This is a genomic window from Shewanella schlegeliana (assembly GCF_016765635.1).
GTDB classification, from domain to species: domain Bacteria; phylum Pseudomonadota; class Gammaproteobacteria; order Enterobacterales; family Shewanellaceae; genus Shewanella; species Shewanella schlegeliana.
This window is the reverse complement of the sequence record NZ_JAESVD010000004.1, coordinates 1-57,671: the sequence shown is the minus strand read 5'-3', so window position 1 is coordinate 57,671 and position 57,671 is coordinate 1. Positions and strand designations below refer to the sequence as shown.

At 44.6% G+C, this 57,671-nt stretch carries 44 protein-coding genes and 1 rRNA gene; 28 read left to right on the top strand and 17 right to left on the bottom strand.

The annotated features are described in order from the left end of the window. Window positions 1-339 precede the first annotated feature (339 nt). Window positions 340-1,821 carry a formate transporter FocA gene (gene focA, locus JMA39_RS08060; RefSeq protein WP_202721369.1) on the top strand — a complete coding sequence of 494 codons (1,482 nt, stop codon included), beginning with the start codon at window positions 340-342 and terminating at the stop codon, window positions 1,819-1,821. 51 nt (window positions 1,822-1,872) lie between these two features. Here the strand turns inward: focA and JMA39_RS08055 are convergent, their stop codons facing one another. Continuing rightward, entirely contained in the window at window positions 1,873-2,778 is a 906-nt protein-coding gene (locus JMA39_RS08055) for a LysR family transcriptional regulator (RefSeq protein WP_202721368.1), read from the bottom strand. 414 nt (window positions 2,779-3,192) lie between these two features. On the opposite strand from JMA39_RS08055, the gene JMA39_RS08050 reads away from it, so the two are divergent. The 3 genes from JMA39_RS08050 to yfcC all read left to right on the top strand — a co-directional run bounded on the left by JMA39_RS08050 (window position 3,193) and on the right by yfcC (window position 6,464). Further along, entirely contained in the window at window positions 3,193-3,405 is a 213-nt protein-coding gene (locus JMA39_RS08050; RefSeq protein ID WP_202721367.1) for a DUF997 family protein, read from the top strand. After that, window positions 3,398-4,840, top strand: coding sequence for a sodium/pantothenate symporter (gene panF / locus JMA39_RS08045; RefSeq protein ID WP_202721366.1), 1,443 nt, complete (start codon window positions 3,398-3,400; stop codon window positions 4,838-4,840). Before JMA39_RS08050 ends, panF begins: the two co-directional genes overlap by 8 nt. Window positions 4,841-4,919: 79 nt before the next feature. After that, window positions 4,920-6,464, top strand: a complete 1,545-nt coding sequence (gene yfcC / locus JMA39_RS08040; RefSeq protein ID WP_202721365.1) for a putative basic amino acid antiporter YfcC — start codon at window positions 4,920-4,922, stop codon at window positions 6,462-6,464. 72 nt (window positions 6,465-6,536) lie between these two features. On the opposite strand, the gene JMA39_RS08035 is transcribed toward yfcC, so the two are convergent. The 3 genes from JMA39_RS08035 to JMA39_RS08025 form a co-directional block, all read right to left on the bottom strand. Then, entirely contained in the window at window positions 6,537-9,260 is a 2,724-nt protein-coding gene (locus JMA39_RS08035) for a TonB-dependent receptor (protein WP_202721364.1), read from the bottom strand. A 502-nt stretch (window positions 9,261-9,762) separates the two neighbouring features. Next, the gene (locus JMA39_RS08030; protein ID WP_202721363.1) at window positions 9,763-10,758 is read right to left on the bottom strand and encodes a TDT family transporter; all 996 of its coding nucleotides are present in this window, start codon (window positions 10,756-10,758) and stop codon (window positions 9,763-9,765) included. A 94-nt stretch (window positions 10,759-10,852) separates the two neighbouring features. Continuing rightward, entirely contained in the window at window positions 10,853-11,926 is a 1,074-nt protein-coding gene (locus JMA39_RS08025; RefSeq protein WP_202721362.1) for a methyltransferase, read from the bottom strand. Window positions 11,927-12,097: 171 nt separating this feature from the next. Here JMA39_RS08025 and JMA39_RS08020 point away from each other — a divergent pair, with 171 nt between their 5' ends. After that, window positions 12,098-12,763, top strand: a complete 666-nt coding sequence (locus JMA39_RS08020; protein ID WP_202721361.1) for a TetR/AcrR family transcriptional regulator — start codon at window positions 12,098-12,100, stop codon at window positions 12,761-12,763. Window positions 12,764-12,830: 67 nt separating this feature from the next. Here JMA39_RS08020 and cysK read toward each other — a convergent pair whose 3' ends face one another. After that, window positions 12,831-13,799, bottom strand: a complete 969-nt coding sequence (gene cysK / locus JMA39_RS08015; RefSeq protein WP_202721360.1) for a cysteine synthase A — start codon at window positions 13,797-13,799, stop codon at window positions 12,831-12,833. Between the two features lie 239 nt (window positions 13,800-14,038). Between cysK and JMA39_RS08010 the strand changes: the two genes are divergently transcribed. Both JMA39_RS08010 and JMA39_RS08005 read left to right on the top strand, forming a co-directional pair. Continuing rightward, complete coding sequence (locus tag JMA39_RS08010) at window positions 14,039-15,283, top strand: RDD family protein (protein ID WP_202721359.1); 1,245 nt, start codon at window positions 14,039-14,041, stop codon at window positions 15,281-15,283. A gap of 194 nt (window positions 15,284-15,477) precedes the next feature. Beyond that, entirely contained in the window at window positions 15,478-16,725 is a 1,248-nt protein-coding gene (locus tag JMA39_RS08005) for a GGDEF domain-containing response regulator (protein ID WP_202721358.1), read from the top strand. A gap of 399 nt (window positions 16,726-17,124) precedes the next feature. Here JMA39_RS08005 and cysZ read toward each other — a convergent pair whose 3' ends face one another. Next, on the bottom strand, window positions 17,125-17,898 hold the full coding sequence (cysZ, locus tag JMA39_RS08000; RefSeq protein WP_202721357.1) for a sulfate transporter CysZ: 774 nt from the start codon (window positions 17,896-17,898) through the stop codon (window positions 17,125-17,127). 191 nt (window positions 17,899-18,089) lie between these two features. On the opposite strand from cysZ, the gene JMA39_RS07995 reads away from it, so the two are divergent. From JMA39_RS07995 to JMA39_RS07925, 15 genes are all read left to right on the top strand, one after another. Then, entirely contained in the window at window positions 18,090-21,512 is a 3,423-nt protein-coding gene (locus tag JMA39_RS07995) for a chromosome segregation protein SMC (protein WP_202721356.1), read from the top strand. Window positions 21,513-21,535: 23 nt separating this feature from the next. After that, window positions 21,536-22,516 (top strand): cell division protein ZipA, encoded by a 981-nt coding sequence (gene zipA / locus JMA39_RS07990; protein WP_202721355.1) that lies wholly within the window; start codon window positions 21,536-21,538, stop codon window positions 22,514-22,516. A gap of 88 nt (window positions 22,517-22,604) precedes the next feature. Next, window positions 22,605-24,611 (top strand): NAD-dependent DNA ligase LigA, encoded by a 2,007-nt coding sequence (gene ligA / locus JMA39_RS07985; protein WP_202721641.1) that lies wholly within the window; start codon window positions 22,605-22,607, stop codon window positions 24,609-24,611. A gap of 133 nt (window positions 24,612-24,744) precedes the next feature. Beyond that, a complete protein-coding gene (locus tag JMA39_RS07980; protein ID WP_202721354.1) occupies window positions 24,745-25,242 on the top strand; it encodes a DUF2919 domain-containing protein in 498 nt (165 codons plus the stop codon). A 586-nt stretch (window positions 25,243-25,828) separates the two neighbouring features. Next, entirely contained in the window at window positions 25,829-27,025 is a 1,197-nt protein-coding gene (locus JMA39_RS07975; RefSeq protein ID WP_202721353.1) for an HD-GYP domain-containing protein, read from the top strand. Window positions 27,026-27,128: 103 nt separating this feature from the next. Beyond that, window positions 27,129-27,983: a Rossmann-fold NAD(P)-binding domain-containing protein gene (locus JMA39_RS07970; RefSeq protein ID WP_202721352.1), complete on the top strand. Its 855-nt coding sequence runs from the start codon at window positions 27,129-27,131 to the stop codon at window positions 27,981-27,983. A gap of 76 nt (window positions 27,984-28,059) precedes the next feature. Continuing rightward, window positions 28,060-28,692: a thiol:disulfide interchange protein DsbA/DsbL gene (locus JMA39_RS07965; RefSeq protein ID WP_202721351.1), complete on the top strand. Its 633-nt coding sequence runs from the start codon at window positions 28,060-28,062 to the stop codon at window positions 28,690-28,692. Window positions 28,693-28,910: 218 nt separating this feature from the next. Continuing rightward, the gene (locus JMA39_RS07960; protein ID WP_202721350.1) at window positions 28,911-29,804 is read left to right on the top strand and encodes a PP2C family protein-serine/threonine phosphatase; all 894 of its coding nucleotides are present in this window, start codon (window positions 28,911-28,913) and stop codon (window positions 29,802-29,804) included. 187 nt (window positions 29,805-29,991) lie between these two features. Continuing rightward, a complete protein-coding gene (locus JMA39_RS07955; protein ID WP_202721348.1) occupies window positions 29,992-30,435 on the top strand; it encodes a hypothetical protein in 444 nt (147 codons plus the stop codon). A gap of 521 nt (window positions 30,436-30,956) precedes the next feature. Continuing rightward, window positions 30,957-31,223, top strand: a complete 267-nt coding sequence (locus JMA39_RS07950) for a DUF4212 domain-containing protein (RefSeq protein WP_012277650.1) — start codon at window positions 30,957-30,959, stop codon at window positions 31,221-31,223. A gap of 29 nt (window positions 31,224-31,252) precedes the next feature. After that, entirely contained in the window at window positions 31,253-32,971 is a 1,719-nt protein-coding gene (locus tag JMA39_RS07945; protein WP_202721346.1) for a sodium:solute symporter family protein, read from the top strand. A 161-nt stretch (window positions 32,972-33,132) separates the two neighbouring features. Then, window positions 33,133-33,492, top strand: coding sequence for a hypothetical protein (locus tag JMA39_RS07940; protein ID WP_202721344.1), 360 nt, complete (start codon window positions 33,133-33,135; stop codon window positions 33,490-33,492). Between the two features lie 76 nt (window positions 33,493-33,568). Next, window positions 33,569-35,362 (top strand): amidohydrolase, encoded by a 1,794-nt coding sequence (locus JMA39_RS07935; RefSeq protein WP_202721342.1) that lies wholly within the window; start codon window positions 33,569-33,571, stop codon window positions 35,360-35,362. Between the two features lie 162 nt (window positions 35,363-35,524). Further along, entirely contained in the window at window positions 35,525-37,372 is a 1,848-nt protein-coding gene (locus JMA39_RS07930) for a DUF294 nucleotidyltransferase-like domain-containing protein (RefSeq protein ID WP_202721340.1), read from the top strand. 56 nt (window positions 37,373-37,428) lie between these two features. After that, window positions 37,429-38,106 carry a 3'-5' exonuclease gene (locus tag JMA39_RS07925; RefSeq protein ID WP_202721338.1) on the top strand — a complete coding sequence of 226 codons (678 nt, stop codon included), beginning with the start codon at window positions 37,429-37,431 and terminating at the stop codon, window positions 38,104-38,106. 21 nt (window positions 38,107-38,127) lie between these two features. On the opposite strand, the gene JMA39_RS07920 is transcribed toward JMA39_RS07925, so the two are convergent. Together JMA39_RS07920 and JMA39_RS07915 are read right to left on the bottom strand one after the other, a co-directional pair. Beyond that, window positions 38,128-39,867, bottom strand: coding sequence for an ATP-binding response regulator (locus tag JMA39_RS07920; protein WP_202721336.1), 1,740 nt, complete (start codon window positions 39,865-39,867; stop codon window positions 38,128-38,130). 14 nt (window positions 39,868-39,881) lie between these two features. Next, complete coding sequence (locus JMA39_RS07915; RefSeq protein ID WP_202721334.1) at window positions 39,882-40,418, bottom strand: heme NO-binding domain-containing protein; 537 nt, start codon at window positions 40,416-40,418, stop codon at window positions 39,882-39,884. A 291-nt stretch (window positions 40,419-40,709) separates the two neighbouring features. Between JMA39_RS07915 and JMA39_RS07910 the strand changes: the two genes are divergently transcribed. Beyond that, complete coding sequence (locus JMA39_RS07910) at window positions 40,710-41,294, top strand: lecithin retinol acyltransferase family protein (protein ID WP_202721332.1); 585 nt, start codon at window positions 40,710-40,712, stop codon at window positions 41,292-41,294. Window positions 41,295-41,434: 140 nt separating this feature from the next. Here the strand turns inward: JMA39_RS07910 and JMA39_RS07905 are convergent, their stop codons facing one another. The 5 genes from JMA39_RS07905 to dapA all read right to left on the bottom strand — a co-directional run bounded on the left by JMA39_RS07905 (window position 41,435) and on the right by dapA (window position 47,015). Then, on the bottom strand, window positions 41,435-42,499 hold the full coding sequence (locus tag JMA39_RS07905; protein WP_202721331.1) for a ketoacyl-ACP synthase III: 1,065 nt from the start codon (window positions 42,497-42,499) through the stop codon (window positions 41,435-41,437). Window positions 42,500-42,599: 100 nt separating this feature from the next. Beyond that, on the bottom strand, window positions 42,600-43,271 hold the full coding sequence (locus JMA39_RS07900) for a GntR family transcriptional regulator (RefSeq protein WP_202721330.1): 672 nt from the start codon (window positions 43,269-43,271) through the stop codon (window positions 42,600-42,602). A gap of 108 nt (window positions 43,272-43,379) precedes the next feature. Next, window positions 43,380-44,945, bottom strand: a complete 1,566-nt coding sequence (locus JMA39_RS07895) for an aldehyde dehydrogenase (NADP(+)) (protein ID WP_202721329.1) — start codon at window positions 44,943-44,945, stop codon at window positions 43,380-43,382. A 42-nt stretch (window positions 44,946-44,987) separates the two neighbouring features. After that, on the bottom strand, window positions 44,988-45,989 hold the full coding sequence (locus JMA39_RS07890) for a 4-hydroxyproline epimerase (protein ID WP_202721328.1): 1,002 nt from the start codon (window positions 45,987-45,989) through the stop codon (window positions 44,988-44,990). Window positions 45,990-46,100: 111 nt separating this feature from the next. Beyond that, window positions 46,101-47,015, bottom strand: coding sequence for a 4-hydroxy-tetrahydrodipicolinate synthase (dapA, locus tag JMA39_RS07885; protein ID WP_202721327.1), 915 nt, complete (start codon window positions 47,013-47,015; stop codon window positions 46,101-46,103). A 177-nt stretch (window positions 47,016-47,192) separates the two neighbouring features. On the opposite strand from dapA, the gene JMA39_RS07880 reads away from it, so the two are divergent. Both JMA39_RS07880 and JMA39_RS07875 read left to right on the top strand, forming a co-directional pair. After that, window positions 47,193-48,233 (top strand): proline racemase family protein, encoded by a 1,041-nt coding sequence (locus tag JMA39_RS07880; protein WP_202721326.1) that lies wholly within the window; start codon window positions 47,193-47,195, stop codon window positions 48,231-48,233. Window positions 48,234-48,263: 30 nt separating this feature from the next. Beyond that, entirely contained in the window at window positions 48,264-49,529 is a 1,266-nt protein-coding gene (locus tag JMA39_RS07875; RefSeq protein WP_202721325.1) for an NAD(P)/FAD-dependent oxidoreductase, read from the top strand. 237 nt (window positions 49,530-49,766) lie between these two features. Here JMA39_RS07875 and JMA39_RS07870 read toward each other — a convergent pair whose 3' ends face one another. Then, on the bottom strand, window positions 49,767-51,002 hold the full coding sequence (locus JMA39_RS07870) for an FAD-dependent oxidoreductase (protein WP_202721323.1): 1,236 nt from the start codon (window positions 51,000-51,002) through the stop codon (window positions 49,767-49,769). 38 nt (window positions 51,003-51,040) lie between these two features. Beyond that, entirely contained in the window at window positions 51,041-52,570 is a 1,530-nt protein-coding gene (locus JMA39_RS07865) for a phytoene desaturase family protein (RefSeq protein ID WP_202721320.1), read from the bottom strand. A 269-nt stretch (window positions 52,571-52,839) separates the two neighbouring features. On the opposite strand from JMA39_RS07865, the gene JMA39_RS07860 reads away from it, so the two are divergent. Beyond that, on the top strand, window positions 52,840-53,064 hold the full coding sequence (locus tag JMA39_RS07860; protein WP_202721319.1) for a hypothetical protein: 225 nt from the start codon (window positions 52,840-52,842) through the stop codon (window positions 53,062-53,064). A gap of 176 nt (window positions 53,065-53,240) precedes the next feature. Here JMA39_RS07860 and JMA39_RS07855 read toward each other — a convergent pair whose 3' ends face one another. Both JMA39_RS07855 and JMA39_RS07850 read right to left on the bottom strand, forming a co-directional pair. Next, the gene (locus tag JMA39_RS07855) at window positions 53,241-54,437 is read right to left on the bottom strand and encodes an APC family permease (protein ID WP_237732736.1); all 1,197 of its coding nucleotides are present in this window, start codon (window positions 54,435-54,437) and stop codon (window positions 53,241-53,243) included. A 225-nt stretch (window positions 54,438-54,662) separates the two neighbouring features. Next, on the bottom strand, window positions 54,663-55,967 hold the full coding sequence (locus JMA39_RS07850; protein ID WP_202721316.1) for an aminopeptidase P N-terminal domain-containing protein: 1,305 nt from the start codon (window positions 55,965-55,967) through the stop codon (window positions 54,663-54,665). A 164-nt stretch (window positions 55,968-56,131) separates the two neighbouring features. On the opposite strand from JMA39_RS07850, the gene gmhB reads away from it, so the two are divergent. After that, window positions 56,132-56,686: a D-glycero-beta-D-manno-heptose 1,7-bisphosphate 7-phosphatase gene (gmhB, locus tag JMA39_RS07845; RefSeq protein ID WP_202721315.1), complete on the top strand. Its 555-nt coding sequence runs from the start codon at window positions 56,132-56,134 to the stop codon at window positions 56,684-56,686. An 869-nt stretch (window positions 56,687-57,555) separates the two neighbouring features. Further along, window positions 57,556-57,671 (top strand): 16S ribosomal RNA (locus JMA39_RS07840); the annotation flags it as partial.

Below are 57,671 nucleotides of genomic sequence, written 5' to 3'. Positions count from 1 at the left end.
ATATCGGAAGGAAACCTGCCATTGTAAAGCCAAAAATCCCAGCATTCCTTCATATTCAGCTAGCACATTTTCACCTTTGAATAATCCATTAAAACAGGCTTAAATCCTTTTAATTTCTTAATAAACATATGGTTAAGGTATTTCTTTGGGCTTTGTCCAAACTCTCAAATTCTCACCCACATATCAGTAAATTTGATACTGCTTATGATTATTATCAAATTTTATTGCCTTAAATATCTACTTATAGTTGTTAGTACCAAATAACAAGTTAGTAGAAAAAAGTGGGTAATAGAGTAATGAAAATGACAAATTTATACGCTTCCATTCGGAGTGGAATAAATGTCTTCTAATCATGCGGTAGAAGCGCCGATATTAGTTAACCCAATACGACAAAGTGTTGAGATTCCCAAGCCAGAATTATTGAGTCTATACCAACAGGCTGAGCATTATGGCAAGGCTAAGGTGGTTAAGTCTGCATGGCAGTCGTTCGGTTTAGCAGCCTTTGCTGGTGCTTTTATTGCACTGGCGTTTGTTTTTTATATCACAGTGACAACTGGAAGTGATGGAGCATGGGGATTAGTTCGTCTTGCCGGGGGGTTAGCATTTAGTTTAGGCCTGATGTTAGTGGTGATCTGTGGTGGTGAACTCTTTACCAGTACGGTTCTGAGTAGCGTTGCCTGGGCTCAGAAGCTTGTTACTACTGCTGAACTCATTAAATGTTGGGGTCGAGTCTACCTAGGAAACCTAATCGGGGCCGTGATCATGTTGACTTTGATTATGTCAGCTCGAATGCATGAACTTGATGGAGGGCTTTGGGGATTAAATGCGTTACAAATTGCCCAACATAAGCTGCACCACAGCTGGGGGCAGGCCTTCGTTCTTGGCATATTGTGCAATATGTTGGTTTGTTTAGGGGTGTGGATGACTTTTGCCAGTCGTGACGCTCTCACTAAGGCGATCCTACTCATGCTGCCTGTTGCCATGTTCGTTAGCAGCGGTTTTGAGCACAGTATTGCAAACCTGTTTATGGTGCCTTTAGGGATCACCATACACCAGTTTGCCGATCCGGCTTGGTTTGAAGCCCTGAACATCAGTCGCGATAGCTTTGCCGACCTGACTCTTAGCAATTTTATTTTCAGTAATCTCATTCCCGTAACCTTAGGAAATATCGTCGGTGGTGGCGTTTTTGTTGGCTTAGGTTACTGGCTTATCGAAAAGTCGGACCAAAGCGTTAAAGCTTCCTTAGTTCATAGCACACCACAATTTGAAACATCTGCCCAAATACATCAAATCCCTACTTCTGGAGTACTCATTAAAATGCCTAAAATAATTAAGAAACTATCTGTAAAAGACCTTATGGACACCACTCCGTTGACGATCTCTTCAGAATTATCTGTATATGCCGCCTTGAGCTTACTTGCTGATAATGATTGCCGAAGTGCACCCGTTCTCGACGAAAGTAAACGTTTGCTTGGTTTTATCTCACAACAAGATCTACTGCGCAGCCTTTGGTCTGAGGAGTTTGCCAGAGGAGTGTCATACAAGGTTAGTGATCTAATGCAAACCGAGGTCATGACGCTGTCACCACAAGACTCGGTCGCAGAGTTGATTGAGTTAATGGTCGTTGATCGTAATAAGTTATTCCCAGTAAATGAGTATGGGATCTTAATGGGTAATACCTTTAAGAGTTATGAAGAGCGATTACGCAACGCATCGGCGGATAAACCAAGTGTGTTCCCAGTTTTGGAAAACGGGCTACTGTGTGGAGTGATCACGCGAGAAGCGATAGCCAAAAGGGTGTGTGATATTTATAGAGTGTAGATTTCACTTAATGATGCTAAACGGGACGATATCGTCCCGTTTTTTATCTTACTAGCTTTTTACCTGTCGCATCCGGCTTAATCTTTTGGCCTCTGTGATAATACAGTCCCGTAAGGGATTATCACCAGAGTCTGCACGCCAAATGAACGAAAGATGGCGCTGCATATTAATTTGAGGGGTAGCAAGAATAACCAACTCACCATTAGCAACATCCTTCTCCACATCCAGATAGGGTAGGCTACTAATGTACTGCCCATTTTTGACTAAAGCTTTTAAGACAGGCACCTGCTCGTATTCCTTCCACACATTAAGCTTTTCGATAATGCCATGAATTGCCCCCTCGAATATTCTTCTTGTTCCGGCACCCTGTTCTCGTAAAACCCATTTGGCTTGTTCAAGTTGAGATAAGCTGGCGCTTTCATATTTTGCATAGGGGTGATTGGGAGATGAAATGATAACGAGATGGTCATCAATCCATCTCTCTTTATGTAATCTTGAATCATCGTTTCGCCCCTCAATTATCCCAAGATCAAACTCATAGTTGAGTAAGCCTTCAATCACATTCTCGGTATTTTCTACTGAGAGATCGATTCTTAGCTCGGGAAAATCAGTATCAATTTTACTGATGAGTTCAGGGATCAAATGTTCTGCAGCGGTCTGGCTCGAGCACAATCGGAATTGACCACTGATAAGGTGTTGTTCATGAAGGCCAAATTCAATATGTTGCGCTTCTTGCAGCAAGCGTCTTGCTTTGGGGCGTAACCAGTTCCCCCAATGGCTTAATGTTAATCGGTTTCCTTGACGGATAAAAAGCGGACGCCCTAGCAGATTTTCCAATTGTGCTAGTGACATACTGACTGCTGATTGAGTCATCGATAATTTTCTAGCTGCAGCACTGACACTTTCTAGACTCGCTACGGCGTCAAAAACGGTGATTTGCTTAAGTGAATACTTCATCTGTTACCTGCGGCTTCCCTATATGAAAATAACGATAACTGAAACTATCAATAAAATTGATGGTTCGAGTGTCGATTTTAAAGTGTGTATAGAGGCGTAACAAGTAGGGCTATGCTTTGTCGTAGTAGAAGTTAGAGGGATCTCACCCTTTTTAGGTATATGGAGGTGGATTTAAGTTTGTTTTAAGCTTTTTCCTTGGCTTATCTGATGGTTACAAACTTTACCTTTTATAGCTGGCATCAACCAAGTTGACGAATTTGCTTGATAATCGAGACCCTATGCAAATATATCTGCACTATTTCAATTTCTAATTCATGTTTATGCACCTTGCTTCTTAAGCTGCGTCTAGCATCCAGCGTCATTATTGATTAAAATTGCGCGCTTAAAAATTTCTTATCTGCGGCCTTCACACTTATGAGTTTGCTTACCAAAACCTCATTAATACTCACGCTGAGTTACTTTTCTCTGTGGTGCTTCGGTCCATTGTGGCTCAGTGAACTTGGGAACTGGTATGGTTTACCTCTGTGGTTTTGGTTTTCATGTATCGGTGCCCCTCTGTTACTGATAGTGAGTCTTAGCTTGATACTGACTCGGTTTTTTGGAACGGCGGCAGAACATAATGACTAGTTTATTTCCGGTGTTAATTTATCTTGCGTTAAGCTTGGTGATCACTCGAGTATGGAGTGCGCGTCAATCTAAACAGTCTCAGCAGTTTTGTGATGATAAAGCCAAGCGTTTTTTCATCGGCGGGGCTTTTCTTAGTGGGCCACTGCTTGCATTAACCTTAGTTGCTACCTATACCAGTGCAGGCTCATTTATTGGTGGGCCAGGCGCGGCATATAAATTTGGGTTAGCTTGGGTTTGGCTAGCCGTTATTCAGGTCCCAGTGGTTATTCTGACCTTAGGGGTTTTAGGGCCTAAATTTCTTGCACAAAAAAAGCAGTACAGCACCATTATCGAATGGCTGGACGAGCGATATAGCAACAACTGGTTGAGTACGATTGCGATGCTGAGCTTGGTTGTTGGTTTTGTCGCTATGATCTCAGTACAGTTTATTGGTGGAGCACGCTTGTTATCTGGCGTCACGGGGATTAGCTATGAGTTAGGTTTAGGGGTATTTGTCCTAACGGTCTTAGCCTATACCTTAACAGGGGGATTTAGGGCGGTAGTCCTCACTGATGCGCTTCAAGGCATGGTGATGCTGCTTGGACTCATTATCTTGTTGCTTGTCCTATTAAGTCAGCCAGAGCTAAGTTCACAACTCGCGATGGAAACCGTTAAAACGCCGCAACTACTTAGCCCACATGGGGTGGATAACTTTTTAGGCTGGCCTATGATGTTGTCGTTTTGGGTATTGATCTGTTTTGGCACCATGGGTTTACCTCATACTATTGTGAGGCTGCTTGCTGTTAAAGATCCACAGTCGCTAAAGCGCGGTATGCTTTGGGGCACGATAATCTGTTTCTTGATGACACTTATCCCCCATTTTTGTGGTTTTCTTGGTCGTGCGCTGTTTCCAAATCTGACCGTGCCCGATCAGATCATGCCGACCCTCATTGCACAATTAATGACCCCATTCTGGGCGGGGATCTTACTGGCAGCGCCTATTGCTGCGGTAATGTCATCGGTAGATTCGATGCTGCTGCAATCAGCTGTCAGCATTGTCCGTGATGGTGTTGTAAAAACAAGGCCCGCAATGAGTGCGACAGCCCAAGTGCGTATGACGCAGGTGGTGATGGTACTTATTACGGCTTTAGCCTGCTTTTGGGCTGTTAAGCCGCCAGATATGATTGTTTGGATTAACCTCGCGGCTTTTGGTGCGCTACAAGCGGTATTCTTATGGCCTATCATTGCAGGTTTATTTTGGCCAAGTGTAAATGGGCATACGGCTCTAATCGCCATGTGTAGCGGTATGCTTAGCTATTTAGCTCTACAGCTACATTCTCCGCTGACGTTGAATATTCATCCAGTTGTACCTGCATTGCTCTTTTCGTTGCTGATGATGGTGATAAGTCACTTAATTAGCAAAGCCTTTGTTAAACGCTCTGTTGTGAGTCGTTAATAGAGATGGTGAACTTGGCTGGCTAATCGTTAGCCATTGGTTTATATTTGCCGCCATATAATAATAAAATGGTGGCAAAATGGACCCTGTTAGCTGTTCTAATACATTAGATAATCAGGCGGTTACTAAAAAAGTAACGTGGAAAATGCCCGATACTTTAGTCATAATCTTCTTCGTCGCAATCGCTGCGGCAATCCTTACCTACTTTGTTCCTATTGGCTCGTTTCAAACTCAAGACGTAAGCTACGTCGTTGATGGGGTTGAAAAGAGTCGAAGTGTTATCGACCCCGACTCCTTTGCCTATGAAGTCGATGATAACGGCGAGCCGATTTTAAACCCTGTAGCGTTATTTGAAGGTCATGGCGGAACGGGCTTCTTTAACTTTGCCTTTGAAGGCTTGGTTTCCGGTTCTAAATGGGGCAGCGCCATTGGCGTAATCATGTTTATGTTAGTGATAGGTGGTGCCTTTGGGATTGTGATGGCGACAGGTACCATAGATAACGGCATTTTAAAGCTTATCGATCGTACTCGTGGCAATGAGGCGCTGTTTATTCCCGTGATTTTCATACTCTTCTCCCTTGGTGGCGCGGTCTTTGGCATGGGGGAGGAGGCGATTGCGTTTGCCATTATCATCTGCCCGCTGATGATCCGTTTAGGTTATGATGGCATTACTACTGTGATGGTGACCTATGTGGCGACCCAAATTGGTTTCGCGTCATCTTGGATGAATCCTTTTAGCGTGGCTATCGCTCAAGGCATTGCAGGTGTACCTGTGTTATCGGGCTCTGGCATGCGTTTTGTGATGTGGTCGGCCTTTACCCTGATGGGGCTTATTTTCACTATGCGTTATGCTGCTAAAGTGAAAGCAGTTCCAACGCACTCTTTTAGTTACCAAAGTGATAGTTATTTTAGAGACAACCTAAAAGAATCCAAACTCGAAAGCCGTTTCAACCTCGGTGATATCTTGGTATTACTTACTATCTTCGCAACCGTTGCATGGATCATCTGGGGCGTGATCGTTAAAGCGTGGTTTATCCCAGAGATCGCCAGCCAGTTCTTCACTATGGGAATTGTCGTTGGCATTATCGGCGTGGTCTTTAAACTCAATAAGATGAACGTTAATACCGTCGCTGTGAGTTTTAAGCAGGGCGCTGCGACCATGCTTGAACCCGCAGTTCTTGTAGGCTGTGCATCGGGCATTTTGTTATTGTTAGGTGGTGGTGATGCCGCAACGCCAAGTGTACTCAATACCATACTGAGTAAGGCTGGGGAGTTTATCGGTCAGCTTCCTAGCGTGATGTCCGCCTGGTTTATGTACCTGTTTCAGTCGGTATTTAACTTCTTTGTCACCTCCGGTTCAGGACAAGCCGCGCTCACTATGCCGTTAATGGCACCATTAGCAGATCTTGTCGGCGTTACTCGTCAAGTCGCAGTGTTAGCCTTTCAGTTGGGCGATGGCTTTACCAATATATTGGTGCCAACTTCGGCGTCCTTGATGGCGACATTAGGCGTGTGCCGCGTCGATTGGGGCCAATGGCTTAAGTTTATCTGGCGTTTTATGCTGGCACTGTTTGTGACTTCCAGTGTAATTGTGATTGGCGCTCACTATATGGGCTTTAGTTGATAACTGAATTGACGCATTTTACTCATAAAAAAACGGCATCCTAGGATGCCGTTTTTAATGCCTTAACAAAGTTTAGAACTTAACTTCACCTTCAACAAACCACTCGCGTCCACGTGCGTTATAGATGCTACGTGGGTAGTGTGGCCATGATGTTGCTGTTGGGTCGAAATTAGGACCTGCATCGAATAGGTTAATGACGCCGACTTTAACCTTAACCGCATCAGAGATGGTGTAACCAGCAGTTAGGTTCCACTTAGTCTGTGATGCCACTTCATGGTCTTCTTCGATAAACTCTTCACCAGCTTCAATAGCGGCTTCTTTGAATGACTTGTATTGAATACCGTGCATACGAGCAGTATGGTAAGCACCGAGTGTCGCTTCAAAGTCTTCAATAAAGTAGCCAAGGATCAAATTCGCGCGGTACTGAGGCAAGCCACCGTTTTCGATGTCATCTTCGACTGGATCTGTCTCTGTTAACTGGTACTCAGAGTTAAGAATGTATGTACCGCTAAAGTTCAGCTTTAGCTCACCAAAGCTGTTGAGATCCCAAGTATAGCCAGCAGTCAAATCTAAACCACGGACTTCCTGATAGGCAAGGTTTTGCGCAACGGCGTTGATGTGGGTAATGGTGCCGTTTTCATCACGGGTGATCATGTCTTCATAGAGTTCATAGTCACGAGCCGCTTGTTGAGCACTGATATCACTCACCATGTCGTCAAGTTTCCACTCCCAAAGATCGAATGAAGCATCGAACGCATCGCCGCCCCATACCGCACCTAGATTAGCTGTATAGCCTGTTTCAGCTTCTAACTCTTTGTTTGAACCTGTGGTGGTATCGATATGCAGTTCATTACAGATCTCATCCAAGGTTTTATTATCTGGATATTTAGTACCTGGTGTTCCGCCCATCGCTTGACATTGCTTGAAGTCAATGACCGTGTTGAAGCCGTTAGTCGGGTCACCATACACGCGGTGCATATCTGGCGCACGGAATACAGAGCTCCAAGAACCACGAACGAGTAACTCTCTCATAGGACGATATTCAACCGCGATCTGTGGCGAGAGATTGCCACCGAAGTTATCGTAGTGATCGTAACGCAGTGCTGCATCAATAGTTAGTTCATCGAGTACAGGAATGCTTAACTCTGCATATGTAGCCCAGTTCTTACGCTCGCCCGCACCTGAAGAACCACCTTTACCAAGGATGTTACCGTTTTTAGACTCAGAGTCTGAATCTGTTTCATAGCTTTGAATGGTATATTCGCCACCAAATGCGAACATGGCATCACCTGCATCCATCTCAAATAGTGAGCCAGTGATGTTAGCCTGTACGTTCTTTTGTGTAGACTGCGCACGTTCAAATGAGCTGTATGCTGTTTTTTCAGCATCTTCAGCAGAAATATTTTCTAGTAGTGAGTTACCATTTGCGCCAGCTGTGATGTAGTCAAACATGCCACCGACTGTCGCGTTGCCGCCACCAAATACGTCGACGCTGGTACGGCCGTAGTTAACCGATGCATCCCAGTTGTATTCGTCAGCAATTAAGCCTTCAAGGCCTGCGGTGAAGAAGTAGTTGCGGGTCTTGGTTTCAGTTGTACGGTTGCCTAGCTCGTGTAAACGACGGGCGTAGTAGTATGAGCCGTCTTCTGCGTTGGCAAAGTCACCATTTAGTGCTGTCGACTTATCAGCAAAGACCTTGCTCATATAGTTGTCAGCACCTTCTTGACCGTAACTTACGGTTAGCTGATCGCCATCAACGGAAATGTCGTAATCATCGAATGCCGATGGCTCGATGTTAGTGACTGACTTCGCTTCTGAATAGTCTAAACGGCCCACAAAGCTAGTATCATCATTCAGCTCGTAGTTGAAGTTGGTTGAGCTGATGAAGCGTGAGCTTTTAGGTTGTAGATCGCGCCATGCAGAGCGATCAAAGCCACAAGTACTGCCAGTCCATAGGAAACCACCTGCTTCACATTCCTCAGTCGTGAGTACACGTTGGCCTGTTGGTGTTACTCCGTCTACAGCGACACCGGCAATTCTCGCTCCGTAAGAGCTGTACCCTGAAAAGTCACTGTGAGGTACATTGTCGGTGTGAAGACCAAAGTTCTCTCTGTCAGTTGCTTTTAGAGATTCAGTATCTTGGAACTCAATAAAGGTCGATACGTTACCTCTGTCAGATGATGCACCTAGAGATAGAGCTACGCGGTCATTGGCACCGCCACCGTTTGTGGTATCGCCATGGCGATATTTAATCGCTACACCTTCGAAATCTTTTTTCAAGATGATGTTAATTACACCACCAACAGCATCGGCGCCGTAAATCGCCGAACCACCAGATTGTAGGATTTCAATACGCTGTACAGCTTCCATTGGCAGGTTCGCCGTATCAACGAAGTTATCTGTACCGCCAGCAGGTTTAGGATATTGGTTTAAACGCTTACCATTGATCAGAGTTAGGGTACGGTTTGCGCCAGCGCCACGAAGGCTGATAGAAGACGCTGCAGGTGTAAAGCCATGAACCGACTGGGTTGTCATCGCGCCCGTTGTAGAGGTTAAACTTTCCAATGCATCTTGAACGTTAGTGAAACCCTGTTTCGCCATTTCGTCTGCACTCAATACGGTAACAGGTGTGGCTGTTTCCATATCACTGCGTTGAATACGCGAACCTGTTACTTGGATACGTTCAACATTCTCTTCATCTGCTGCAAGAACAACTGGCGAGCTAAGCGCTGCTGATGCGGCACCTGTAGCTAACGCAAAGCGCACGGCTTTGGCCAATCTTGAGTTAAGCTGCATATTATTACTCCCTTGGAACTTATTATTTGTTTTATGTTTTTGTTAAGTAACGTCTTCTTAAGGTGTTGCAAATATATATAAAAAGAGGTCCTTCAGCGGGATGTAAGCACAAACACGCAACTGGGGCAACAAGCTGTTTACAGGTGTTTTATCTACCTGTTTTGCTGTGATTTATCAGTTAATTATCATTGTCGTAACCGGTGGGTAACATTCGTGGGTTAATTGTTGTTGCGCTTGGTTGGTTGTTATTGCTTGTGGTTTTTTGTGTTCTTTTTTGCGGGTCTAGTTGTTGCTTGTGGTTTGCGTGTTTGTTTTGTTTGCGTTTGTTTTTCTCGTTTATACAGTTGCTTACACTATAGAGTGTAAAGCTATGTAAAAATCCTTAGATGTGATAAATGTCACATCTAAGGTTGTTGGCTCTCTATTAAATTCAGATGATGTTACGAAGAGGTTGAGCTTTGCTTGCTAAGATTTATGGCCAAATAGAGCAACATAATTTTTATTAACTTTTAAATTGCGCGCTCTTACTGAGAAAGCTTGATTTGTAGTGGTACAAGTATCGACTTACAACATAAGTCACCACGAGTGTTGCTACGATTAACTCAACTTTGGCGGTGATAAGTAAGTCAAAGGAAAACACGCTTGAACCGTATGTTGCTACCAGCCAATGTACCGTTTTAAATAGCGCTGTCGCGCCAATGACCATAGGAAATGTAAAAGCCGCATAGCCTGGTGAGAATGGCAGTCTGAGTAAGTGAAAGAAAGCGAGATAAATTACACTTGTCATCAACAGTGCGAGTGTGAGCAATACGCCAACGATAATGAGTGATGGCTGATTGGAAATCGTTAAGTAGCCTGCTAAAGAAAGACTGGCTGGGGCTGCTAAAATCGCAATCGTCGGTTTTGCTGCATCGGCAATCGGTGCGCAGAAAATTAATCGATAGAGCATTATTGGCAGCATCACTAAGTAACTTGTCATTCCGAAAGTGAGAATCGCATTTGCTAACCATTGATATTCCATTTCAGAGCCATGTGGGAAAGATACCGCGGCGACTATGATTCCAATGGGGGGAACAAACCAGCTGGGTACCATATGTTCGAGCTTAAAGTCGATGGCGCGGTAGTAGACAAACATTGTTAAAAATACAATATGAATTACGATAGCTAGCAGCCAAAGTCCAACCCCTACGGCGTGATTAAACTGCCCTAAAGCGGCGGAGACCACCATTAACCCCATTGCAAAGGTTGGGATCACACTGCCAATAACTGGGTGGGTGAGTTCTTCAATGAGTACCTGTGGATGAAGTACAAATTTTGCGACTAACATAAGCAAGAGAACACTTGCAATGGATGCCCCGACCAATTGGCCTCTACCATCCATATTCGGAACCATGCTCTCCCATGCCCAGCCTAAGCTGGCGATAGCTAATGCAAGCCCAGCCATAGGGCTTGGGAGGCGTGATACTCTGTGCCTTAGTTTGTTATTTGTGATGGTCATTATATTCTCCTCAATCCATTTTTTATGGCATGAGTTTAGAATGACCATCGGTTAAATAAAATTGACCTTTACTTAACTGTAGATTAAGTTTTTCTTAAGGTTTGAGTTTGCAACGCAGTAAGGTATGGCCAAGACCTATATTGTCGATATCTTCGTCGACAAAAAGCCCTGCTTGGCTAATCAATTTTAGCAGGGTCTTACTGTGGTACATGCGACTATTACCATTGGCAATGGCAGTGAAATACAGTGATGTTGCATTAACACAATAGGCTCCAGCTTCGAAAGGTTGACGATCCCAGAAGGTTTCTAAGATGCACAGTTCGCTGTTACTCGTCATGACAGTGGCTGCACGCTTTAAGATGCTAAGGATCTCAGCTTCTGAGAAACAGTCTAAAAATTGGCTCATCCAATACAGATCGCCATGCTCACAAAACGGTTTGCTCTCATCGAGCAGATCGGTAATAAAAGGACTGACTCTGGCAGATACACCTGCTGCCTTAGCGTTTTCCATAGCGACTTGTAGTTGCCCAGGAAGATCCATGATAGTGACTTTGACTTGGTTGTCGAAGCCAGTGCAAGCTAATGCCCATTTACCGGTATTTCCACCCACATCGACGATATGCTTAGGCTGAGCTTGAAAGATAAGCGGTAATAAAGATTCAAACGCGTGATCAGAGTAGTAGTGATCGAACTCAAACCAGCTCTTCTTAATCTCTTCAGGAAGCTGACTTAAGCCAGGATAAATTGTTTGCCAATCACCTAGTGAGGCTAATCCTTTGGGTTTACCCTCGATAAGTGAGGCCTCCAACTCAAATAAACCCTGATAGCAGACATCGTGGGTGAAGTTGAGGTTTGTCTTTGCCATATCATCATGCAGTAGGAAGTGACCAATTTTATCGAGTACATAGTTTTCATTATTTAGATATAACAGTCCCATGCTTAGTCCCATATCGACTAATACACCTACGGCATATTCAGACAGCGTAGTTTGCTGGGCTAATTCGCTAAGGGAGCTCCCGTTTGTGCCGCTGTCGGAGATGAGTTGTAGTAAGTTAAATTTTAAAAGACAGCGTGCAACCTGGAAGCTAATGGGAGCAAAAGCGATTTTTTGTGCTTCAAATTTGGCATCGAAAGCACTGATAGAAAGAGGTGAGCGATAAAAAGACATAAGTTAAACCAAGATAAACTTCGTGAGTATAGTGGAGCCAAATTTTACATGTTACAGTTTGTTAATTGTTTGAGCTTGATCCTAATTCATAGGGTTAAGTGTGACTTTAACGAATGTAAAAGTAGTTTTGTTCGTTTAATCTGCCTAATTGTCAGTCTAAAGGGAGCTGGTATGCTTGTACCTTTGACCTATGTGGGTCGTCAGTCAAACCGTAGCGATGGTCAAGCGCGGCGTATTGAAATATTAGAAGCGACTTTACGCCTAATCGTTAAAGAAGGGATCCGTGGGGTACGTCATCGTGCTGTCGCCAGCGAAGCTAATGTACCTTTATCATCAACGACTTATTACTTCGATGATATTAAAGATCTTATCAGTGACTCGTTAACTTATTTTGCTGAGAAGACGCTGTGGATGAATAAGACATTGGAGCAGAAGAGCTACGCTTTAGTCGAGAGTCTGAGGTTGGAGCAGAAAACTGCCGATGAGACACAGATGAAAACCTTTATTGTTGAGAATTTAAGCCAGTTTATTTGTGAGCATATTAAAGAGCAACTAGCTCACAGAGACGATAGAGTACTAGAGATGGCGTTTCATGAAGAAGCCTTACGTAACCCGCAGTTAGCGGCGGCGATTAGTGCACTAGATGAAAGCTTCTTAGGCAGTATCAAGCAGTTTTTCGCAGCAATGGGCTCAACGACGGCCAATGCAGATGCCCATCAGGTGTTAGCCATCATTAAATTGCTTGAGTCACAGTATCTTCTTCGGGACGTATTTGATGATAAGGAGATATTCGCGATTGTCCGTTCGACAGTTAGTCATATAGTCAAAGCGATTTAAGTTCAAACAGAGTAAGCAATAAAAAACCCAAGCGAATGCTTGGGTTTTCTTTAGCACTAAAATTGGCTTATTGAACGTTTTCGGCGTCGCTAAATTGACCTTGGAATAGTACTGATGAGAGGTAACGTTCTGCTGCAGAAGGTAAAATAACCACAATGTTTTTACCTTCAAATTCAGGCAGTGCGGCAATACGGTTAGCAGCAACTACGGCCGCGCCCGATGAAATACCGACTAAAATACCTTCCTCTTTCATTAAACGTTGAGCCATCTCAATCGACTCTTCGTTGGTTACTGCTTCGACACGGTCGATAAGAGTAAGGTCTAAGTTGCCAGGAATAAAACCAGCACCAATACCTTGGATCTTATGTGGTCCAGGCTGCACGGTCTGACCTGCGAGTGTTTGTGCGATAACGGGTGAGTCGGTTGGCTCAACTGCGACAGAGGTAATCGCTTTACCCTGAGTGTTCTTAATATAACGGCTAATACCAGTAATCGTACCACCGGTGCCTACACCTGCAACAACGACGTCAACCTCGCCATCGGTATCGTTCCAAATTTCAGGGCCTGTGGTCTTTTCATGGATCTCAGGGTTAGCTGGGTTATTGAACTGTTGCAGTAATACATACTTTTCAGGGTTTGATAGTCTGATCTCTTCAGCCTTATCAATTGCGCCCTTCATGCCTTTAGCACCTTCGGTTAGTACAAGGTTGGCACCAAGTGCTTTGAGTAATTTTCTACGCTCTAAACTCATGGTGTTTGGCATAGTCAGGGTTAACTTATACCCACGAGCGGCCGCAACATAAGCCAGAGCAATACCAGTATTACCCGATGTTGGTTCGATAAGTTCTTGCTCATGAGTCAGAAGGCCTTTTTTCTCAGCATCCCAAATCATATTGGCGCCGATTCGGCACTTCACGCTAAAGCTTGGGTTACGAGCTTCAACTTTAGCAAGCACTCGACCATTGCTCACACGGTTTAGACGGACAAGAGGGGTGTTACCAATTGTTTGTGAATTATCTTCAAAAATTTTGCTCATGGCTTGCTTGCTCCTTTATATGCACAGCTAAATCATAATAGGCTTTTGCGGCAATAGAAGTGATAGTTTGTTCTTCGTTATTCTTTTTAGTTATTAAAGCGTTTACTGTTATTCATAAAGATCGGTTTGGTTACAGAAATGGCATGTTAACATGATGTTGCATTGAAAAGTGTTTTGTCAGTTTTACCCAGGTGGTATGGGGATTTATCTGTCATTTTCAAGATTTATGAGGACGCTTGATGAACCAGCAACAGATAACTAAGCATGATGATCCTAAAACTTGGGTCACGCCTTTTGCTTTCGATGTCGCGCCAAATATTTTATATCTACCGTTAGCCAGCCCAGTCAAAAGAGGCTTGGCGATGTTGATTGATGGTTTATTGGTTGCAGTTCTAGCCGAGAGTGCAGGTTGGATCTTTATCTTGCTGGTGTTGGGTACCCTATTGGTACAGAAGCAGAGTAAAGCTGTGGGGAGATTGTTTAAGTGGGGTTTGTACCTACTGATGCTCGTTGTCCTGATCTCGGCGCTGGTAGGCTATTTTAGCGATGTGACAGTCAAGACTCCTCAAGGCAGTGGTTTGGATACGAATGGCATCATAGTCAAGCCTATAGATAGCGATAATGCTTTAGCTAACTTGACTGAGATGGTGGGCTATGTTCCTGCAGTGATCGTTGCCAGCCAATGTGAAGACTTTACTTGTGCACAGGAGAGTATTGCCGAGGTGAAAGCGGCGTTATCTCGCTCGAGCCTGAATACTGAAAAGCAGAACAATATTATTAATGAATTAGTTACTGAGTTGCCATTAACTTCAGCTGAGAAGCAGCAACTATATATCGCAGCGGTAGAGCCATCCGTTGAAGATTTGGCTGAAACAAGCACAGAACCAGCATCGGATACAAATACGCATACAAACAAGCAGCCGCTTAAGTTAAGTGGCGGAGTCGGCTTAGAGCAAAGTACTAGCCCAACAGTTTCTGAATGGAAAGCGCGTGTACAAGAGCTTGAACAAAGGGCGGCTAAATTGGATCAAGAAATTGAAGAAACGAGGGCTGCACAAGAGAACAAGCTCATTGATAACAGTGAAGAGACAACCAGCCCACTGGCATGGATAAAAGGCTTGCTTAATGATCTCGGCTTAGGCTTTGGTTGGGCTGCCTTCTATTTTACCGTGTTTACCGCTTGGTTCGATGGGCAAACCTTAGGTAAAAAGTTATTTGGGATCCGCGTTATTCAACTCGACGGCACTAAAATCTCTCTTTGGGATGCGTTTGGTCGATATGGTGGTTATGCGGCAGGCTTTACCACTGGTTTATTAGGCTTCTTTCAGATTTACTGGGATGCTAACAGGCAGGCAATACAAGATAAGATCTCTGCAACTGTGGTGATAGATGTGCGCAAGACCAAGCATGAAGCGGCGCAGGAACATGCTCCGGTTGATGAGAATCCTGTTAATTTGGTCATTGAAACAAGCTCAAATAATTGACATTTACGCTACCGCTTTTTCTCAACAGGCGTTAAGCTGCCGCTATAAGAAGCGCATAGGAAAATTATGCGACAGGGTTATATTTCCCTTTTTATCATATGTATTTAGCTAATTAAGCAGAATATTGTTTATTCAGGGCTTAGCGAAAGACTTACTGGCTAAATGTAAAATAAACAAGGGCGAAGGAGAGCGGGTTGCGAATTTTAGTGGTTGAAGATAGCCAAGTAGTTTCTCGGGTGATGCGTCACTTGCTTACTCAAGAGCTATGTTGTGAGGTGGATGTCGCGCCAGATATGGCAAGTGCAAAGCAGTTGTTAGCACAAAACGAATATTTTGTCGCAATCACAGACTTAAACTTACCCGATGCTCAAGAAGGGGAGATCGTTAAGTTTGTGCTGGCAAAACAGATCCCCTGCATCGTATTAACGGGGAGTTGGGATGCTGAGCAGCGTGAGCGCTTACTGCAGCTTGGCATTGTGGATTACGTTTTTAAAGAAAACCGTTTTAGCTATGAATATACAGCCAAGCTGGTTAAGAGGTTATGCCGTAATCAAAGCGTAAAGGTGCTGGTTGCCGATGATTCACTGGTGAGCCGCAAATTTATCCGTAGCCTACTGGAACAACACCTTTTTCAAGTCATCGAGGCTGACGATGGTATCTCAGCATTATCAACTCTTAACGATAACCCCGATATCAAATTACTGATCACCGATTACAATATGCCTGGGCTCGATGGGTTTGAGCTGATTATTAAAGTTCGTGAGCGCTTTAGTCGTGAAGAGTTGGCCATTATCGGGCTCTCGAGTGACAGCGATGAAAGCCTCTCTGCACGCTTTATCAAAAATGGGGCTAACGACTTTCTACAGAAGCCATTTGTTCATGAAGAGTTCCACTGTCGAGTGCTAAACACCTTAGATGCACTGGATATGGTGACACGACTTTGGGAGCAGGCAAATCTAGATTATCTAACTAATGTCTTTAACCGACGTTACTTCTTTAATTTATATGAAGAAAAGCTGCCAGTCATTACTCAGAAACAGGGCTCATTGTCACTGGCGCTGCTGGATATCGACTTTTTCAAGAAAGTAAACGACACCTATGGTCATGATGTGGGGGATGAGGTATTGATTGAGTTTGCTAACCGATTACAGCAATCATTCTCTGCACACTTTACGGTTGCCCGTATTGGTGGTGAAGAGTTTGTGGTTGGGTTTAAAGGCCTTAATGTCGAAAAGGCCTACGTACTGTTAGACAGATTCAGGATGCAGCTGGAATTAACCCCTTTCGAAACATCAAAGGGATCATTAAATATTAGCGTAAGCAGTGGCGTTGCAGAGTTTACTCACAGTGAAACTATCGATGAGCTATTAAATCGTGCGGATCAAGGACTGTATGAGGCAAAGGACGGCGGACGTAACTTAGTCTGTATCGTAGAGAGTTAACTTGATTTCGTGCCAAAACGAGAAATTAAAAGCAGCCCAGTGGCTGCTTTTGTCTTTATGCATGAATTGACTCGTTGCATTAGATTAGTCAATAAAGCAGCTAAGCGTCGCTGACCTCCATAAAGTCGTTTTCTTCAGTCTTCACTAATAAGTCTATGGTGTCATAGGCTTTTATACCATCAGAGTAACCAAGATAGAATACGCTCTGGATTTGAGTTTTTAGCCGTAGAGGAACTCACAGCCTCGTTGTTGAAAGTACTTGTTTTGCGTGTAGTACTTATTCAAAACAGGGGCGCATTCGATGTCCTAGGCGACTCGTGATAACGGCATCGGTCGCGCTATAACAAAAAAGCCATGTCGAGACATGGCTTTTTAATTGAAATCAGATGATAGCTAGACTTACTCAGGTGCTATCGCATCGTTCTTATAGGCGGTGCGGTACTTATCGACCCACATGGCGGTTGCGCCACAAATCGCTACAGGCATCACCACGAAGTTTAGAATTGGGATCATTGAGAACAAGGTGACCGCGGCGCCAAAACTAAAGCTACTGCCCTTGGTTTGATTCAGAGCAAACTTCATATCTTGAAACGGGACTTTGTGGTTATCAAATGGATAATCGCAGTACTGAATCGCCATCATCCAAGCACTAAAGAGGAACCATAATACCGGTGCTATGGTTTGCCCGATAAAGGGGATCCAAAACAGCAGTAAAAACACGATGGCTCTTGGCAGATAGTATTTAAGCTTCATCCACTCTCGGCCCATGATCCGCGGTAGATCTTTAATGAGGTCGATGCCACCGCCAGTATTGAGCGGCTTGCCAGTGAGTTGTTGCTCAACTTTTTCGGCCAGCAAACCATTAAAGGGGGCGGCGAGCCAGTTCATGACCGAGCTAAAGATAAAAGACAGCACAACCAGCAGCGTAAGGACTGCCAGAGGCCAGAGGATAAAGTTAAGCCAGCTTAAATAATCTGGTAGTTGCGTCGATAGCCAGGCAAACACATTTTCTAGTTGGCCAATGGCAAAATAGATAAGACCCGAAAATAACAGTAAGTTGATTGAAAGCGGGATAAAGACGAACCTTCTTAGCCCAGGCTGTTTGATGAGGCTGAATCCATCAAGAAAATAATTAACGCCGCTTTTTTTTTGTACTTGTTTGGTTTTATTCATAGAGAGATGTAGGTTATTAAAATTGCGCATTAGTACGATTGTGAGTCAGTCGGTATTTAATCACAAGTTAAAAGCGCTTAATACACGATAAAAGCGTTACAAAATACAGCGAGCTTTGGTAAAGTTAGTCACTAAATAATCCCCAAAACTCAGTCGCTATTTACCTAGCGAGGAAATGACTACACGGCACAATGAGACTTAAACAGATTAAACTTGCCGGATTCAAGTCATTCGTCGATCCAACTAAAATCCCTTTACTTAATCCCCTAAGCGCCATTATCGGGCCAAATGGTTGCGGAAAATCGAATGTGATCGATGCCGTGCGCTGGGTGTTGGGGGAAAGCTCGGCCAAACACTTGCGTGGTGACTCTATGGCCGATGTCATCTTTAATGGCTCAACGGCAAGACGGCCAGTATCCGTTGCCAGTGTTGAGTTGTTATTTGATAACCAAGATGGCCGCCTAGCTGGTCAGTATTCCAGTTATCAAGAGATCGCCGTTAAGCGGCAAGTTAGCCGTGACGGTGACTCAAGCTATTTTCTCAATAATCAAAAGTGCCGTCGTAAAGATATTACTGACCTGTTTATGGGCACTGGTCTTGGGCCTCGCAGTTACGCGATTATTGAGCAGGGTACGATTTCAAGACTTATTGAGTCAAAACCTCAAGAGTTGCGGGTATTCATCGAAGAAGCCGCAGGGATCTCACGTTATAAAGAGCGCCGCCGCGAAACAGAAAACCGAATTCGACACACGCGGGAAAACTTGGCCAGACTCGGTGACATTCGTTCCGAATTGACCAAGCAGCTCGACAAGCTTGCCGAGCAAGCCGAAACGGCGCGCAAATATCGTGAGCTTAAGCAAGCCGAGCGTAAATATGATGCCGAGTTGTCGGTGTCACGTTTTGCCGAACTACAGCAGCAAATAGCCAAAATTGATGAACAGCTAAGTAAACTCGAGCTGCAACAAACTGAGTTGTTGGCTAAGAAGCAGACGGTCGAATTAAGCCTGACAGAGCTTGGTTTGAAGTTAAGTGAGCTAGAGACTCAAGAAGCTCATCAAGTTGAAGATTTTTATCTGACCAAGACTCATATTGCTAAGCTTGAGCAGTCGCTTAAGCATCGTCAGCAACAAGACGAAAGCCTGACTCTGCGTTTGCAGGAAAATGCTGAACAGATAAGTCTCTATCGTGCTCGATTAACCGATGTTAAAGCCAAGCAAGCGCTGCTAACGGAGCAGCAAGCGCTTGCGGTGCCCGACGCGACGCTAATCCGTCAACAGTTGACGGCCCATGACGCTGAGCTGTCACTCGCCAATGAGCAACTCGAACAGCTAAGTGAGCAATTGCATGGATTGAATGATGCTTATAGCCAAGCGCACCACGCGTTTGAGATGAACCGTAATCAGCTTAGCCATAATGAATCTGATATTGGTAATAAGCAGAGGCTGGTGGAGCGTTTAGAGGAGCAAGTTGTTTCGACCTCCGCAGAGCTTGAAAAGATTAATGCTCACGATTTTGCTTCACAGGTCAGCGAGCTTTCCTTGGTGATTGAGCAAGAGCAAGAGGTGCTTGATGAACTCAATTATCAGCAGCAAACCAAGCAACTCACTGAGCAGGAGTTATTGGCGAAGCAAGATAGCCTTAAGGTCAAACTCGCCGATGAGCAAGGGCGCTTATCGGTTGTGACTCAGTTATTGCCAGCCGATAAAGCGGGCGATACTGAAGAGCTATGGCAAGTGATAGAGGTCACTCCAGGCTGGGAAACCTCAGTAGATATGCTGCTATCAGGACTGTTAAATACTCGGGTATTGACTGAAGCTGATGTCGATAGCTGTTCTGAGCAACTCGGCTTTGAGTCTGGCGTTACAGAACTTAGCGTGATTAAGGCGCCAGTGAACCTCGCACCTTGGCTGCAGCATGTGACTTGGCTCGAAACCAAAGAGCAGGCTATTGGCCAAAGAGGCTCCTTGAAACAGAATCAGTTAATCGCTACTGCCGATGGATACCTCGTCGGCGTCGACTTTGTTATCGAAAAGACTCAGGCTGCGGGCTCGATTGTTGAGCTTAAAAATGAGCAGCTAGAACTGCAGCAAAGCGTCATGACGAGCCGCTCTGATCTAGAGACGCTGAGTGAGTCACTGACTCAGCTGAAGCAGGCCATGGCGCCGCTTGTCAGCCAGATCCAGCAAAAGCAGCAATTTATTCAAACTCAACAGATTGAGTTGGCAAGTTTAAAGTCCCAGCTGCAATCCCAGCAACAATCGGTGGCGCAGACTGCCTCTAGATTGGCCAAGGCTGAGCATGACTTACTCGAGGCTAAGCAAGAGCTGCAGGCGTTGCAGTTAAGCGTTGAGAAGCGAGTGCGACAGCATCAGCAGCTGAGTGATACTCTTGAAAAAGCGCAACTCGCCAAAGCCGATGGTCAAGTGCAAAAAGCGCAGGCGCTGGATAAGGTTGCTAAGCTTAAACCGCTTCGACAACAGCTAGACGCTAAGATGACGCAAGCATCGGCGAGCGAGCAAAACTTGCATACTCAGATGATGCTGATTGAGCAGCAAGTTAATCAGCATCAGCAGCGATTGCAAGAACTTGAGCAAAGTGAAGCTGTGCTTAAGCAGCAGTTAGAACTTAAAGACAGTGAACAGCAAGAAGGGGAGTCGCAACCTCTTAAGGCGCAGTTAGACCAAGCCTTGCAAGCTCAGCAGATTAAGCAAGATGCCTTGACGGCGTTAAGGCTGCAGCAAGCAGAGCTTCAAGAACTGTGCGATAGTGCAGGAACGAATAAAAAACAACAGCTTGCGAGTTTAGAGGGCTTGACTCAATCCACAGGCACGTTAAAGTTACGCCGTGAAGGATTAAAAGGTCAAATTGACAGTCAGCAACGATTGCTTATTGAGCAAAATGTTGATGTTAAACAGGTATTATTATCGTTAGATGAAAATAAGACCTTGGTTTGGCGTCAAAAGGAGCTAGAGCGATTACGTGCACAGATCGAGCACCTTGGTGCAATTAACTTAGCCGCGATTGAGGAGTTTGATCTTCAAAACCAGCGCAAGTTATATTTAGATAGCCAAGATGAGGATCTGAACGCCGCGCTTTCGAGCTTAGAAGAAGCGATTCGTAAGATTGATAAAGAGACAAAGAGTCGCTTTAAAGATACGTTTGATAAAGTTAATGCCGATCTCGGTATATTGTTTCCTAAGGTCTTTGGTGGTGGCAGTGCTTACTTGGCCCTGACCGATGACGACCTTTTAGAAACTGGCGTTAGCATTATGGCGAGGCCGCCGGGTAAGAAGAATAGTACGATTCACCTACTTTCTGGTGGAGAAAAGGCATTAACCGCTTTATCATTGGTATTTGCAATTTTTAGGTTAAATCCAGCACCATTTTGTATGTTGGATGAAGTCGATGCGCCTTTGGATGATGCCAATGTCGAACGTTTTTGTCGTTTGGTAAAAGAGATGTCCCAAAGCGTTCAATTTATATATATTAGTCACAACAAGATCACCATGGAATTGGCCGATCAACTTATCGGTGTGACTATGCATGAGCCCGGTGTTTCGCGCATTGTGGCAGTTGACATAGATGAAGCGGTGGCATTAGCCGACGCAGGATGAACATAAGAAATACAGGGTAACCAATGGAAAATTTTCAACTGGTATTGCTTCTTATCGGTGTGATAGCCATTATCGCCGTACTTGTACACGGATTTTGGTCCATTAGAAAACAGCAACCTAAGGGATATAAGCAAAGCCCCATGGCCGATATTAGCCGTGAGCGTCGCGATGCTGATGGTTTCGATAACGATGGTATCGGCGAGGTTCGAGTTGTTAAAAATAGTGGGTTTGAAAGTGAAGCTGAAACGGTTGATGAGCATCAGCAAGAGTCTCAGTTTAATGGTACTAGGGCTGATTCGTTTGAGTTAAGTGACACTCCGGCACCTAAAGTAACGAAGACGCGTGTTGAGCCTTCTCTAATGACTCAAGAGCCCGTATTAACTGCAGAGGCGCCAATTCAAGAGTCACTGTTTGCTACAGAAGAGCCGGTGTTCACTGAGCCTGAAATCGCAAAGCCAAAGATTACTGAGCCTGTCTTTGAGGCAGCACCAAAGGTTATTGAACAAGAGGCTGTAGAGCAAGAAATAGTTGAAACAAAGCCAGAACCTATTTCAGAGTCGAAACAGGCACAAGTTGAAGAGTTAGGTGAGCCACAAGATGTATTAGTACTGCATGTGGTCGCGAAAGAGGGCGAAGAGCTCAGCGGCGCAGAACTTTTACCTTGTTTGCTGACGCTTAACTTTAAGTTTGGTGATATGAATATTTTCCACCGTCATGAAGATAATGCCGGTACCGGTAAGGTATTATTCTCGATGGCGAACATGGTTAAGCCGGGCGTATTTGATCCCGACAACATGGAGCAATTCAGCACTCAAGGTGTGGTGTTATTTATGACATTGCCTTGTTATGGCGACGCGTTAATGAATTTCTCTATCATGCTTAATTCAGCCCATCAGATCGCCGATGACTTAGGTGGCGTGGTTCTTGATGGCGGCCGAGGTGAGTGGCTAGAAAGTACTAAGCAAAGCTATATTCAGCGGATCAGAACGCTGGCTTGCGCTTAGATTGAGCCTACATCATCGCCTAAGCTTTGATACGTAAACACATTTTAAAGGCCGCAGCAGCGGCCTTTGTTATTATTCGGGTATTATGATGCAAGATGTTCAAAATGAAATTGCTCAGCTAACTGCTGAACTTAATCAACATAACTATCGCTATTACGTTGACGATAGCCCTTCAATTCCTGACGCCGAATACGATCGTTTATTGAAAAGGCTTAAAGAGCTAGAGAGACTGCACCCAGAATTTTGCCTAGCGGACTCTCCTACCCAAAGAGTGGGTGGTGAAGCACTTGCAAAGTTCGAACAAATTAAGCACTTAAAGCCGATGCTGAGCTTAGATAACGTGTTTGATGAGCAGGAGTTTACTGCATTTAATCAACGCATCATCGATAAGACTGGTAAAGATTTAAGCTACTGCTGTGAGCCTAAATTAGATGGACTCGCGGTGAGTATTGTTTATCGTGATGGCGTGTTTGAACGCGCTGCCACCCGTGGTGATGGCCAGACAGGTGAAGATATCACCGAGAACGTGCGCACCATTAAATCGATTCCGCTTAAGTTACGTGGTGATAATTTTCCGCCATTGGTTGAGGTGCGTGGTGAGGTGATTATGCCTCATAAAGCATTCGATGCACTTAACGAACGGGCTAGATCTAAAGGTGAAAAGCTGTTTGTTAATCCCCGTAATGCCGCTGCTGGTAGCCTACGTCAGTTAGACAGTAAGATCACTGCCAGTCGCGCTCTTGGTTTCTATGCCTACGCGCTTGGTGTAGTGGAGCCTGAAACATGGGAGCTTGCTGACAGTCACTACGGTCAGCTTGAGCAGCTGCGCTCATGGGGCGTGCCAGTAAGCCAAGAGGTTAAGGTGTGCGGGTCGGTTGCTGAGGTAATGGCTTATTACAATGACATTCAGCAGCGCCGTAGCAGTCTTGAGTTTGAAATCGACGGTGTGGTGGTGAAGGTTAATCAGATAGCCCACCAACTCAGCTTAGGTTTTGTAGCAAAAGCGCCTCGCTGGGCGACCGCGTTTAAGTTCCCGGCTCAAGAAGAGATGACTTTACTTGAGGGCGTCGATTTTCAAGTGGGTCGCACAGGCGCCGTGACCCCAGTCGCGAGACTCAAGCCTGTATTTGTTGGCGGTGTGACGGTATCGAATGCGACGCTACATAATGCCGATGAAATCGCGCGACTCGGCGTTAAGATTGGTGACACCATTATTATTCGCCGCGCTGGTGATGTGATCCCGCAGATTGTTGCCGTGGTAGCAGAAAAACGCCCAGGCGATGCTAAAGAGATCACTTTCCCTGCGCTTTGCCCTGTGTGCGACAGCGAAGTTGAGCGCGTCGAAGGCGAAGCCGTGGCACGCTGTACTGGTGGCTTATTCTGTGAAGCCCAGCGAAAAGAAGCCATTAAACACTTTGCTTCACGTAAGGCGCTGGATATTGATGGTATGGGTGACAAGGTTGTTGAGCAGCTTATCGATAAAGAGTTGGTGGAAAGTCCTGCCGATCTGTTTAAGCTGACGGCATCAGCCATGACCATGTTAGAGCGCATGGGAATGAAGTCGGCCACTAAATTGGTGGCCGCTATCGAAGTGGCGAAGCAGACCACATTTGCGCGTTTCCTTTATGCCCTTGGTATTCGTGAAGTGGGTGAGGCAACGGCTGCAAACCTTGCTGCGTACTTTAAAACTTTAGATGCACTGAAAGTGGCTAAAGAGGAACAGTTTATTAAAGTCGATGACGTCGGTACTATTGTAGCGGCCCATTTGGCGCACTTCTTTGCACAGCCTCATAACCTTGAGGTGATCGATAAGCTTATCGAAGCAGGCATACATTGGCCGGCAATTGAAGAAGTCGCCGACGAAGACCTGTCGCTAAAAGGGCAAACTTGGGTATTAACTGGCACCTTAACCCAACTTAATCGCAACGATGCCAAAGCAAAACTGCAGGCGTTAGGGGCAAAAGTGGCGGGGAGTGTCTCTAAAAATACCGATTGTCTCGTTGCTGGTGCAGCCGCAGGCTCTAAATTGACTAAGGCGCAAGAGCTTGGGGTAAAGGTTATTGATGAAGAAGCCTTGATAGCCATTCTCTCATAATGCTCGATTAGATTAAAAAAGCTCCTTATGGAGCTTTTTTAATGCTTGAAAATCATTAAATTGTCGCCATATCTAGTTTATCTCAAATATGGTTTACCAAAATGAGTTAGCCAAATTAACCAAAGGAAAGCATTTGAATTTTAGTCATATCACCTGGCTTGACGATAAAGGTCATGTAAAGCCGCCGTTAATGCTCTATCTGTTGCTGGTGTTTATTGCACGAGGCTGGTGTGTATTTGTGGCGTCATTGACTCAGGCAAGTGATAGAGCCGCTTTGGTTGAACTTTTTTACCCACACAAGGCTGATTTCTTGATGGCATTGGCGGCGGGGTTTGGCGCGTTAATCGTTTATGGCGTCGTTATTGCTGAGAGAAAACGCTCACCTAATTGGGTGCGTCCACTCTTTCCTTATATGAAGTGGTTATTGGTGTTGCTGCTGATCATCGATGGTGGTTTGCTGCTTCAGCGAGTTTTACACTCCTATTACATGTATAGCTGGAGTATAGGCTTGGATGCACTGCTGCTATTTTGGAGTAGCTTATATCTCTATAAATCTAAGCGCTTGAAACTGTACTTTAGCGATTGGAAAGAAAACGACTGTAAGAAAGAAAGTAAGAAAGTAAGAAAGTAAGAAAAAAGAGTAAAAAAAGACGCTGCAAGCAGCGTCAAAAGAATCTTAATTCAGAGAGTCACTCTGTATTTGTGATCCATAGCTTTACGATAAAAACCTTTTAAAGCTAAACAATAATCATACTGCGATTATGATCTAACCTTGTTAAAGGACAATTGACAGTATTGCTTCCTAAACATCATCTTCTTCGGGGCGACCGATCTTAAGAAACAGTTTCAGTATAGAATGGTTGAATATTGTATGCAATCTTGGTGTGTATTTATTTGGCTTAAAAAAGAGACAAATAGGGAATAACTTATTCTATATCGACTATATTGAAACCGTATAGATAGCTTTCATGGCTTGTTTTGCATTTAAGCGTGTCATTTTTTCTCTTTTGTCATAAAATTGACGCTATTGGTTAGTCTACTTACCCTTTATGGATATTGGCTTTATGGCCGAGTAGACCGTTATTTAACCGGTCACAAGTGTCGACAGATTTACTGACAAGAAGAGTACGTTTGTAACACAAGAGTGTAGGAAGCACGTGTGGCTAACTGGTTAGCAATAAACGATAAGCTTAAAAGTTAATCTTGGAGTGACATAGATGTCAAAGGCGGCAGAGTTGCAAATACCTTTGTCAGAGTTGAAAGTGGGTATGACAGTGAAGTTACCACTTTCATGGACGGATCATCCTTTTCTATTTAATCAAATAGAGATAGAAAAACCTGCTCATATAGAGTTAATTAAGACCTTAAATGTGTCTTACGTTACTTTGCTTGGCGGTAGGGAGTTATTAACTGATGAAGTTGTTGCTGAAGTTGAAGAGAGCCCACCAACGCCAGAGCAGTTAGCAGAAGATGCTAAGGTCTTAGTCAGAAAATCGATTAGATTAGGTCAACAAAGGTTTACCAAAGGTGCCAGTGATTGTCGGGCGACATTTTCAAAGCTTGGTGCCGATCCACAAGGTGCTTATCGCAGCGCCGCGACCCTAGTCGAAGAGTTGATGGATCATCTAAAGGAAACAGACTCTCCCCATTTGGCACTGGTCAATCCCGGTGAAGATATCTCCGTTAATCAACATGGTGTATCGATTGCCGTGTTATCAATGATGATAGGGCAAGCTCTTTCACTGAACCATTCACAGTTACGTGATATCGCCATGGGCTCACTATTTCATGATATTGGTAAGCTGAAGGTACCTGATGTCATTAGGCGTAAGAAAAATAACCTGTCAGACCACGAAGTTAATTTTTTAAATATGCATCCAAACTTTGGCTATGACATGCTCGAGAAGTTAGGGCTGTTCTCTAATGAGGCCTTAGATATTGTGCTCCATCACCATGAGTGGGTCGATGGTAGTGGCTATCCTCATGGGCTAAAAGGTAAGCAGATAGCGCTCACCACTCAAGTCGTCAGTTTAGTTAATGACTTCGAACGCCTGCTTAGAGGTGGCGAAGGGCGCTCTCCGCAGGTGGCATTGGGTTACTTATTTAAGAACCGAGCCGGTAAACATGAGGCTGAGTTGATCTCTACTTTAGTTAAAGTATTAGGGATCTATCCTCCAGGGACTATGGTGCAGCTGAGTGATGGTGACGTGGCTAAGGTCATGGTGACCACTTCACAGGTTCAAAAGCCAATAGTGTGGAGTTGTACCCTTGACGGCCAAAATGCAAGATTACGATTTTTGGCTGAAGAGTCTGAAGATATAATCGGAGTACTTAAGCCTGATGAGCTATCATCTTCGGCGCTTAAAACCCTAGATGGTAAATCAACTGTCAGCTTTTACTTTAGTAGTTTGTAGGTAATTCATAAATAAGCTAGAAACTCGAGTTTACTTCCAGTTAGATGCACTTCACTATGCTACATACGAATATCATTAAATTAATGAGCGAAAGAATAAAAGCATGATTAAATCTGTCTGTATTGTTGGTTGTGGCTGGTTCGGTTTACCCTTGGCGAAAGCGCTTGTAGCAGGTGGAGTGAAGGTATTTGGCAGCAAACGGCTGCAAACAGAAGTACTATCCTTACAGAAACTTGGGATTAATGGTTTTAGGTTAGATCTGGACGATGATGCAATGCTCGCACAGGAACGCACCGATATAGCACGTGCTTTATCGGCAGATTGCTTAGTGATCAATATTCCCCCCGGGCTACGTAAAGATCCCGATGCCTATTTACTGCGCCTCGCCAAGCTAAAACAGCTGATTGACGCAAAAAACTATAAGAAGGTTATCTTCGTCAGTACCACGGGTGTTTACCCTCAAGTGGATAAAGTGCTTAGTGAACAAGATGCCTGTGCTCACTCTGAGATAAGTACCAAGTTATTGCAAGCCGAAGCCCTGTTCTCCGAGCTAGATAATAGCGTTACTGTCCGTTTTGCAGGGCTTGTTGGACCGCAAAGGCACCCTGGACGATTCCTCGCAGGCAAAACGGGTTTATTAGATGCTAGCGCAGCGGTCAATCTGGTCCATCTCAATGACTGTATCCTTGCGGTCTCCACACTATTATTTAATCAGACATCTCGTGGTGTTTATAATGTTTGTGCACCGCTACACCCTACACGCCAGGCCTTTTATAGCCAAGCCGCGAGAGAGTTAGGTTTAGTCGAGCCACAATTTTCAGAAAGTGAACAGGTGACAGAGCCTAGCGCTGAAGACACACGCGTTACCGGCAAGCAGATCTGCAGTGAAAGGCTGTGTTCAGAGCTTAATTTCGAGTATCAATTTAGCAATCCTATCGATATGCTGTTAGCTTGTTAACCCTATCATCGAGTGTTATTTTTAGCTCAACTACTGATGAGTAAATCGCATTAATTTTGCCAAAGTAAGGATCGATATGAAGCTTTTCAAACAATCATTAAGTCGCATTGCTATTTTGTTTGCAGTATTAATGCTGCCTATGCACAGTGTTTGGGCTGCGCAATATAAAGAGGGCGTCGATTACGTCAAAATTGCCGGGATCCCAGAGAGTAACAAACCTGTAGTGAGAGAGTTTTTCTCCTACAACTGCAGTTATTGCTACCGCCAAGACCCTTTCTTTGAGCAAGCGGCTCACCTCTTAGAAGGTGATATTCAGTTTGAGCGAACCCCTGTAGGTGCAGGACGGTCTAGTTGGATTTTAAGTCAAGAAGCTTACTATCTTGCGCAAAAGTTTAATCTGACTAAGCAGGTGCACGGTAATATTTTCACGCGTATTCATGAAAAGGGGAATGCCTTTACTCGTCCCGATCAACTGAGAGACTTTTTTGTGGGGCAGGGGCTTAATGCTAAAGAGGTTGAAGCTGCGATGAACTCCACAGATGCAAAACTTGCCTTAATGAACTATGACACCCAAGCGCAGCTTGCCGAAATTCGCGGCGTGCCATCACTTGTGGTTAATGGGCAATACCTCATTAAGGAGCAAGGAAAGACACCCGCAGAGCTTGCCGAACTTGTGCGTTACTTAAACTCGCTTGAACAATCTAAGTAACGCATATGAAATAGTTTAGATGAAAGCAGCTTAGGTTTAGTATCAATTAAATAGCCCACTTGAATGTGGGCTTTTTGTTAGATTTCGATGGTGTCATTTCATCGTAGTCGTTACTCAGTGAGTAGAGCGGTGAACTGGTATTGATATATCATATAATGGACTGTTACGTTATATTGACTGCATTGGACTCAGCATGAGTTTTATTGAATGAGAATGCTATGCAACAAGACGTTATAAAAGAACATATTCAGCTATGGTTATCTCGGACAGTTGAAAATGGCGCAGTTAGGGGATTATTTGAATCTTCAATAGCAATGGGCTGCGATATCGGCAACATTAGGCCTGAAAATCAAGACCGAGTGGTTTGCGTACAGGTACAAGTCACGGCTTCTAGTTCTTTCATCATCGGGATTTTGTGCGATGGTATGGGCGGAATGGCATCTGGCGCTAATTGTGCCAGCCTGAGTATCGCTTCATTTATAACTAGTTGCGTCAACAATCTAGAACTGCCTGTGGCGGAGCGGTTAATAAAGGCTGTTGAAGAGGCGAACGCCGATGTTTACTCCATATATAACAGTAATGGGGGCGCGACCTTATCGGCTTTTCTTTACGATAGCGATGGACAATTTGAAGCCGTCAATGTTGGTGACAGCCGGATATATGCAAATTTTGCTCATGGTATAAAACAGTACTCTATCGATGATACGTTTGCTGGACAAAACGCGGATGCAGCAGGCGTGCAATTGAGTAAAGGCTTATTACAATATGTTGGTGTTGGGCCCGATCTAAAAGCACAGATCGTAAAGTTACCAAAGTTCCGCAACATCAAGCGATTCATTTTGACCTCTGATGGCGCCCATTACATAGAAGCCAATACCTTTAAGCAAATACTCAATCAGAAGTTATCTGCATCTGAGCTGTGTAGCAGACTCATTCAAGTGTCGAAATGGTGTGGTGGCTATGACAATACCTCTATTTTTATTGCAAATGATCTGCTCAATATTTTTGCTGAGCCAGAAAAATCCTCACTACCGGTTGGTACGGTTAAGCTTTGGGACTCGTATGGCGAGATTCAATTTGTCGGAGCGATAGTCCCAGCTGGTAATGGTTAACAATAGCCAAAAGTGGCTAAAAGTCTTTCGCTTAGGCTGCTCACAATGAAGAGCTTGTTCATTTCGGTGGTGGCCTAACTATAGCTTTATCTGGTATTAGTTTGTCTAGTATTCGGTTTTCCTAGTTTTAGCTTCTGAGATTGTTATTAGGTTAATGTGACTAGCGTCTTTGATGTGAATGAAAAGCATGAAGTTATTTTTAAAGAAACTGTTGTTGCTAGGATTTTGGATTCTATTGAGTTTTACTCTTAGTGCTGATGCTGGCAATACCGCTGCTTACGGCGCTTTAATGCCTTTGGGGCCATCGTTTATGGCGGGTGATTATGTCAGTTATGGCTTTTGGTCAAATGATATTGAACTTTATATGCTGTTGTATTGGTTTATAGGGTTAGCGACTTTTTTATCGAATCGTAAGTTAATCGTTTTATATATTTCAGTGTTAATTTTCGCTCAAATAATGTTCATAGAGACGGTCAATGATGAGCTATTAACACTGACAGGTTATATGATACTTATTCCTGTTGAGCTCAGCTATTTAATGGCATCATATTTCTTACTGGGTAAATACCAACCTTGTGAACATAAAGCCATCAAAACTACTGCTAACGATCAGTATTTGAGAACTGATTGATATTGGTATTGTTAGGTGTAGCCATATACCTAACTAGGATCCCCCTTCCTGTATAATCCATTTAAAATTGCCTTATGATGTGGCGCTCACATCAGGTGCAGCACTCCGCACTCTTTTCTGTTTGAAAGTTGATTGAAAGCCATTTCAATTAAGTTTCAGCAGGTTCATTTTATTCAATTATACGACTCTTCTATTTACTTTATGACAAACAGTTTCATGCTGCTTTCTTAGAGCATTCGCCTCATGTTTGTTAAACACATTTTGTACGTTTATTCCCCACAATGTTGCCTCGCGAAGTGTGTTTTTGCGATTTTTCGTTACTACCTTGGTCTAAGGTTTTGTTTGAAAAATGTTCAGTCTTTACGTTGGCGTCAACTTGTAACTATTTGTTAACACGTTGTTTTTATATCTACCCTGTCAAAGTTGCCGTTGGCGTTAGACTAAGGTCGCGATTGTTGTTCCCTCTGTGCTTGTTAGATTAACTCATGACTTAATATAAAAATCAGCACATGGGAGTCACTATGAGTTTTGAAAGCAATGAGAAGGCAGAAGGATATTGGCGTGAGAACTTGCGTCTAGTACTTGGCTTACTAGCCATATGGGCTGCGGTGTCATTTGGCTGCGGTATTTTATTAGTAGATGTGCTCAATGAGATCCATTTCATGGGGTTCAAGTTGGGGTTCTGGTTTGCACAACAAGGTGCAATGTATGTGTTTGTGGCGCTTATTTTTGTCTACGTCGCTAAGGCGAATGCATTAGATAAAAAATACGATGTTCACGAAGATTAAGCCCAAGCCATTAAATAAGGAATCATGAGATGGATGTACAAACACTAACCTATCTGATTGTCGGGTTTACTTTTGCCCTATATATCGGAATCGCGATCTGGTCTAGAGCCGGATCAACTAAAGAATTTTATGTTGCAGGTGGCGGTGTTCACCCTGTAATGAACGGCATGGCAACGGCTGCAGATTGGATGTCGGCGGCATCATTTATCTCGTTAGCGGGTATCGTTTCTTTCGTCGGTTATGACGGTTCGGTATACCTAATGGGCTGGACAGGCGGCTATGTGCTGCTAGCGCTCTGTATGGCACCATATCTACGTAAATTTGGTAAGTTTACGGTACCAGACTTTATTGGTGACCGTTACTATTCACAAGCTGCCCGTACCGTGGCGGTTGTGTGTGCCATCTTTATCTGTTTTACCTATATCGCAGGTCAGATGCGTGGTGTCGGTGTTGTATTCTCAAGATTCCTTGAAGTCGATGTTGATACCGGTGTTTATATTGGTATGGCTGTGGTGTTCTTCTATGCCGTACTCGGTGGTATGAAGGGAATTACTTACACCCAGGTTGCACAGTACTGTGTGCTTATTTTTGCATTCATGGTGCCAGCTATCTTTATCTCTGTGATGATGACGGGCCATATCATTCCACAAATTGGTTTTGGTGCTGAGCTAGTCGATGCGGCGGGTAACGGTACAGGTGAATATCTGTTAGATAAGCTCGATGGCTTATCGAACGAGCTTGGATTTGCACAATACACTGAAGGTTCTAAGAGCATGATTGATGTGTTCTTTATCACTGGTGCATTAATGTTTGGTACAGCGGGTCTGCCACACGTTATCGTACGTTTCTTTACAGTACCTAAGGTAAAAGACGCACGTGTCTCTGCGGGTTGGGCTTTAGTCTTTATCGCGATTATGTACACCACTATTCCAGCACTGTCTGCGTTCTCTCGTGTAAACATGATTGAAACTATTAATGGTCCAGAAATGACGGGTACACCGTATGAAAACTCTCCTGAGTGGATTAAGAACTGGGAAAAGACAGGATTAATCACGTGGGAAGATAAGGATGATAATGGCCTTATCTATTACGCGAACGGTCCTGAAAATGAGATGAAGATTGACCGTGATATCATGGTTCTTGCGACACCTGAAATCGCGAATCTTCCTGCATGGGTTATCGCATTGGTGGCTGCGGGTGGTTTAGCAGCAGCACTATCAACGTCAGCGGGTCTATTGCTGGTTATCTCTACATCGGTATCACACGATCTGTTGAAGAAAAACTTTATGCCGGACATCTCCGATAAGAAAGAGCTGATGTATGCACGTATTGCAGCGGCGGCTGGAATTGTGATGGCAGGTTACTTCGGTATTAATCCCCCTGGTTTTGTGGCAGCGGTGGTTGCGATTGCATTCGGCCTTGCGGCATCATCATTGTTCCCTGCAATAATCATGGGTATCTTCTCTAAGACTGTAAACAAAGAGGGGGCGATTGCGGGTATGGTTACAGGTCTGTTATTCAGTGCGGCCTATATCGTTTACTTCAAGTTTGTAAACCCAAGCGCTAACACGGCTGATAATTGGTTATTCGGTGTTTCACCGGAAGGTATTGGTCTATTAGGCATGGTAATTAACTTTGGTGTGGCATTTGCGGTAAGTAAAGTAACTGCTGCTGTACCACAGGATGTTGTCGATATGGTTGAGTCTATTCGTTTCCCTAAAGGGTCGGGTGAAGCGCAAGATCATTAGTGAGTAACGACAGAAATGTAAAAGAGCGCTTAGGCGCTCTTTTTTGTTGTCAGTCGTTCAAGATTCATTTGGCCTGCTTATAATCATAATGAGCGCAATGGGATTCATTCATCAAAAGTAACCCTAGATAATTCAGCCTTTAATTTTTAAGGCTTAACGATATGAAAAAATGTTTACTCTTGGCTGCACTCTCTATGTCCCTCATCTCACCGACACTATTTGCGCAGAATTTACTTAAAGATGCTGTGCGCCTGAATCGGGACATTAAGGAAACTAAAGCTGAGTATAAAGACGATCTTCGTCGTACTGAACATGAGTTGAAAGAGGCAAAAAGGAGTGCAAAGGCGCTTGCCGATGGCAGTTATACTAAACATAAGTTGAGTAAGGCAGAGCGCAAAGCGGCAAAGAAAGTAGAGAAAATAAAAGATGGTTTAGATCCAAGAGATGAGATTAGAGATAAGGTTAGCCGTGATATCAAGCGTGAGAAGCGTAAAGCGATAGATAATTGGCTAGCTGAGTAAGCTGCTAAATTTTATTGATTAATTTTGTTACCTATCTAGCTCACTCTGAGCTTTTATCACGTAAAGGATGACACCTATGTTTAGAATCATTACTACTATCGCTCTCGTTGCCGTACTGAGTGCATGCAGTCAAGATAAACCGAAAACCTTGCAACACAATCTCCAAGCTGACGTTGTTAAACAAGGTACCCATGCCAAGCCTTACCAGCTACAGCAGACTCTCTTCTTTGGTGGCGATATCCTGACCATGGTTGGTGATAAGCCCGAGTATGTCGAAGCTGTTGTTGAGCGTGAAGGGAAAATTGTATTCGCGGGCAGCAGAGCTGAGGCGCTTAAACGCTTCGAGGGAAAAGCCGACCAATACGATCTAAAGGGCAATACTCTGATGCCAGGTTTTATTGAGCCTCATCTTCACCCCTCTATTGCAGCCTTAATGTTACCAAACGAAGTGATAGCGCCTCATGATTGGGTACTTCCTGATGGGGTTAAAAAAGGTGTGCAAAGCCCAGAGGCTTACATTAAGCGCTTATCACAGTCGATTAAGGACAATGCTAAATCTGACAAGATGTTCTTTGTATGGGGTTATCACCAGCTTTGGCACGGTGAGCTAAATCGTGAGATCCTCAATAGGCTTTCACCGGATAAGCCTGTAGCGGTTATTCATCGCTCATTTCATGAGATATTTCTTAATGATAACGCCATTGAGATGTTTGGTATTAAAGAGAGTGATTTTCGCGGAAACCCTCAGGTCGATTGGAAAAATGGACATTTCTATGAGGGAGGCTGGTTAGCTTTAGTGCCTAAGATTAGCCATATTCTGGTTGATCCTCAGTCCTATAAAACGGGCTTAGCTAAGATGAGCCAACTTATCCGTAAAAATGGCATCACGACTATCGCTGAGCCTGGCTTTCCCAGTTCAGATTTTAAGATGGAGTATGATCTGCTTAAGCAGGAGATGGATAAAAAACCACCTTATGATGTTTATCTGATCCCTAATGGTACTCAGTTATATGCCATGGCGGGAAATGACAACCATAAAGCGATGGAAGTGATGGAAAATCTGCCGGAGCAGTACAATACAGACAATATTAAATTTTTGCCTAAACAGGTTAAGTTATTTGCCGATGGCGCTATCTACTCGCTTTTGATGCAGATGAAGGATGGATACCCCGATGGTCATCAGGGAGAGTGGATGACGCCACTGACCCTGTTTAAAGAGCAGTTGAGTCTATATTGGCAAAATGATTATAAGATCCATGTTCACTCCAATGGCGATCTCGGCATTCAGCAGGTGCTGGATTACAACGCTGAAGATCAGCAGCAAACTCCTAAAAAGGATCATCGCCTCACTTTGCACCACATGGGCTATTTTACTGATAAGCAAGCCGATGAGATTGCAGGTTTAGGGATTGAAGCGTCAGTTAATCCTTTCTACCTTTGGGCGTTAGCAGATAAATATGCTACAGACGGCTTAGGGGCTGAACGCGCTAAATCGCTGGTTCGGGTTAAATCGTTAACTGACAGAGGAGTGCCGGTTTCATTTCACTCAGACTTTGCCATGGCTCCAGTTGAACCGCTGACTTTAGCTTGGACTGCTGTTAATCGAGTGACGGCTAACAACAGCCTACTTTCTCAAGAGCAACGCATCGATGCCTATACCGCAATGAAAGCGATCACCTCAATTGCTGCGAGAACATTAAACCTTGAGAAAACCATTGGTACAATTGAAGAGGGGAAAACTGCTAATTTCACGATATTAAAGGACAACCCATTAAAGGTTGAACCTATGGAAATCAAAGATATCACTATTTTAGGCACGGTTTTTCATGGTGAAATTCTTATCAATAAAGATAATAATCTGAAGCATTGATAACGGTTTTTTATCTAGGGCTTAATAGACACGATTAAGCCCGCTTGTTTCTTTTCTACACCGCTTAACTATTCAGTGAACTCCTCTTACGCCATTAGTCGAATATCTGCATTAGATTGAATTAGGTATAGTTTTATCATCTAGAATTGTGGCAGTCGATCTATGGATGCAAGTGAGCTTCAACCTATCACAGACTTTATACAGGGACTGGTCCCCTTCGATACCCTATCTAATTTGACACTGGATCGATGTTGTAAAAGTTTAAGTGTCGGCTATTACAGCAAAGCTTCTCGTTTTGTTCCGCTCGACCCCAATAATCCTCAGCTTTATATCGTACGCTGCGGTGCATTTGAAGTGCGCGACAAAAATGGCGAGTTACTCGATAGGTTAGGTGAGGGCGATTACTTCGGTTTCCCTTCGCTTTTATCTGGCGAGGACGCCAGTAACCGGGTCGCCATTCTTGAAGATGGGCTGGTTTATCACCTACCGCCAAATATGTTTGATTTCCTTCGCCAAGAGAGCCGCGAGTTCGACCGTTTCTTTAATCGAGCCTTTGCCAAGCGTTTACGTCACCAGGGGCGGTTTAAGGCAAAGGAGCTCACGACCACAAGCAGGGTCAGCACCTTAATGTCCCATTCGCCATTGACGATAGATATGAAAGCGAGCGTGGCAGAGGCGAGTCGCTTGATGCGAGCATCCCGAGTCTCCTCAGTATTAGTCATCGATAATAACAAGCTTGTTGGGATCTTAACTGACAAAGATCTGCGTAACCGTGTGCTAGCCGAAAACCTAGATGGTAGTTTACCCGTGCATCAGGCTATGACGACGACACCTGTAACGATAGAGTCTAACTCCTTGGTGTTCGAAGCTATGTTACTGATGAGCGAGCACAATATTCATCACCTGCCGGTGGTGGATAATGGCGTAACAACAGGCGTGGTGACCAGCACAGATATACTGCGGGGCCAGAGCTCTCAACCTTTACTGCTTATAGGTGAGATAGAGCGGCAAAAAGATCTGCAAAGCCTTATCCAGGTCAGTAAACAGATCCCGCTACTGTTGCAAAACTTAATCAGCGCCGATGCCAGAGCAGAAGAGATTGGTCGGGTTTTGACCTCGGTAACCGATGCGCTAACTCGGCGTTTGATCGTACTCAATCAACAGATCCTCGGTGAAGCTCCCATGGCTTTTTGTTGGTTAGCTTTTGGCTCTCAAGGTCGCCAAGATCAAGCCGCCTGTTCAGATCAAGATAATGGCTTACTGCTTGCTCATGAGCCTGACGAGGCGGCTCAGGGGTACTTTGAAGCCTTGTCACATGCCGTGTGTAAAGGCTTGGATGAGTGCGGTTATGTTTATTGCCCTGGGGATATCATGGCGCAAAATCCAAAGTGGCGTATGTCGTTAGATAAATGGAAGCAGGTCTTCGATAAATGGGTTAATACTCCCGAGCCAAAAGCCTTGATGCATGCCAGTATCTTCTTTGATATGCGAAGTGTTTATGGTCCGCAAACACTATTTGATGGTCTGCAAGATGCCGTACTGAGTAACACTAAAAACAATGATATTTTCCTAGCGGGCTTAACTGGTAACTCACTAACAAGCTCGCCCCCGCTAGGCTTTTTCAGAAAGTTTGTGCTTGAGCGTGATGGCAGTGAAGTCAAAGGTATCGATTTAAAACATAAAGGCAATGCGTTGATTAACGATATCGCGCGGGTGTATGCGTTATCGGCTGGTATTAAAGAGGTTAATACCGCTAAACGCATACGCGCCTTGATGGAGCAAAGTATCATCAACCGCAAAGATGCGCTCAACCTTGCCGATGCCCATGAGTTTATCGCTCATATGCGCCTTTCCAATCAAGGTTACCAGTATACCCAGTCCTTACCTGTGACCAATTACCTTATGCCTCAGAACCTTTCCTCGTTAGTTCGCCACCAGTTGCGAGACGCCTTTAAAGTGGTTCACGATGGCCAAGTTGGGCTAAAACTTAAGATGATGCGTAGTTATTAGGGTCGTTGACGGTGCTAAATAGAGTTGGTAAGAGACGCTAAATTGAGACTGTTAATTTGAGAAATTTGTATTTAAAAACACGGTTGCAGCTTAATGCCTTGTTTTGCAAAGAGGCTGTGATTAGCGATTATAATCGAGCATTAGTGGCGCAGATCTCTAAGCCGCTATCGCAGCTGCCCTTGATGGCTGTGGATCTTGAGATGACGGGTTTAGACTGTCAGTTCGATCAAATTTTGAGTATTGGCTTAATTCCAATTCATAATGGTTTACTGCAAGTAGCGAAGTCTCAGCAACTTCTAGTGAGTATCGATGGCAGTGTTGGCGACAGCGCTGCTATCCATGGGATCTTAGATAATCAACTGACCCAAGCGGTTAGCGCCAAGCAGGCTATGGCGTGGTTTTTAGAGCAGACTAAGGGGCATGTGCTCGTAGCTCACCATGCGCCATTAGACCTTTGCTTCTTAAAGACTGAAATTCAACGTTGTTACGGTCAGACAATACAGTTTGTGGCAATCGATACCATGGCGGTAGAGAAAAGACGCTTACTTAGGCAGCACGATGTCATTAAAGAGGGCACCTTAAGGCTCGATGCCTGTCGCCAGCGTTATGGCTTGCCTGTATATGCAGCCCATAATGCTGCCGTTGATGCGCTTGCCTGCGGCGAGTTGCTATTGGCGCAGATGGCAGGGATTGCGGGGAACGATGAGTTGAGCTTGTTCGACTTATTGGGTTAACTCTGTGTCATAATTGCGGTGCTATTTGATCTTTGCCCACCATTCTGTCAGTACATTTCTGATCTCTTGTTTCTGGTAGGGCTTATTGATAATGCCATTCATACCGCATAGATAGCACTGCTGAGTTTCGGTGGAGGTTGTGCTCGCCGTTAAGGCGATAATGGGTTTACTGTAGCCGCTGTTTCGCAATCGTTTAGTGGCTTCAAATCCATCGACAACAGGCATGCGACAGTCCATAAAGATCACATCAACCTCATGAGAGTCAAGATACTCTATCGCTTCGAGACCGTTATTAACAATGGCAGGCTTGATATCAAATTTTGCTAAGATCATCTCTATTAAGACTTGGTTGACAGGGCTATCTTCCACCACGAGCACTGTCATCGCATCGATAGCAACATCAACTTCGTGAGTATGGTTTGGCTTTTGACTGGGTGGTGCAAGCTTTAATGGTAGTCGAATGTTAAATTGCGTCCCTTTGTTTAGTTCAGAGGTGAGTGTCAGCTCGCCTTGCATCTCATCAACGAGGTGTTTACAGATTGCTAGCCCAAGCCCCGTTCCCTCGTAGACGCGATTGCTCGAGTTATTGACCTGAGTAAAAGGGTCAAACAAGGTATCTATTTTGTCGGCAGGGATCCCACACCCCGTATCGGTCACCGAAAAGCAGAATTGGCCATCTTGCCACTCTATATCAACGGTTATTTTCCCTGATTGAGTAAACTTAATGGAGTTACCAATTAGATTTACAAATAGTTGCTTAATTCTATCGGGATCGCCGAGCAATCTCTCTGGCAGATCTGTGTGGTAATTAAACGCAAAGGTGAGCCCAAACTCTGCGGTTCTTTGCTTAAAAATATCGTAAATCATGGTACAAACTTGTCTAGGTGAGAAGTCTATTTCCACTATCTGCAGCATACCCGCACTCATTTTACTCAAATCCAGCAGGTCATTGATGATCACCCGTAACAGTTCACCAGATTGGTGCATGGTGTTTAACAGTTGGCGCTGATGCAGTGTTAACTGAGTATCGCTCATTAGCTCTGCTGAACCTAAAAGTCCGTTTAAAGGTGTTCTAAGCTCATGGTTAATCATGGCTACAAAGTCTCTGGTGGAACGCTCAGAACTCTCAGCTCGTTGCTTCTCTTCAATGGTTCTCGCGAGTAACTGTTGGCGTTTGTGCGCGGCGCTAATCATTTCACAAAACAGTAGGAGCTGTTTTTCAATCGTATGTTGCCATGATCGAGGGGCATCTATGACTAAGGTTAACCCCCCTAAAATGTTAGCTTCGGCATTGATAATAATGTTGAGCTGTTGGTAGTCTTCACTCCAGTAGAGTGCCGAGTTTGCTTTGAGTTCAGACTGGAATAGTCGTTTGTTGCCGGCGTAAAATGTCTTGGCTTTTTTTTCTGAGGTGAGTGCATTAAAGCGGATCTTGCAGGCTTTAACTTCATCTATGCCAATGAGATCATCAAGAAGCCTCTGTAGTAATAGATCTGAAATTGGTTTTTGTAGAAACAGCTGGTTAAAATCAAGCAGGATAGACTCTAGATAGGTCTTGAAATGCAGCAGAGCGATATCTTGCTCAGACTTCTCTTTTATATTCATTAAAGAGTCTTCGACAAGCTGTTTAGCAGCATAAAGCTCACGACTTTTTTCTTCGAGAAGCTTTTCAGCTGCTTTTTTAGCGGCCTTTTCTCGCTCAATCTTCCGAGAAAGCAAGTTAACTTTTTCAGTTAATCTATTGAACTCATCATTTGGCATAATTCACACTCAAACTATTCTAGACAAGTGATGGTAAACCGAACTTGAGACTCATCGGCAGTAATGGGGTCCATTTGAATCTCGATATTTTCTGCAAAGTGCTCGGCGCAGCCTTGAATGAGCCCGAGACATACATGTGACATACAGCGAGCAGACTGGTAGTCCATAACAAGTTGCGTCTTACTGGAAGAGATAAAGTTAAAGCTGGGTGGGTTAGCATTGGGGTAGAGCTTTTTGACTTCAATATGAATGTACTCTTCGACACTCTTAATAAAGCTAAAGGTGGAGTCAGCCTTACCGTCGAGTCCAGGCAAGCTGTTATATAGGGTTTTAAAGACGGATTGACCATAGATCCGTTGTAACTCCTCAACTGACACCCCAGTTAGTTTACTTAAGCTGATTATGAGATTGACTAAATCTTTATGATCATAGGTTCCAACGCTAGTGTAAACCCCGTCATTTTTATTCTCATCTAACATTTTTTGGCAGACATCAAGCCCAAAAGAATTTTCTACTAGCTCTAGAAACTCTGCGAAGATGATCCCTTTCATTTATCGCTCCCTTATAAAACCATTAGTATTTAAGGTAGTGTATTAAAATGGACTATTCAATGTGTTAGCGCGTATTTAAGTTAGAGTTCTGAGATTTTTATAAGCTAGTTTTTATTTGCATAAAAATGGGGAAACCTTGCTAAAACGGATTAAGTGGCGAAAGGCTTAGTTACACTTTTATGCTTCATGGGCTGAAAGCCATTCTCTATATTATCTATAGTTAGCTTTATTTGAACTCAAAATCAAATTTTAGCGAGACAGTCGTTTCAGTGAGATAAATAGGAAGAGCAGATGGCATTTCCGTTAATTTGGTTAGGTGCGGCGGCCGTTGGAGCCGCAATTGTCGCTGAAGAGCGAGAGAAGCAAAAGTCGATAGCGTTAAAGCGTCGACAAGGAAAGGCAAATGCCGAGCATCGTCAGGGGCAATCGGCAGCGCTTGCCCCCAGTCTGTGGAAAACGGGTAACAAGATGGTTTCACCAGAGCCTGGGGGCGTAGTCTGCTGTTTCGTCTTTGGTGTCATAGAGCACACTGGGATCTGGTTGGGCGATAATACGCTGGTGGAGTTGCATGGCAGCGGTTTAGTGCGAGCGGTGTCTGTCGAGCGCTTTTTAGCCGGACGCACGGGAAGTCGCATCTATCAGGCCTGTAATCATCAACACCAAGCCTTAATTGGCGAACAGGTGCTTGATAGGGCGAAGCAGTCCATTTTTAATTATCGGGAATATGATCTGTTTGACAACAACTGCCATCGCTTTGTGTGGCATTGTTTAAGCGGTGAAGAGATAGCCCTGTCTAGCTTTAGTAAGCTTAACGATCGAATCGGTACACACTTTTCTGAGGCGGTTTACTGGGATGAACTGGATTTGTGCTCATAGCCAAGTGTTCTGCAAACACCGACATAAAAAAACACCGAACTCAGTTCGGTGTTTTTATTTAGCTATTGGCTAATACTATTCGCTATTACTGGCGGGATAAGACTATTGCCTATGAGTACCAGCTATGAGCAAGAGCTAGCTTAGCCGCAGAAATGCTTAACTGCTTTAGCGACAAGTTCGATACCAGTCTTATCACAAGGTGGTAGCTCTGCATCACTAGTGTTGATCGGTGTGACTCTATCGCCCCACTTAATCAATGCCGCAGCAGAAGTCAGTCCAGCACCAAATGCACAAGACAAAATCGTTTGGTTTGGCTGGATCTTACCTTGCTCTAAGGCATCACAAATTGCAATCGGGATCGTCGCAGCAGAGGTGTTTCCGTAGTTAGCAATGTTCACTACCGCTTTCTCTTTCGGGATCTTCATGCGATTAATCAGTGTATCGATAATACGCTCATTCGCCTGATGCGGAATAACCCAATCAATATCTTCTTTATCGATACCGCACTTCTCAATCACTTTCGTGCTGAGTTTGCCCATACCCGCGATAGCACGTTTGAAGATCTCTTGACCATTAAACTCGATGTAGAAATCTAACGATGATGCTTCAAACCTATCCATCGCGGTGCCAAAACCAGCCTTTAGGATATCGCGGCCATCAGGGTCGTTATTAAGCTCGTAGCCTAATACGCCAATCGCTTCGTCAGTGGCTTCAAGAACTACTGCACCTGCGCCATCACCAAACAGTACGGCTGTGTCACGACGAGACCAGTCTAGGAAGAATGACAGACGCTCGGCACCAATCACTAGCACTTTCTTGCACTGGCCGCTCTTGATCTGTGAGCTACCTAGGCCTAGGCCGTATAAAAAGCCACTACATGCAGCATTGATATCGAATGCGGCACACGTTGCCCCGATGTCAGCTTGAACGGTTGAAGCAATATTCGGAATTAGGGTGTCAGGCGTTGCTGTGGCGAGAATAATCATATCGAGCTCGCTACCATCGATCCCTGCGGCGGCGAGCGCACGCTTGGCGGCAACAGAGGCTAGCGCAGACGTATCGACGTGGCTGATGTGTCTTTGGCTAATGCCTGTGCGTGGTTTAATCCACTCATCTGAGGTTTCGATAAATGTTGCAAGATCATGGTTTGTTAGGGTGGCAGGCGGAACACACTTTCCCCAACCAGTAATAGTGGCGTACTGCATCTAGGTATTCTCTATAAATTAAAAAGGCAGAACCTTAGCTCTGCCTTATGGGATCTGTATAAGTGAAGCTTAGCAAGGATTATGCTAATCAAACAGTGAGCTAGTCGTCTTGTTGACTAACTAATACGCGGATCGCTTCGGCAGCATGTAAGATATGTGCGCGTAGTAGTTCGACGGCCTTTTCAATATCTCTATTCTTACAATATTCAAGTAGTTCACGGTGATCTTGTTGAGCTTTAGGCACACCGCTTGCTAAAAACAGCTGTAAACGAATATATCGATCGCAGCTAGTGTTGAGACCTTGAACGACTTCAAGTGTATGTGGACGATTAGCTGCACTATAAAGACAAGTATGGAATTGCGCGTTTAATCCGCTCCAATTCTCGACTTGGTCTTCGTCTTGGAAGGCAGCGTCCATCTCTTCAAGGATATTTTCTGCTTGATTAAGATCTTCTTCACTTAAGTTTGGTATCGACTTAGCGAGTAAGTCGCTCTCTATCAATGCTCGTAATTCAAAAAGTTCGGTGACATGTTCAGCAGATAAGAGTGTCGCTGTCGCGCCTTTATGAGCTTCAAACTTAACTAAGCCTTCGGCCTCTAATTGCAGTAAGGCTTCTCTTACTGGAATTCTGCTAACATTCAATTCATCGGCTAAGGCGCTTTGACGTAAGGGTTTACCTGCCGCGATTTCGCCGGAGAGGATTTTTTCCCTAAGCACCTCGACCACAATTTGTGTGCGAGTTTTATGGACGATAGGTGTTGTTCTGCTCATAGTTCCCGATATTTTTGTTATTTATACAAGTTGATCCGTCCTAGGGTACCGCTAATGTCAAAATAATGAAAGGGGAACCGATGGTTTCCCCTTCAAATTTTGACTGTTTTAGAAAGTTTTTACGCCTGCATTTCCTTCTCGAACACGAGTAGGAAGCAGCGCTTGCGGCATGTTTTGATAACAGATTGGACGTTCAAAACGCGCCATCGCCGTCGAGCCAACAGAAGTGGTGCGACCGTCGGTGCTAGCAGGGAACGGACCACCATGGTTCATAGAATGACATACCTCAACACCCGTAGGCATCTGATTGAAAATTAAGCGCCCAACATTAAAGGCTATGGCTTCAATGAGGGTTGTATTTTCAGCCAGTTCTGGCTCTAGACCGTGCAGTGTGGCGGTTAATTGTCCTTCAAGCTGCTCGGCAATGGATTGCATTTGAGCGCTATCATCACACTCGACTAATACCGCACAGGGACCAAACACCTCCTGTTGAATCGCATTTGAAGCGATAAAGTCAGCTGCAGTGACTTTTAACGCCGTAGGGCGGGTGAAGTGGTTGGCTGGCGATGACTCACCTTGAGCGATAAGCTCGACTTTTGGGTTTGTCAGTAGTGCTTCAATCTGTGCTTGATAAGTGCTGGCTATGCCTGCAGTTAGCATGCTGGCTGCGCTTTGAGATGCAATATCTTGAGCCAGTGTCGCCTTGTAGCGGTTTAAGGCATCGCCTTTCACTGCTACGATTACGCCAGGGCTAGTACAGAACTGGCCGTGACCCATCAGCATAGATTGTACTTGAGTCGATGCAAGGCTTTCCGCTTGTTCTTCTAGAATATTAGCCAAGATAAATTGCGGATTAATTGAACCAAGCTCACCATAAAATGGAATAGGTTCTGCACGTGCTGCACATAGATCTGCTAAGATACGACCCACCTTGAGTGAACCGGTAAAGCCTACGGCTTTGATAGCTGGATCAGTCACGAGTGTAGTCGATACTTCAGGTGCAAAACCTTGTACCAAGTTAAATACGCCGTTTGGCATATCACACTTAACGGCAGCGAGTTCGATTGCGCGGCTTACCAGCTCGCTCGTCGCAGCGTGTGCAGGATGTCCCTTTACAACAATGGTGCAGCCAGCGGCGAGTGCCGATGCCGTGTCGCCGCCTGCAGTTGAGAATGCTAGCGGAAAGTTAGATGCGCCAAATACGGCAACTGGCCCTAATGGTAGTGTTGTCAGTCTGGTATCAGGCTTTGGCAACGGTTGTCTTTCTGGGTTAGCCAGATCCACATAGCGGTTATCGATAGGGTTTCTTAAGTTGCCTGCAAACAGTCTCAGTTGACCACAAGTTCGCCCAGTTTCACCTTGTAGACGCGCCATCGGTAAACCCGTTTCTAAATGGGCTGTTTCAGTAATGGCAGCAATATCAGCTTGGATCTCATCGGCTATCGCCTCTAAAAACTCGGCGCGACGCGTTGGCGCAAGGCTGCGGTATTGAACGAAGGCTTGCTTAGCCGCCGCCGTCGCACTGGCAACGATGCTTTTGCTAGCGTTAGCAAAGCGAAACGAGAGTGCTTCGTTGGTCACTGGATTGGTACTGCTGAAGTCAGTTGTCTCCTTGGTCCAGCTACCATTAATAAAGTGCTGACCTGAAATCTCAACTTGGGTTAAATCTGTCATGTTTGCTCCTGAGTTTTAAAGCTCAATTAGAAATTTTTAGGGTTACACTACTTGGAAGCCGAAGGCATAAGGGTCGCTATCATCTACTGTGATGGCGTTATTACCGATAATTCTTGCCCAGCCTTTGATACTCGGCATAATCGCTCTGTGTTCACCGACCGTGGTTTCAGCTTCTATGCGGCCAACAAACTGGCTACCGATAATGCTTTCATGGGTATATTCATTGCCAACACTGAGTAAGCCTTTGGTAAATAGTTGTGCAAGACGTGCGCTGGTGCCTGTGCCACAAGGAGAGCGGTCAATAGCTTTGTCGCCATAGAAAACCGCGTTGGCACCATCTGAACCATCACTGATGGTGTCTCCCGTCCAAAGCACATGGCTGACGCCGTTGACGGTTGGGTCATCTGGATGGATACAAGTGAGTTGCTCTTGGGCCACTTCTCTAACAATAGGGCTCCACTTTAGGATATCTCCCGCACTCCAGTGGCGAAGACCGGGGAAATTTTCCTGCGGGTCAACAATGACGTAGTAGTTGCCACCATAAGAGACATCGACCTTAAGTTTACCGAGCCCTGGAATGTCTAGGATTTTGTCTCTATGGGCGAGGTAAGCGGCTACGTTATAAATTTTCACCCAGTCGACTTTTTGACCTGTTTGTTGATAATCGATGGTGATTTGCCCAGCTGGGACATCGATAATCAATCGACCTGGCGTTTTGGCAGTTAACAGGCCGGATTCAATGGCAGCAGTGATTGTGCCTATGGTGCCGTGGCCACACATAGGTAAACAGCCACTGGTTTCGATAAAGAGAATGGATGCATCGGCGTTGTCAGAGCAAGGAGGGTAAAGAAAGGCGCCGGACATCATATCGTGGCCGCGAGGTTCAAACATTAAGGCTTTACGGATCCAGTCATACTCACGAAGGAAATGTTGGCGTTTATCGCTCATGGTATCGCCAAGCAGGTGAGGGTGGCCGCTGGTAACTAATCTAACCGGGTTGCCACAGGTATGGGCATCAACACAAAAAAAAGTGCCTTTCAGCATGTAAAACACTCCATTGTTATCGTTATTGTTATCGCTATTGTTGTTAGAGTGAGCTAAGCCAGCCGCTTAATCTGCATTAAACGGCTGGCTTATTGGCGATCAGACTTTTTATTAGTCGATGTTGTACTTGTCTAGATTGATGCGAGTCTCTAACGCATGAGCAATTACCTGCTCAACGTATGCACGCTCTTCGCCAATCAGTGTAAGACGCGGTAGACGAACATTTTCACTACCACGACCCACAATCTGCTCTGCAAACTTGATGCACTGAACAAGTGTTGGGATAGTGTCTAAACGCAGTAGCGGCATGAACCAACGGTAGATTTCACGTGCTTCTTCAATACGACCAGCGCGAGCTAGCTTATAAAGCGTCACTGATTCACGTGGGAATACGTTAGTTAGACCAGAGATCCAGCCTGTTGCGCCAAGGAAAAGACTTTCAAGTGCGATATCGTCAACACCACATAGGATGTTGAAACGATCACCGAAACGAGTCTGTAGTTCTGTTAGGCGGCGGGTATCGGTAGTCGATTCTTTGATAGCAACGATGTTTTCTTCTTCAGCAAGAATCGCGGTCATCTCTAGGTTGATATCTACGCCGTAACCGACAGGGTTGTTGTAGATCATGATCGGCAACTTAGTTGAGCGCGCTACCGTTTGATAATGGGTTACCACTTCACGGTCGGTGCCACGGTATACCATAGCCGGAAGAAGCATTAGCCCATCAACGCCAAGCTTCTCTACATCTTGAGCGTACAAAGATGCCGCTTCTGCGGTGTTTTCTGTACAACCAGATAGTACAAGAATACGGCCATTTACTGTTTCAACGGTATGCTTGATGAACTCACGCTTTTCTTCAGGGCTTAGAGAGGCGTTCTCACCGATCGTGCCTAAAGCAATAATTCCGTCAATACCATCTCTGATCAGATCTTCCAACATACGAGCATTTGACTCATAGTTGATTGAACCATCTTCATTAAATTGCGTTGAGATTGCTGGAAAAACACCTTGCCAATTTACTTTCATATTAAGCCTCTATTACTGCTGTGTAGCGTTTGGAGTTATATGTGGGTTGGTATATTGTATACGCATGTTTTCAAAATGAAACCCTTTTGTATTGGGAATGTATATGAAATTCTGCTACCAAAACCACAAGAATTATTGTATACAATATCCAAATATTAACGATGGAGCAATAAAAATATGCAGTCGGTCACAATAAGCCCTGAATTATCGAGCAGTTTCAAAGATTTTGTCACCATTGATGCTCACACAGAAGGGGAGCCGTTAAGGATTATAATTTCAGGTTATCCAGAGATTAAGGGCAAGACTATTTTAGAGAAGCGACAATATGTGCAACAAAATTTGGATGCTTATCGTAAGTTATTGATGCATGAGCCTAGAGGGCATGCGGATATGTATGGCGCATTGATTACAGAGCCTGTGACTCCTGATGCCGATTTTGGGGTGCTATTTTTACATAACGAAGGCTATAGCAGCATGTGTGGTCATGGGATCTTGGCGTTAGTTAAGGTGATGTGCCAAACAGGGGCTATCGAGTTAGGGCAAGAGCCACGCATTATTAAAATCGATGCACCAGCCGGTTTGATTACCGCCAAGGCCTACCGTGATCCGCAGGATAAAATTCATGCTAGCTTTAAGAATGTAGACTCTTGGGCCGATGATCTCGATTGCAGTGTTAATGTCGATGGTTTTGGTCTGGTTAACTATGATATCGGTTTTGGCGGGGCCTATTACGCCTATGTCGATGCCGATGCACATGGCATTAGTTGTGGGCAAGATAATGTGGCACAGCTGATTGATATCGGCCGCAGAATTAAACATGCGGTCATGGCTGTTCATCCATTAGCGCACCCATTAGAAGAAGATTTAAGCTTTCTTTATGGCACTATCTTTACCTCTAAAAAGGTAACTAATCCCGAGGCTCACTCACGTCATGTGTGTATTTTTGCTGATGGTGAAGTGGACCGTTCGCCAACCGGAACAGGCGTTGCAGGTAGAGTGGCTCTTTTACATGCCAAGGGTGAGGTCGAACTAAATACGCCGCTGATGATAGAAAGTATTGTCGATGGCAGAATGATTGTTAGCGCCTCGGCGGTGTCTGAGTTTCATGGTAAGCAGGCGGTGATCCCAGAGGTTTCGGGTCGCTCTTATATTACTGGTAAGCATCAGTTCTTTATCGACTCCGATGATGTGTTTCAAAACGGTTTTATGTTGCGTTAATTGTGTCAGTAAAATGAGTGGAGAAAGATTATGAGCAATAAGTTGCACCCTGACACATTGACCATTGTTGGCGCAGGTATTGTGGGATTAGCTGCGGCAATTGAGCTGCAGCGAGCGGGGTTTAATGTCACAGTTGTAGATAAAGAGGGCGCGGGCACGGGAGCTTCAAAGGGTAACGCGGGTCACTTTGCCACCGAGCAGGTATTTCCTTTAGCGGATCCTGCCATGTTACCTAAGCTGCCAGGCATGCTACTGGATCCGCTTGGGCCGTTTCGTATTCAACCTAAGTACTTTTTTAAAGCGCTACCTTGGTTTTTGCGTTTCCTACACAATATGTTGCCTTCACGTAGAAGTCAGAATAGTCGAGCGATTAAGGCGCTTAATCAAGACTCTATCGCAGCGATGAAATCCCTTGCTGAGTTTTGTGGCTGTGAAGAGCTACTCATCTTGAATGGAAGTTTGTTGGTGTTTGAAGGTACATCGCAGCAGGAAGTACACAAAGAGTTTCGTGCTTATGCCGAAGCGGGGGTTGAAGTTCAGTTATTGAATGGTGATGAAGTCAGGGCGTTAGAACCTTCGTTGAGTTCAAATATCACCAATGCTTTGTACTTTACCCATGTGGGCCATACAGAAGATCCCTATCGTTTATGTTTGGCGCTAGAAGCGAAATTTAAACAGATGGGAGGAGAGGTGGTTACCGAAGAGTTAGTGAAGATAAAGAGCTCTAATACAGATTCGAGTATTACGCTGGAAACAAACTCAGGTAGCCATACCACCGAACGGTTGATTATTGCCTCCGGTGCCTGGTCTAAACCTTTTGCTAAGCAGCTAGGCTATTCGGTGCCTCTGGAAACAGAGCGGGGCTATCATTTGATGATGCCGCAGCGCAGCCGCTTGTCTCGTCCGGTTGCCTCTTATAATCGTAAGTTCATCATTACCCCTATGCAGGGTGGCACAAGGTTAGCAGGCACGGTCGAATTTGGTGGTCTGAAGGCACCTTTAGTTGAGGCAAGGGCAAATTGCCTGTTTCCTCATGCAAAGGCACTTCTGCCGGAGCTATTTGCTGATGCATCCGTTGAGGATGGTGAGCGTTGGATGGGCTTTAGGCCATCGATGCCTGATAGCCTGCCAGTGTTGGGGCGTAGCCAGAAGCAGTCGAATGTATTTTTCTCTTTCGGTCATCAGCATCTGGGGCTCACCTGGTCGGCGATTACCGCTAAGTTACTCACTCAAGAGGTATTAGGTAAACAGGCTGATATTGACTTAAGCCCCTATCGAATCGATAGGTTTAGTTAGAGTTAGCCTAGCATCGAGCATATGGAAGTTGATTATCATTGAGAGCACAGTGCTCATCTCTTTCTTACTCTATATCGCTTCATATTGGCACGTGGGCTTGCATTTGCTGGTTACGGTTAATTTGTATAAGGCTGTAAAAACTGTCCAAGTATAAGTAAAAAGCCATCGACTTAGCTCGATGGTTTTTTACTTGGTGGGCGTTTAAATAGACTGTCTACTCTTGTAAATGACGGCTTGTTAATGTTCATTACTCTCTCGTTTTTGTACTAATTTGGCCACTTTCTTGGCCGACAGCACAGCGCCCTCGTGTAGACCGTCATAGAGATAGGCACCGACATGGTAGGTGTGGTTGTTGCCATTGTTATCGATAATATTACGGCGATATTGAAAAGCATCAACGCTATAGAGCGGGGTGTGGTGCTCAAATGTTTGCAGGATATTTTGTTCTGCAATCAAATTATCAATGTTATAGGCCAAGCTGTATTGCGGTTTTTTCGGTAGATTACAGATCCGAGTTAAGCTCGCGTTGTAGCCCCATCCTGCTTGGGTTTGAAAAAAATCAAACTCCGATGGCTGGCTTATTTCGAAGCGAGGGTAAATCAGCGGGTCTCGATGCAGTACTGTTTTGGCTATATTCGCTTTCCAAGGGGAGAAGAACTTCACTTCTGAAGCTGTTGGTTCGGATATTAAGCGTAATACTTGATCTGGTGGAACGGCTAAAATGAGTTTGTCGAAATGCTCACTGCTGCCATCGGCAAATTGCAGCGTGACGCCACTATCGGAGCGGAGCACTGTTTCTATCTCCGCATTAAGGATGACCTTGCCGTTTAAAAGGCGCTCTATTTTCTCGATATAGCTGTAGACCCCGCCATCTATTCGTTTCCAGTTGGCCCAAAAATAGCGACGAAAAATATTAAACGCTAACTCTGCAGGAACCTTAGTGATGGCTTTGTAGGGAATAGAGAAACAATACATAGTAAAGAGTTTTAACCATGTGTTCTTCACCTGATGTTTACTGACGTAGTCCGCAAAAGGCCTGTCTCTAAGAGAAGATGAGGGTTTGAAATATATCTGCAGCAATAACCAGTTCGCAGAGAGATAAACATAAGCGAGTTTGAAAAACTCAAGGATAAAGGCTAAGCCTTTTATATTACCCGTTATCACTGAGGGGGAAAGAAAGCGTTTCTTATTACGTTTAAAGAGCGCTGAACCAACCTCGAGAGGCTCGAGATTAACATTGAGTTCATCCATCAAGGAAATGAAGTGCTTAAAGTTACTGGAAAACTCTACGACACCGCCCTCCAGAGTGATATTTTGTGGCACATTAGGGACTTTTATGTTTTTGTTTACCGTGCGTATGTGTCCGCCTAGCGTGGCTTTTTTCTCAAATACGTTCACAGTATGACCCTGTTTACTCAGGTAGTAGGCGGTTACCATGCCGCTAGCGCCACCTCCAATGATCGCAAACTTCATTCCGTCCTCCCTATGACCTATTTGTAATGCTAGTTAACCTAGAGGATACGCTCACCACTCAGATGTTGATACAACTTGGCTCCGGTCCAAAATGTGCCAGCAAATCCAGCATATCCTGAGGAGGCGTTACAGAAGTAGAACCCTTTCAGTGAACTGTTATGGTTTAATCGCCAGAGGTTGAAATTGTTTGGCGTCATTGCCGAGCCGTATGAGTTACCCTTAGGACACCAGCAGAAATCTTCATTCGTTGTCGGGCTACCCGTGTTTTTATAGGATAAGTACTCTCTAAAGTTTGGCACGTAATGCTCTTCAACCGTACTGACTATGGCATCGAATATCGCTCGTTTTTTCTGCCTATAGGCTCTTGGGTCGCGCGCCTTTAAATCTTTAAAATATTGGTAATCGGCAACGGTGACGAACTCGATAATCTGCTGGCCATCGGGTCTATCCGATCTGTCTTGCGTTAAAAAGTCTGGAGTGGACATGGCGAAACTGGGAGCCGAATAATCATGATTACGATACATGGCATCAAAGGCTTGATTGAGATCTAAGTGACTGCTGTGAAAAGTGTTCCACTTACCAAAGCCATAGTCAGCTAAGTTAATATCTTTAACCGAACAGTAAGCCATGAAGTTAGAAGCCGAATAGTCATAGTTAAGCTGACTTCTTAGCTTTAAAGAGAACTTTTCAATGCCGATAAGATGGGCGGCTTTTTTAGGATCCATATTACAGATGGTGCACTTTGCCGAGTAACGCACAGTTTCATTAGTTTTAAGATCGGTGGCTTCAACAGCTACAACGCGATTATCTTCCAGAATAAATTTGTCTACTTGTGTCTGATAGAAGATCTTACCGCCATTATCTTCAATAGTATCGACTAATGAGTCGATCACATGTTCAAAATGATGAGTCGGATAATAGGCTCCTCTCTGATACCCAGTAAAAAGCAGCACCCAAGCGCAAAATGACAGCTGATTTGGTGGAAGCAGAAAATCGGGCCACTGAAGTGCGAGCAGAGTTTGCGCCTCCAGTGGCAGCTTATGTTTGTCAAACATCTGCTGCAGAGTAAATCTGATGTTCCTGTATGCAGTTGCGGCTTTTTCTAGATTTTTGAAGATATTTTTAAAGCGTTCGTCACCAGATAACACAGTTAACCCATCGGCCGTTCGTCTGACTTCATCAAAAAATGCACGGCATTGCTTGGTATGCTTAGGAAACAGGGACTCTAGGCGGGTAAGCAGTAATTCTGAATCATAGGGAATATCGAGTTGATACCCAGGCATGCGCATATGATCGAAACCTTGTGGGTCGAATGACTCGAATGTTACCTTCTGATCGAGTTGTAGCTTCTTGAGAACTTGGTTAACCGTTTCTCCTTCGCCACAGTTCCATACATAGTGAAGTTGGGCATTAAATTTGTAATGCTTGCCTATGGGAAAAGTGTGCCCGAAGCCACCAGGATATTGATGTGCTTCTAGGAGCACCACTTTACGACCCGATTTTGCACTCAGAGCGGCGAACACTAATGCGGATATACCACTACCGACAATTAAGTAGTCTGTATCCATTATCGACTCCATCTGGCTGGTGGGGCAGGGTTCGCTGTTTTCAGCTGTGTGGGGCATCACCCTAGTACCTATGATTGTAGTTTGCGTGATGATAGCCAGCAAATAGGATCCCGATTTTAGGGACGGCACTTGGCTGCACCTAGGCCGAGGTCGTGGGTAGGTTGTTCGCTAACTGAAATGTGGGTGACGCGATAGGCTAGAGATAGATTGACGTCACCTTAGTTTGTTTACTCTACAATGGTTATAGACTCTGGAGTATAAGGATTATCATGGACAAACTTACAATGGATAACGCTCAAGAAGTGCTTCTTCAAATAACAAAGATAGTCGAAACTGAATGCAGTCAGGATGCCAGCGCATTATTAGATGAAGGTTTTGTTTTACTCGCGGTGAATACAAATGTGTTTGAAGATAGTGAAAATCGTTTTGTTTATGCCTTAGGCTTTCCCAAACCATTAGGCCAACTCAGCGATTGGGCTAAGTCGAACTTTTAGTCACTATCTTTAGCAGAGTTCAAAGCGGTAAGAACATTGCACTTAAGAGCATGGCAGTAGAGTTATAGCACAGAGCCATTGACTGGGTGTCTTTGTTGGGAGTGCGAGACTGAAGTTGTTTTTCATGGTGCTCCACAGCATTCGCTTGTTTTAATTTTGCTTAAATGGGTCTTATTTTAGGTGAAAAAGTAGCTAAAGATTTGCACTCCAAGTAGGAAAAGACACAGCAGTGCACCAGTAATCGGCCAGCCTTTGCGGCTATTCTCCTTATTTTTGACCATTTGGCGCTGGACACGCCAAAGTGACAGGTTAACTAAAGCAAAAATGATCAGAATAATAAAGCTGGTGGTTTTGGCCAGAGTGACAATAGGCAGCCAGAGTGCGAAAAAGCAAACAATTGCGGTGATGATAATGGTAGCGATGATCGGCGTATGTGTCTTGCTGTTTACTTTGGCGAAAAAAGCAGGAGCTCGCTCTTGATGAGCCATGCCATAGAGTACTCTGGCTGCCATGATGATCTGCACTAATATGCCGTTTAGAATGGCAAATAGACTGATGACACTGATTAGGGTTCCAGCCAGGGGATGATGGCGGACCAGAATATCTTTAAGTGGGGCATCTGAGGCCGCTAGCTGCTCTAAGGGAAGAGAGAAGACTGCGACTAACGCCACAATCACATAGAGTAAGCTGGCGCTAATAAATGCCAGTATTATTCCCCTTGGCATGGTTTTGCTTGGGGACTTAACCTCTTCAACAATATTGACCATATCTTCAAAGCCGATAAAGGCATAAAAGGCGAGAAATGCACCGCTGAGCACACCTCCTAATAAGAGTGTACTTTCAGGTATAAAAGCTTGCTGTAGATCTAAGGTGGCGGGGAGCGCGCTGCCTGCAATAGTTATGACCAGTAACAGACCGAAGACTTCGATGACGGTTATCAAGGCCGCGAACCAGAGGGACTCGGCAATGCCCCATATCGCGATAAGTCCGAGTAATACAAGCATTACAGATATGCTGAAGTGGCGTGGGAGTTCGACAAAATGGTTTAAATAGCCCACAAAGCCATTTATGAGCGTTGCAGATGACACTATGCCAGTAAACACCACAAGATAACCGACAATGATGCCAAAATAACGGCGATGGAACCCCTGCTCAACATAGCAAGCCTCACCAGCGCTTTGAGGAAAGCGAGAGACCAGCTCACAGTAACTCAATGCCGTTACATAAGCGATAATTGCGGCAACGATAAACGAGAGCGGTGCGAGCATACCTGCATAGGCCGCCACTTTCCCGACTAAAACGTAGATCCCCGCGCCTAGCATGGTACCCAACCCATAAAGGGTCAGTAGAGGCAGACCGATCTTACGTGCCAAGGGGGTAGCTTTGGCTGAAGGGGAACGGGATGTTCTGGTAACCGATTTATAAGTTTGCATGGGAACGGGTATTCACTGATCCATAAGTACTGCTTTTAGTGTAGTACATTGAGGCAGTGGTTTTACTCGCTATGGGGCTAACAGTGAGCGTGGCTCGAGTAGCGACATAAGAGATAGGTGCAATCCAAGAGAGCTACACCTATCTTAATTTGTGTGAAGACGATATTAGGCTCCCATACAGTCTTCAATTTCCTCTATTGTTCTGGGCACATCGATAGACAGATTCTCATAGCCTGTTGCAGTGACCAAAATATCGTCTTCGATACGGATCCCCATGCCACGATAGGCTTCGGATACATCGAGTGCATCTTTCGGGAAATAAATCCCCGGCTCAATAGTAAATACCATGCCCGCTTCGAGTGTGCGCCAGTTACCGTCCTGATCATGGTATGGTCCAACATCATGGACATCCATACCTAGCCAATGGCCAGTCTTATGAACGGTAAAGCGTTTATAGCTTTCAGTTGCCATAATCTCCTCAATGCTGCCGCTTAACAATCCAAGCTCCTTAAGCCCCTCTGCCATCACCTGCATGCAGGTTTCATAAAGGCTATTCCAAGTCGCCCCTGGTTTCACCTTGGCGATGGCCTGATCTAGCGCATCTAGCACTAATTGGTAGATCGCTTTTTGTTCCTTTGAAAAGGTGCCATTTACCGGGTAACTGCGAGTAATATCCGCAGCGTAATGTTCAAATTCACCACCGGCATCGATAAGGAGCATCTGTCCATCAGCTAATTCACAGCAGTTCTCTTCATAATGCAGGCAGCAAGCGTTATTACCGCCAGCGACGATGCTGGGGTAGGCAACATCATTGCAGCCAAACTTTGCAATAGTGAAATCAAATAATGAAGAGAGCTCTCGTTCATTAACGCCAGGTTTGCACGCTTGCATCACCGCTTTATGGCCTGCGGTTGACGCCGCCACGGCAGCGCGAACTTTTTTGACCTCATCAACGGATTTTACGACACGCATCCCATGCAGTACTTCGGCTAAAGGCTTAATCGAGGTGAACTGCTTAGGAGTGTCAAAAGAGCAATGATGTCGTTGATGGTTAGCCCAGCCAACAAGCTGTGATGAGAAGCGGCCCAACTCATCACCCACATAAAGTGTGTTAATACCTTGCAGCAGAGGTAATAGAGTGTCTTCGAATTCAGCCGGTGTATAAGCCTTATTGGCACCGTGTTTCTCAACGGCACCTTCAATGCCCGCACGTGCGCCAAAGCTGACCTCTTGAGCGGGATCTTTTGGCCGACAAAATAGGATGTACTGGTTTACATCTGCTTTAATCAGTAATGCGATGGCATCGGGCTCATCGAATCCGGTTAAATAGAGAAAGTCATTATCTTGTCTAAAATGGTATTTGATATTTTTACTACGTACTTTCTGTTGGTAGCCAGAAATGATGACTAAACTGTTATTTGGTAACAGAGCTAGTAGCTCATCGCGTCTTTGTTGGTAGAGAGCAGACATCTTGTTATTCCTACTACCGCTGTTTTTAGCGGTTAATATTTTTAAAATAATAAATGTATATTTTATCCATTACACGATATTCGTTGCTTTATAGCAAGTTCACGGTGCAATTTCTTGTAATGAGTGAAATAATAATAGCTATTGCATATTAGAGAGAATGTATTGTGAATCGAGCGGTATTTTTAGACAGAGATGGCGTTATCAATCTAGACCATGGTTATGTACATCAGGTTGACGATTTTGAATATATAGACGGTGTATTTGATGCATGTGCGGCCCTCAAAGAGATGGGCTATCTACTTGCCGTTGTCACTAACCAGTCTGGCATTGCTCGAGGAATGTATAGCGAAGATCAGTTTCATTCATTAACGGAATGGATGGATTGGAACTTTGTAGATAAAGGTGTTGAGTTGGATGGTATCTATTATTGTCCGCATCATGCAGAAAAGGGCATTGGCGAATATAAGATCGATTGTGACTGCCGTAAACCAAAACCGGGCATGCTTAACTCGGCGGCTCAGTTCTTAAAAATTGATCTATCTCAGTCAGTCATGGTGGGTGATAAGCGTGATGATATGTTAGCGGCAGAGGCGGCGGGCGTACCGACACGCATTCTGGTTAGAACCGGTAAATCAGTTACCGATGATGCAATTGCTGCAGCAACAGTCGTATTAGATTCGATTGCGGATGTGCCAGCCTATCTTGCGAGTCAAGCCTAGCCGAGTAAGAAAGTTTAGACTACCCCTTACTTATACTGTGAACTATCTAGTTAAGATGAGCTTGTACATACTACTGGTACTTATGTATGTGTAATCAGTAAATTGAATATAAATGCCCCTCATAGTAGGGGCATTTTTGTTTTTAGCTTCTGTCTAAATGCTTTAGTTATTCACTTCCACCTCTAAAAGTCGGATTTTGGAGCGGCTTGCATTAAAGAATAGCTACGAGACGAACTGCTCCTTTAATCAAATCTGCCCATTAAATCGGCTGGCGTGCCGTTTAAAACAGCGTTTCGCGCAAATGATGTTCATTTGATTCGGATGTTCTAATTTTATTAAGAAAGCCACTTGCGCTTTCATCTCACATCCCTATAATGCGCATCCACTGACACGGCATAGCAGGCCAATGGCTCTTAGCAAAAGCTAGGTAGCAAAGGACTTGCAGCGCAAATCAGTCACTCCTTTCTCTTTATGAAAAAGAATAGAGTGAGGTTAAAAAATCGAAAGAGATTTGAACCTGGTGGCAATCGCTTTAAGAGCTTTATTAGATGCTTGTTAACACGAGAGTGGTAAATAATCATCGTTTGAATGAATTCTTAAAATAAACGCTTGACGCCAATAACTGGATGTGTAGAATACACACCCCAAGCCAAACGACCTAAGCGTCTAAGGCGAAGTCTGAAAGACGACTTCACGCTCTTTAACAATATGACAAGCAAATCTGTGTGGACACTCACAGAGATTAAGTTATTCGAAACTGTCTTCTAACGAAGCAGTCAAAAATTTACTTAATGAATGAGTGTTCATAGCAATATGTAATACAGAATTCGTTGAGCCGCTGACCCTTTCGAGGTGAAGCAAAAAAACTTTAATTGAAGAGTTTGATCATGGCTCAGATTGAACGCTGGCGGCAGGCCTAACACATGCAAGTCGAGCGGTAACACAAGGGAGCTTGCTCCTGAGGTGACGAGCGGCGGACGGGTGA

What these genes read in the sequence shown, in the direction of transcription:
- JMA39_RS07970 (WP_202721352.1), top strand. Translation starts at nt 27,129, where the DNA reads ATGATTAAATCTGTCTGTATTGTTGGTTGTGGCTGGTTCGGTTTACCC.
- JMA39_RS07960 (WP_202721350.1), top strand. Translation starts at nt 28,911, where the DNA reads ATGCAACAAGACGTTATAAAAGAACATATTCAGCTATGGTTATCTCGG.
- JMA39_RS07865 (WP_202721320.1), bottom strand. Translation starts at nt 52,570, where the DNA reads ATGGATACAGACTACTTAATTGTCGGTAGTGGTATATCCGCATTAGTG.
- JMA39_RS07880 (WP_202721326.1), top strand. Translation starts at nt 47,193, where the DNA reads ATGCAGTCGGTCACAATAAGCCCTGAATTATCGAGCAGTTTCAAAGAT.
- JMA39_RS08020 (WP_202721361.1), top strand. Translation starts at nt 12,098, where the DNA reads ATGCTTGTACCTTTGACCTATGTGGGTCGTCAGTCAAACCGTAGCGAT.
- dapA (WP_202721327.1), bottom strand. Translation starts at nt 47,015, where the DNA reads ATGAAAGTAAATTGGCAAGGTGTTTTTCCAGCAATCTCAACGCAATTT.
- JMA39_RS07870 (WP_202721323.1), bottom strand. Translation starts at nt 51,002, where the DNA reads ATGAAGTTTGCGATCATTGGAGGTGGCGCTAGCGGCATGGTAACCGCC.
- JMA39_RS07965 (WP_202721351.1), top strand. Translation starts at nt 28,060, where the DNA reads ATGAAGCTTTTCAAACAATCATTAAGTCGCATTGCTATTTTGTTTGCA.
- ligA (WP_202721641.1), top strand. Translation starts at nt 22,605, where the DNA reads ATGCAAGATGTTCAAAATGAAATTGCTCAGCTAACTGCTGAACTTAAT.
- JMA39_RS07940 (WP_202721344.1), top strand. Translation starts at nt 33,133, where the DNA reads ATGAAAAAATGTTTACTCTTGGCTGCACTCTCTATGTCCCTCATCTCA.
- JMA39_RS07860 (WP_202721319.1), top strand. Translation starts at nt 52,840, where the DNA reads ATGGACAAACTTACAATGGATAACGCTCAAGAAGTGCTTCTTCAAATA.
- cysZ (WP_202721357.1), bottom strand. Translation starts at nt 17,898, where the DNA reads ATGAATAAAACCAAACAAGTACAAAAAAAAAGCGGCGTTAATTATTTT.
- JMA39_RS08055 (WP_202721368.1), bottom strand. Translation starts at nt 2,778, where the DNA reads ATGAAGTATTCACTTAAGCAAATCACCGTTTTTGACGCCGTAGCGAGT.
- JMA39_RS08025 (WP_202721362.1), bottom strand. Translation starts at nt 11,926, where the DNA reads ATGTCTTTTTATCGCTCACCTCTTTCTATCAGTGCTTTCGATGCCAAA.
- JMA39_RS07910 (WP_202721332.1), top strand. Translation starts at nt 40,710, where the DNA reads ATGGCATTTCCGTTAATTTGGTTAGGTGCGGCGGCCGTTGGAGCCGCA.
- JMA39_RS08010 (WP_202721359.1), top strand. Translation starts at nt 14,039, where the DNA reads ATGAACCAGCAACAGATAACTAAGCATGATGATCCTAAAACTTGGGTC.
- panF (WP_202721366.1), top strand. Translation starts at nt 3,398, where the DNA reads ATGACTAGTTTATTTCCGGTGTTAATTTATCTTGCGTTAAGCTTGGTG.
- JMA39_RS07915 (WP_202721334.1), bottom strand. Translation starts at nt 40,418, where the DNA reads ATGAAAGGGATCATCTTCGCAGAGTTTCTAGAGCTAGTAGAAAATTCT.
- JMA39_RS07900 (WP_202721330.1), bottom strand. Translation starts at nt 43,271, where the DNA reads ATGAGCAGAACAACACCTATCGTCCATAAAACTCGCACACAAATTGTG.
- yfcC (WP_202721365.1), top strand. Translation starts at nt 4,920, where the DNA reads ATGGACCCTGTTAGCTGTTCTAATACATTAGATAATCAGGCGGTTACT.
- JMA39_RS07955 (WP_202721348.1), top strand. Translation starts at nt 29,992, where the DNA reads ATGAAGTTATTTTTAAAGAAACTGTTGTTGCTAGGATTTTGGATTCTA.
- JMA39_RS07875 (WP_202721325.1), top strand. Translation starts at nt 48,264, where the DNA reads ATGAGCAATAAGTTGCACCCTGACACATTGACCATTGTTGGCGCAGGT.
- JMA39_RS07950 (WP_012277650.1), top strand. Translation starts at nt 30,957, where the DNA reads ATGAGTTTTGAAAGCAATGAGAAGGCAGAAGGATATTGGCGTGAGAAC.
- JMA39_RS07850 (WP_202721316.1), bottom strand. Translation starts at nt 55,967, where the DNA reads ATGTCTGCTCTCTACCAACAAAGACGCGATGAGCTACTAGCTCTGTTA.
- JMA39_RS07890 (WP_202721328.1), bottom strand. Translation starts at nt 45,989, where the DNA reads ATGCTGAAAGGCACTTTTTTTTGTGTTGATGCCCATACCTGTGGCAAC.
- cysK (WP_202721360.1), bottom strand. Translation starts at nt 13,799, where the DNA reads ATGAGCAAAATTTTTGAAGATAATTCACAAACAATTGGTAACACCCCT.
- JMA39_RS08050 (WP_202721367.1), top strand. Translation starts at nt 3,193, where the DNA reads ATGAGTTTGCTTACCAAAACCTCATTAATACTCACGCTGAGTTACTTT.
- JMA39_RS07975 (WP_202721353.1), top strand. Translation starts at nt 25,829, where the DNA reads ATGTCAAAGGCGGCAGAGTTGCAAATACCTTTGTCAGAGTTGAAAGTG.
- JMA39_RS07995 (WP_202721356.1), top strand. Translation starts at nt 18,090, where the DNA reads ATGAGACTTAAACAGATTAAACTTGCCGGATTCAAGTCATTCGTCGAT.
- JMA39_RS07895 (WP_202721329.1), bottom strand. Translation starts at nt 44,945, where the DNA reads ATGACAGATTTAACCCAAGTTGAGATTTCAGGTCAGCACTTTATTAAT.
- JMA39_RS07935 (WP_202721342.1), top strand. Translation starts at nt 33,569, where the DNA reads ATGTTTAGAATCATTACTACTATCGCTCTCGTTGCCGTACTGAGTGCA.
- JMA39_RS07945 (WP_202721346.1), top strand. Translation starts at nt 31,253, where the DNA reads ATGGATGTACAAACACTAACCTATCTGATTGTCGGGTTTACTTTTGCC.
- focA (WP_202721369.1), top strand. Translation starts at nt 340, where the DNA reads ATGTCTTCTAATCATGCGGTAGAAGCGCCGATATTAGTTAACCCAATA.
- JMA39_RS07920 (WP_202721336.1), bottom strand. Translation starts at nt 39,867, where the DNA reads ATGCCAAATGATGAGTTCAATAGATTAACTGAAAAAGTTAACTTGCTT.
- JMA39_RS07905 (WP_202721331.1), bottom strand. Translation starts at nt 42,499, where the DNA reads ATGCAGTACGCCACTATTACTGGTTGGGGAAAGTGTGTTCCGCCTGCC.
- JMA39_RS07930 (WP_202721340.1), top strand. Translation starts at nt 35,525, where the DNA reads ATGGATGCAAGTGAGCTTCAACCTATCACAGACTTTATACAGGGACTG.
- JMA39_RS08030 (WP_202721363.1), bottom strand. Translation starts at nt 10,758, where the DNA reads ATGACCATCACAAATAACAAACTAAGGCACAGAGTATCACGCCTCCCA.
- zipA (WP_202721355.1), top strand. Translation starts at nt 21,536, where the DNA reads ATGGAAAATTTTCAACTGGTATTGCTTCTTATCGGTGTGATAGCCATT.
- JMA39_RS08035 (WP_202721364.1), bottom strand. Translation starts at nt 9,260, where the DNA reads ATGCAGCTTAACTCAAGATTGGCCAAAGCCGTGCGCTTTGCGTTAGCT.